The sequence below is a fragment of the Flavobacterium xanthum genome (assembly GCF_900142695.1).
Lineage (GTDB): Bacteria > Bacteroidota > Bacteroidia > Flavobacteriales > Flavobacteriaceae > Flavobacterium > Flavobacterium xanthum.
In genome coordinates, this window is record NZ_FRBU01000018.1 from 1 (window position 1) to 57,671 (window position 57,671).

Genomic DNA, 57,671 nt, shown 5'->3' on the forward strand with positions numbered 1-57,671 from the left:
GATCACCTTCCGCTATATCGTCAAAAGCAACGGTTCTCTAGAGAAGATATCGATATTGCTTCTTCTACAATAGAGGGTTGGGCTGCTCAGAGCATGGATGCTTTAAAACCCTTGTATGAGAAGCTGGTAATGGATATCAAAAATGAAGGGTATCTTCAAGTGGATGAAACCACCATCAAGGTTTTAGACGACAAGAAAAAAGACAAAACACATCTGGGTTATTATTGGGTGTATCATGCCCCAATATCCAAGCTTGTGATGTTCAATTACAGCCCTACTCGTGCAAGTAGCGCTGCACTACCTATTTTGCAAAACTTTAAAGGTTACTTGCAAACAGACGGATATGCAGGATACAAAGCTTATGGAAAAAAATCAGATATCACTCCTCTTGGCTGTTGGGCACATGCTCGGCGAGAATTTGAAAGAGCGTTAGATAATGACAAGCAAAAAGCACAACATGTTTTAGTTGAAATACAAAAGCTATATGCGGTGGAGCGCAAAGCAAAAGAACAAAGCCTTAGACCTGAGCAAATCAAAGAGCTGAGGCTTCAACAAAGCTTACCTATTATAAACGAACTAGGTAAATGGATGTTTTTGCAAATCAAACTAACCCTACCAAAAAGTCAGATTGGCAAAGCCCTTGCATACTCTCAAACAAGATGGGATAATTTATCGGCATACCTATTAGATGGTAACTTGCAAATAGATAATAATCTGGTGGAAAATGCAATCAGACCAGTGGCCCTAGGTAGAAAGAATTATCTTTTTGCCGGATCGCACGATGCGGCTCAAAGAGCGGCTATGGCCTATACCTTTTTTTCTAACTGCAAAAAGCATAACGTAAATCCTTTTGAGTGGCTCAAATATACCCTTGAGAATATCCAATCTATAAACCACAAGAATATTACAGACCTGTATCCTCACAATTACAAGCAGCTAGCGGAATCTAAACCATTGTAAAATTACGCTCCTATCATTAATCTTAATGAACTAAACAATATGTAGTTGCTCGGGTGGATACGCTGCTAAACTCGGTTTCAAATAGTGGTGCTATAACCTGCGATACGGCTTGCTGCAACACTCGGTCGGTAGTGGTAGGAACTCCCAAAAGACGGACTTTGCCGTTCCCTTTAGGAATCTCTACTCCCAAAATGGGTTGAGACAAGTAGTTTTCCTTTGCAATATCGTCAAGCAATTGGGGTTTTCGATTAGGAAAACGCTCTTTGAGTTGACTGACTTTTACGCCATCAACGCCCGCACTGCCTCGATTGGCAATAACGTGTTCCAAGGCTTTTTGAAGATTGTAGGGATGTACTACTCGTGCAATCATTTTGTTGTTTTAATCGGTTAACCTGTTCTTGTTTCTCAGGGCTATCCGCCGCGGCGGATTCCGTTGAAAATTAAGAACCTCAATGCGTTCTGTCCTTCCTTGATTGTGAGACCTATGCAGTTTCTATTTGCAACTCGTTGCCCCAAGTACTATGACTTCTGCTGACTTCTTGACCTAACCAACTCGTAGTTGTCAAGACCTCCCCCGGTAAGAGCTCTTTCCTTCCGTCTATTCCCGCTGCATCTACATCTAATAGGTTTTTGTAAACTTCGGACTTTACGTTGCTGTGGACGCTTATCCCCTACTAAATGCCTCTTATGCAATTTCTGTTCGTCGGTACAGACTTTTGCCGTTTCGCTGCCTTCACTGCATACCTCACGGTAAACCAGCTTGCGACGTGCTAATGATTCGGGTTTTCAATCCGCTCATAAGGGACTTACACCCTCTGGAAAAATATCAGACTGTAGGATTTGTTTTCTAATCCAAAATGTGTAATTTCGAATTGAGAACAAACGATTTACAATCTGCTTCCTGCTCATGCAGGGCACACACGCCTGTTTGGCAAGATTGTGAGTTTATTGGTTTAATCATATTTTCGTTTCGCATTGTAATTTATTTTTAAGTTGAAATTTTGTAGTCACGAAGTTCACAACCTCGCAAAGCACCACCGTTATACCACATTATTGAATAACGTTATGGTTAAAAAGAGACAAAAAATCTTTCCGAATTTTCGCAAGTTATTCAATTTTAATTACTTGCACATCATATTAAATAATTTTGTAAATTTGAATTTCAAACTTAAATATCATTAAAACAATGAGAAAAATAATTAAAACACTCGTATTTGTTATTTCTATAACTACATTTTTAACATCTTGCACTAACGATGATAGAGAAATAACAGTTGAAACTCTTGATGCAAATAAAGATGCAAAAAGAATTGCAGATATTGTTAACTCAGGAACTGAAGGTATTCCATATCTAGAAGGTAGTAAACTATTTAAAAAATCAGAAGATAATTTTGAAATACATTTACCAAAAGATGTTTTCTTTTTAGCATCTGAATTAGATTCAAATGGCAATGTAAATCATAGAAGAATTTTGGAGATTTCAGATGCAAGCGTAACTTGTTCGTGTACAAAAGGTTCAGGATGTTCACCAGTTAAAGCGCAAGGTGAATACTATTGCGTAATGAATAGTGGTTGCACTACATGTTCAATGTCAACTGCAAGAGTTGGAACTAAAAAGAATATTAAAATTCTTGGTATTATCGATTATAATATGGGAGTAAGTTTTGTTTCTGAAACTAAAAGTCTTTTAACTTCATCGAAAAGTAAAATTATTTCTAAAAGTATTTCTGAACATTTTTTAAACAAACCAGAAGTCAAACAAGCACTTTTAGAATTTTATTCTGTTATTTATGATAAAAAAATTCCTAGTTTCATAACTGAAAACAAAAATGCTCCATCTGGATATTCATTTTCAAAAGTTAATTTATTTGGTAATGAAATAATGGTTCCAGTACAATCAAATTCTTTTTCAAGAGAATTAGGTATTTCTGACATTGATGATGCAGCTGTTACATGCAGTTGTAGTAGTGGTTCTGGATGTGTAAAAAAATCATTTATGGGTGCAAAATATTGTGATGCTGGTTCTTGTACAAAATGTACATTAAATGATTAAATAAAAGTTTGAATAAATAGTAAAGAGTGGATTTCATATATTATGGATTTCACTCTTTCTTATATAACGTGGTATAATAGCAGTTTGGCAAAATGGCGGGTTTAGTGCTAAAATCAAGTTCAGTTTTTCAAATGAAATTTAGTGCAAAATTGAAGTTAAGTGCTTCTAAATCGGCCACTTCGCCAAGCTGCAAACCGTTATGGGCTATGTTAGCCGAAACCTAAAAGTCAACAAACAAGAAACAAAAAAATGACTACAGATTTTAAAGACGTAATGTTAAAACGAACTGACAATGAACTTATCAAAATTGTCACTGTTGACAGGAACAAATACCAGCCTTCAGCTATTGAAGTTGCTGAAGAAGAAATCAAAAAACGTAATATAGACATAAAAATAATTGAGCAAGTTAAAGTTGACTTAATTGTTAAGAGTGAAGAACAAGAACAATTTGAAGCCAAAAAAGTAAGTTCTTGGGCAAGATTTTTAAATTTCATAATAGACATAATTGTGTGGTTTATAATTGTAGCTATTTTAACCTCTCAATTAAATCCGAAAGATCCTGTCCAAATGTTATTCGGATATCTTATCTTTTTTGCAAGTTATATTGGGTACTATGCGTTTATGGAAACGAAATATCAAAAAACTATTGGAAAGTTTATAACCAAAACAAAAGTTGTGAATAAAAATGGTGCTAAACCAAAAGGTGGAGATATTTTACGAAGAACATTTTGCCGACTAATTCCATTTGACAGGATTTCGTTTTTGTTTACACCAAACGGTTTTCACGACAGACTTTCAGACACTACAATAATCAAAGATGAAAACTAACTAACGAAAAATACAGCCCATAACAGCTAGGGTTTCGTTGCGTTCGCCGCGGCGAACGAACAATGAACCCGCGGTTGAACGGAACCGATTACATGCCGTCAACACTATGGGGTTATCGTAAAATTATTTGGAGGATTTCAAGAGGATTTGGAGTCCTCTTTTTTTTTGCCGTATTGTAAGAGCAATTTTTATAGTGATGTCATTCACATTTATCCATAAAATCCCTTACCCACAAAATTAGCTTTCATAGGAACTAGAACTGTGGCTACCGCCAAGATACCAAGCAGGCGGACCCGATCGCTCCGATACACCTCACTCTTTAACACATTATTTGAAAACATGAATGATAAAATGATAATTCACCTACCTATTCGAGAATAAATAGAAATAGAGTATATTAGCTAAACAAAACCACAAACAATGAAAAAAATAGTAATTACTCTGATTTTAGCTTTGACATTCACAATTTCTAAAGCGAATGAAAAAGAAATAATAGCCGAAATAGTTTTTGAAAATTTAACAGGCCAAGAACTGCACGCGGGCGAATTTTTCATAACTGAAACTAAGGAGCGAATTATAATAAATGACACTAAAAGTTTCAAAATAACTTTGCCTGGTAAAGGCAAATATCAGTTCCGTTTCGCAACAAATGATTTTACAGCCTACACGTATTATCCTTCGGTTATTACCCATAAAAATAATACCATAACCATTCGATTGGTATCAAAAACCGAATCGACTTTTAACACCAACACGTTTTCTTTTTCCATGAATTTAGAATCAGATTTGACAGATCAACAAATAGCACAGCGCATTGCTATGGGAAAAGTAAACTTCATCACACACGGACTAGACAACAAAATACCTAAAGAATTCATCGATTTCAAAGGAAAGTACGGCATTGGTCTTCGCAAGGAGAATTGCACCATGGATCCCATATCGTTTAAAAAAGCAACTGAAAACAATCAAATAATTTCAGATTATTTAACGAGAATATATGGAAATGAATGGCAAAAGGAATTGCCAAACAAACCATTTGGCCTAAAATAAAAAGGTATTATTACTCATTGACCAGTTGCAGTTGGTTTGGACTACTTCATAAAACCTGCACAAAGGAATGCGCTAATACAATCACCTACTTAACAATAGTCATTTATGGAGGGCAGTCCCTTTAATTATTTATAGCTCCTTTTTTTTTACAGATACCCCTTTTTATAGCGTACCTTAGAGCTTATATTCAAAAAAATGAAAACACTTTACATCATTCTCGGAATCCTCTTACTACTCTTTATTGGCATACAGCTTTTTGCCATGAACAGTCAAAAAAATATAGAAACGTATCCATACACGGTCACTAAAAAATTCAATACTTTTGAAATACGTACCTACGAAGCAACTTTGTTTACATCGGTACAACTCACGGGAAACAAATACAAGGAATCATCCAGTAAAGGTTTTTCAATTTTGGCAGGTTATATTTTTGGTGGCAACCAAAAGAACGAAAAAATAGCGATGACCTCGCCAGTTAGCATGTCTCTTGATGATTCCATGACAATGATGTTCATGGTTCCTAAGAAATTTAAAAAAGAAACGCTTCCTCAACCCAATCAAAGTGAGATTAAATTCCGGGAGGAACCTGCAAAAACCGTTGCCGCTATATCCTTCAGCGGTTGGGCTGACGATGAAAAAATTGCCAAGTTCAAGCAAGAATTAATTGCTGACTTGAAAACCGAAAATATAAAGCACACCAACCGCTTTTATTTTTTAGGATACAATGCGCCTTATGAAGTTTTTAATCGAAAAAATGAAATAATAGTGGAGTTAGAAACAAGTACCCCACAAATCACACGATAGTTTCATTAAACACAGCAGCTTCCTGTTTTAATGCTGTTTAAAATACAGTTCGGAATTGCACATTATTGTTGAGTGTAGCGACTTGCATAAAGCGTAATATTTCTAATTTACAAATCATTATAAAGGATAAGTCCATATTTTCAACCAAGCAAGTGTTAACTGACTGGCTTAAAATTTCTAAGGTATTTTATTGCTTCCTTTTCTGCGCTTATAATTACCAAATTACTTGAGTAGTGATTCGTCTCATAATGGTCTAATATTCCTTTTAGCTCCAATACTTTGATTTGCCGCAGCGCTTTTTGTCTAAAATTAGCTAATTCCAGCTCAATTGAAATTAGTTTCTCTTTTGATATTTTAAGATTTCCATTTTTATAATTGGACAAATTATAAATTTCAAGCAAATCCATTTCCTCTACTTGCTGGATTAAAATCTTCAAATTAAACGGATTGTTTACCAATGGCAGTATGATTCTTATGGATCGAATGATTCGCTTTACCACAGTTGGATCTTGTTTTCCCCACTGAAAAATTTGATCATAACAAAAGTCGATAAACTCCTCAAAATTAAATTCGTTGATTTGAATTTTTTTTGATCCTAACGTTCTCGAATCTGCTGAAGGAAATTCTTTTACGGCTAATTCTTTAGCAATTTCGCCAATTTGATCAATACAATTCAAGCAAGTAGTAGGGTCATTCACTGCGGGCGAAATGGCTTTTATTGCAATGTCAACTAGTTTTCTAACGCCAAAATTAATATCCTGCGTATGACTCCTAAATTGGGCCACCTTAAAAGTATCTTTTACTATAATGCTCACTTCCTGTTTCAAAATATTGATTTGACTAGGTTTGATTTCCTCACTAAAAACTAAGGCCAAAAGTGTAGTAGTGTCTTTCATGATAAACTCTCCTACAACGGGTTTCTGATAGGCATTCTCAAAAAGTGACCCAACATCAGACTTCAAGATAAATTCCGATAATTTTTCCAATTTTTTATAATTCACGCTGTCCAAATAGCCCGTTTCAAATGGGCTGAGGATTTGAATTTTAAATTTATCAGGATGTATGATCGCACGCTTATACAGTAAATTTTTTCCAACAGTCCAGTTTTCGGGATACAAATTAGTAACCTCCTCAATCATGTCTATTTTAATTCGATTGGTGATGCTAGAAACATTCATATTGACACTTAAATAGGTAATCATCTTAGGATAAGACCAAGCCAAACCATAAAAAGCAAAAAGAGAACCCACAAAAAGAGTTAACAAAAAAGGTCTTTGATAAAAAAACACGGAGGCCAATTGCGGCAAAACGCACAATGATATGGTTCCCACAAACAACCCAATGAATTTTTGCATTTTAAAATCCGTAATTAAAAAATGCCTCAAAATTCGAGGTGAAAATTGTGAAGATGCTAATTGCATGACGACAAAAATCACTGAAAAAGTAGTGAGCGAAATTCCAATTAGAATCGAAATCAAAACGTTAGAGACAGTGATCAACCGAGAGTAGGTGTCGAATATATTAATTTTAAAATAGATTCCAAAATCTATATTGTACTCTAAAATCATCAAGGCAGAACCAATAACCAACGCATAAACAGCACCTAAAAACGTCCCTAAATCTTTTAATTGATGGATAAATATTTTTTTTATCTTGTATTTAAGTTTTTGTAGCATCGTTGTTTCTTTATCATGGTAAAACTACTAAAAATCAGTTTATAAATGCGAAAGTAAGCACAGATCGCTGTCTTTTTATTACAACCAGCACAACCAATCATATAATAAAAATGACAATCCTTATGGATCTCCAGCTGCTCTTTTAAAATTGTATCCAAAAACACCTCCTAATTGCTATATTGTTATTTACTTTTGTTTGCATTGAAATAAACCAATTTATTTCCTTCAAAAATGATGCAACTACCATCGGAGTTAGTATCCATTCCCTAATTTAAACTTAACTATAAATGACTTTACAAATAGAAACCCCCGCATTACTTTTTGGCGCTACTTCGCTAATTTTGTTAGCCTACACCAATCGGTTTTTGACCATTGCTACCATAGTACGAGGGCTAAAAAAAACCTATACTGAAAAGCAAAATGCTGTAATCTTATTAGAAATAAAAAATCTGAACTTACGATTGACGCTAATTCGCAACATGCAATTGGCGGGTGTTTTAAGTTTATTTCTTTCCGTTTTTGCCATGCTCCTGCTGTTTTTAGAGCAACAAATAGCTGGAATTTATCTTTTTGGACTGAGTTTATTAGGACTATTAATTTCGTTGGGCTTATCATTTTGGGAAATTAGTATTTCGGTCAATGCCTTGCGTTTGCATTTGAGTGATTTGATAAAGAAATAATGTTTTATAATACTTAACTTTTCTTTACATAAAAAATGCCCCAATGAGTGTCTAACCTTTTGGGGCATGTTCAATGATTTTTACAGCTCTTTTTATAGTTAAAGAAAAAAACCTATTGATTCAAAATCCCATCGTCTTCCTTCTTTTCTTTATTCAATAAATTCGGATTCTCTTTAGCCAACTTGTTTTTCGTTGGAATCTTATAATTCAGGCTAAAGCCAAATTTCCTCGTATCTTGTTTACTACTGATTAGCAAAGGTGTTTCAAATGAATTGAATGCATTTCTATTGGTATTCAAAACATCATCCGCATAAATAGAAAGTGTCAATTGGTCTTTCAAAAACTTTTTAGAAAATGTCAAGTCCAAAGAGTTTCTGATAGGTTCAACGGCAATGAAATAAAAGTAATTTCCTTTGGGAATAATATAATTATAATTGGCAACAAATTTTATTTTTTCTGGTAATACTAGCTGCGACATGAAGTTTAGCATCCAAAAGCCGTTAGTATCAACATTTGGAATTTGGTGGTATTGATAGCCTGCATACACATATAAAAAATTCATTGTATCTGGATTCACATTCATTTTCAAAGTTTCGGCCAGCCCTTTGGTAAACAACATATACGGAATAGGCATTCCAACGCTAAAATTATGAATCTTAACCTCGGGAATATTTTCATTAGTATTTACTACCAAATCACTATCAAGCGTGACTCTATTTATCACTTGATTCTTAGCAGAACTGATGTTATAACTGATAAAAGCATAATCAAAAGCACTCAATTTTACCTCATAATTATCGAAAATGGTGGGTTGTAAGTTGGGATTACCAGAATAATCTACGTTTGGATTTTGATAATTGGTGTTGTTTGGGTTCAATGCTGAGGTACTTGGAAGCGTAATTTTTTTGTTGTAATTCATGTTGAAATTAACCGAATTACTAAAATTATACTGCGCACTAGCATTTGGAAAAAATCGAAATTGCTTGAAAGCACTTAAAACAGCCACATCTGTTTTGCCTGTAATATTGTACTCTTCGGCGCGACCGCCCACAATAAAATTCATTTTGTCAAACTTAGTCTGCACTTCTACATACGAGGCGGCGGTCCTTCTTTTGTATTCTAAATTGGTAACGCCTCTGCTAGCTGCATCAAAAAGCAACTCTTCGTACAAAGCCCCCAAACTCAATTTTCCTTCATCAGAGAACTTGATTGGCTGCGAGAAATCAACCTTAGCATTGTATAAATTTTGATGCGAGGAATTGGCTAAAGTGACAAGTGAATTCCCTACTGGACTTAATTCAAAGTCATTTGTATTGTTGTTGTAATTGAATTTAAACTCTAGCTTTTTGGCGGTATTTTCGAATTTTTTCTGGTAGGTAACAACCGCATCTTGGCGCAAGCCTGAACTCATAGAGGCATCATTAGTACTAAAACCGGGTCCGTTTCCAAGTGTATAACTGTTATTATTATTGTGAGTGATATCATAATTCAAGAGCAAACGATCTTTGCCAATATCAAATGTCAAAGCTGATTTGATAAAATTATTTCGCCCTACACGATCCGCATCTGTTTTAGACAACAAAGAATTTATGCCATTTTCCTGTTTTTCTAAAGAAGCCCACACCGCACTTTCTCTATAATTTTGACCCAAATTCAACTGCCATCCAAAATATTTATTCTTAGCACTCAACAAAAGACTGTTGTTCATTCTCCATCGTACATCATCATAACTCGTAAAACTCGTGCTGTTGGTATAAGTGGCGCTCAGGTAATTTTTTGCGTTTTTATTGGTAATAATATTCAAAATCGCACCACCAGAAGTAGCAGGAAATTCGGCTCCAGGTTGAGTAATAATTTCGATTTTTTCAATAGCATTTGCAGGCATTCCCTCTAAAAATGCGTTCAACTCATTCGTCGAAATATTTAGTGGTCTACCGTCCATAAACACGTCCAATTGTTTTCCTTGATACATCATTCCTGCAATATCGGAGGCTATTAAACCCGGAAGTTTTTTTATCCCTTCCAGCACCGATCCCGTGTTTAAACTGGGTTGATCTGAGAAATTAAAAATAGTTCGATCAGCTTTTTGCTCGATCGCTTTTTTTGTTTTTATAATAGTGACCTCATTTAATTCCGTTGTTTTTTCAGGAGCTTTTTCAGGAGTAGTTTGGGCAGAAGTAGCAAACACTCCCGCAAAAGTCATCATGGCGATTAGACCTAATTTTCGCATATTATTTTATTTGATTTTTGCTATAAGACTTTGTAAGATATTATTTGTTACAGTTTTTCGAATAATTTTAGTCCCTAAAAAAATCTGTCGTAAATAAATTCATCTATCTTTGCCCGCTTTTTAAAATTGAAAAAAATGATAAAAAATAGTGTATTAAAAGGAGTTTTACTAGTTGGTCTAGGTGCTACGAGCTACGGAATGCTGGCCACTTTTGTAAAAATAGCCTACGGTGAAGGTTTTACCACGCCCGAAGTTACCATCGCTCAATTTGTTTATGGAATTACGGGAATGCTGTTGATTAATCTTTTTCAAAAAGTTAAAAAAGGAAGTGATGTAGTTAAGGCATCCAAGAAAAATATTTCTCAATTAATGCTGGCAGGAACTTCCTTAGGGCTGACTAGTATTTTTTATTATTTGGCTGTAAAATACATTCCTGTTTCGATTGCCATTGTTTTATTGATGCAAACCGTTTGGATGGGTGTTTTATTCGAAATGATTCTAGAAAAGAAAAGACCGTCAAACCAAAAAATAATAGCTGTCATTATCGTACTTTTTGGCACAGCGCTTGCCACAAATCTCATACAAAGCAAAGTAGATTTAGACTGGCGTGGCATCGTTTTAGGATTTTTAGCAGCGACCTCCTTTACGACAACAATGTTTACGGCTAATCGGGTTGCTACTCATGTTTCCTCAGCACAACGCAGCCTTTATATGCTGCTTGGAGGCGCAGTAATTGTAGCTGGATTTGCCATAGCCACACAAACAGGGGCATTCAATTTTGAGATTTTCCTAAAATGGGGACTTATACTAGCGCTGTTTGGAACTATAATTCCGCCTTTGTTGTTAAATGCCGGTTTCCCGCTAACAGGAATTGGTTTAGGAAGCATCGTTTCGGCCCTAGAACTGCCTGTATCAGTACTAATGGCGTATTTTCTATTGAGCGAAAAAGTAACTCTGATCCAATGGATTGGCATCATTTTGATTATTTTAGCGATTGTGATTATGAATGTTAATTTTAAAAAATTCAAGTAACTTCAATTTGACTGTATTTGCTTTTATTTCATTTAAATTTTTATAAATTCGTACTAAATAACTTTATTATGAATTTACCTTGGCATTTGTACGTGATGGCTTTTATTTACTTTATTGCTGGATTAAACCATTTCAGAAACCCGAGACTGTACCTGAAAATCATTCCTCCGTATTTTCCGAATCCAAAATTATTAAACCAAATTAGCGGTTTAGCCGAAATAATTCTAGCAATTGCATTGTGTATCCCAGCGGTTTCAAATTATGGCGCTTGGGGAATAATTGCCTTATTGGTTGCTATTTTCCCAACGCATCTCTACATGTATTTTGATGAAAAAGCGAGAATGGGCTTGCCTAAATGGGTTTTGCTTTTGCGAATGCCTTTACAATTACTATTAATTTTTTGGGCCTACCAATATACCTAATCCCGTGAAATCACTATTTGAATCTTCATCAGAACCAGTATATCTTGACTTGCCAGATGCTGAGATTATTTATTATCCTCACTTTTTTGACAAAGAACAAGCTGATCTTATTTTTGCCAAATTAGAGACAGAAATACCGTGGCAGCAAGACGATATTAGGGTCTATGGTAAAATTCATCCGCAACCTCGTTTGACCGCTTTATTTGGCAATGAAGGAAAGCCGTATTCTTATTCTAATATAACCATGCAACCGCACCCATGGAATTTACTATTGCAAGAGATAAAGGCAAAAATCGAAACCGTCGCGGCTACTACTTTTACAACGGTATTACTCAATCAATATCGCGATGGAGAAGACAGCAACGGCTGGCACGCCGATAACGAAAAAGAATTAGGCGTAAATCCGGTAATTGCATCGGTGAGCTTTGGTGCAGAACGAGCGTTTCAACTGAAGCATAATTTTGACAAAGAGCTAAAAAAAACTATTATTCTCGAACACGGAAGCTTATTATTGATGAAAGGTACCACCCAGCATTTCTGGAAGCATCAAATTCCGAAAACAGCAAAGACTATTGGCTCCAGAATAAATGGTACTTTTCGGGTAATCAAGTAGATATTGTCTTCAAAATGTAGTAGATTTGAAATAAATATTCTAATCATGAATGATATAATTGCCTATTTTTCTACTATTCCTTCATCACATAGAAGTTTAATTCTTGTGGGTGGCATCACTTTTTTCTGGCTGATAGAAAATGCATATCCCCTTTTTAACTTCAACTACAAAAAATGGCATCATGCGGGTATCAATATTTTTATGACATTTACCACTATTGTAGTCAATTTTTGCTTGGCTTTCATCTTGTTGAAAACAGCTGATTGGACTATTGCAAACCATTTTGGCATTTTGCAATGGCTACCTAAAATGTCGGTATGGCTTTATGCGCTTGCGGGTCTGCTGCTGCTGGATCTAATTGGAGCCTACTTGGTGCATTTAGTAGAACATAAAACTAAAATCCTATGGCGATTCCATTTAATTCATCATACGGATACATGGATAGACACCACCACAGCAAACAGGCATCATCCTGGTGAAAGTATGATACGGTTTACCTTTACTGCGCTAGGTGTTTTAATCATTGGAACCCCCATGTGGCTGGTTTTCCTGTACCAAACCCTATCTGTTGTAGCAACGCAGTTCAACCATGCTAACATCTCGCTACCAAAAAAAGTAGATACAATCTTGAGTTATTTTATTGTTTCTCCAGACATGCACAAAGTACACCACCATCATGTTCTTCCTTACACGGATAGTAATTATGGAAATATCTTCTCCATTTGGGATAGACTTTTTGGTACTTTTATGATGCTCCCTAAAGAGGAAATCGTTTACGGCATCGATACGCATCCCCATCCTGAAGAGCACAATGAACTAAAAAATTTATTAAAAATACCCTTTCAAAAACAACCTTTAAAAAAAAATCAGTAAAAAATATAAAAAAAGCAATCTTTTGATAAAAGCTAAATATTTTTTTCTTAATATTGGTATTAAATTAGAATTGTAATTTATTAATCATTAACACTTATTTGAATTAATTTTCACGTGATGAAAAAGAGTAACCGAAAAGAATTGAACTGGGAGCAAACAGAAAAACTTGTTACAATGGCTTTAGAAGAAAAAAACCCTTTTGAAATCATCAAAAAAGAATTTGGTCTGGCCGAGAAAGAAATTCTTGAGATCATGAAAAAGAAGATGCCGGCTGAAAAATTCGAAATGTGGAAAAAGAAAGCGACTGCAAACAAACCAAAACCAAAACCCGTTAAAATTGACGATTTTGATGAAGATCTGGATGGTAAATATTATATAAAAAACAAACTTGATTAAAGACAAAACTCCTGAAATTCAGGAGTTTTTTTGTTTATTTTCTTTAAAATCTAATTAATGTGGTATCAGTACTAGTAAAAAACGATAATTTTATTTTCGAAATTATAGGACTTCATAAAATTTGGGCAATGGAAAGCAAAATTATTGTACCAAAAACAAGCATCATCAGAGCCCACCAAGAATCAGAAGATTTTACCTTTTGGAAAGGCTTTAGAATGCCAGGAACTGAAATCCCAGGATTAATTGCTGCCGGAACATTTTATAAAAAAGGCAGAAATTTTTGGGACGTCATGAACAAAAAAAATGCGGTGGTGGTCGAATTAAAAGACCATTATTTTAAAAAATTAATAATAGAAGTTCAAAACCCAGAGGAAATACTGCATCTATTAAACACGAAATAATCCACTTCATCACTGCAATTCGAAGACCAAAAACACTAAAGATCTAATTCGGTCTGCTCCAAATTTAACGCCTAAAAATTATAGTACAATTCTAGAAATCTCCAAACCTTACTTCGTAGTAAAGGTGCTTGCAACGGTACAAAATAATTTTAAAACTAAAGCTGAATACTACAAAGCGCTTCTTTCGCATTTAATTACAACAAAACAATATAAACGTAGCTAAAGAAAACTGGCCAAAGTAATACAACTTGTTCCAACAAAAATAGCAACGTATTTATTTTTGAGAACGCTGAAAATCCTGTCTAATTTTTTGTTCTTTCAGAATAGTATTTAAAAAAGGCTTTGCTACCGTTTCAACTTCACTTTCAGAAATATCCAATACTTTAGGATCCGTAACTAATTGCAACCATGGTTTAGAAGCGGCAAAATCATAGGCGCCAAAAACGATTACCGGAGTTCCTTTTACCTTTACAGTTTCTGGATCGGCTAATTCCCATTGCTCTGCCCAATCATACAATTTGCGCGCATCCTTTTCTTGCAGTCTTAGACAAGAATGAGAAGCGGGATATCCTGGTAAAGCATATTGATGCCATCCCACACCCAATTTATTTTCTATGTTGAAATTCCAATGTAGTTCCCACTCATCATCAAAAGTACTGGTGGTTTGCTCTGCTTTCCAGTTTGTAAAAAAAAGACCCTTAGGAGTTTTATCTTTTTCACGTCCCATATTAGTAGGACCAGTGTAAACTAACTGCCCTTTTTCATAGGCCGCAAAAGTTTGTGTAGGATACGAAAAAAAAACAATCTTATTAACTTCTTTCAAGGAAGAAACCTCTAATGGAAATGGGAAGTAAAATTCTATATCTCCGCTACTATCATCTGGAATAACAACAGAATCCATTTCTTTAAAATTAGCTTCATCTGTTCTATTAAGGGCGTATGCAATATTTAATTGCGCAGCATCATTACTGTTTTTTGACAAAAATTCTTTAGCACTTTCGATATGATAGGCCATTTTTTTTGGCTCGTGTCTCTCTTTGACAGTAACAGTTTCAGTTGTTGTATCCTGTTTATCTTGTTGTTTACAAGAAAAAAACAAGATTGCAATACTAATATTTAAAATAAGGGCTATTTTTTTCATAAGAGGATTTTATTATTTTTTGGAATAATTATTTGCAAAAATGATCTTTTTTACAAAGTTGATTGTTACATAATTATGATATTTTCTTGTCTTATTTAAATATTGGCAAAACTTAAAGCCGACACCGCTTTACACCAAATGGCTCCATTTAATGGTTGAAGAAGTTATTTGCTACCAAGTAAGCACAACATATAACAAGATCTTAAGCTTCTTTTTTAGAACTACAAAAACGTTAATACTATGCCATTTTACCTTTTAGTACCGCTTAAAAAAAGCTAAACACTTAACTTTGCTAATCACGTCACACAAAAAGAAAATAAGATGAACGACTTAAAAAATAAAAATGCACTGATAACCGGTGCCGGAAAAGGAATTGGTAAAGCAGTTGCTATCGCTTTAGCTAAAGAAGGGGTTAATGTAATCCTAGTTGCCCGAACACAATCGGATTTAGATCAAGTAGCGCTAGAAGTGAATGCTTTAGGAGTTAAATCATTAACCCTTATTGCTGATGTTGCCAACATTGATTCAGTAAACGCCGCAGTAGATAAAGCCTTATCTGAATTTAAAACAATTGACATTCTAATCAATAATGCGGGAATTGCTGCTTTTGGTAAATTCCTCGAACTAGAACCTGAAGCTTGGGAACGTATTATCCAAGTCAACTTGATGGGAACGTATTATGCGACACGTGCCGTTTTACCAAATATGATTGAAAGACAAACTGGAGATATCATCAATATTTCCTCGACGGCAGGATTAAGTGGAAATGCGTTAACCAGTGCGTATAGCGCTTCAAAATTTGCGGTTTTAGGATTGACAGAATCATTGATGCAAGAAGTTCGTAAATACAATATCCGAGTTACAGCTTTAACACCAAGCACTGTTGCCACTGATATGGCCAAAGAATTGAAACTAACCGATGGAAATCCTGATAAAGTCATGCAAGCCGAAGATATGGCCGAATTAATCATCGCTCAGCTTAAATTAAACCGTCGCGTTTTTATCAAAAACAGCAGTATTTGGTCTACCAATCCATAATTCGTTTTTATTTTTACATACAGGAGCGGATGCATAAAACACAAAACCATTAAGAAATTAAGTTTCATTAAGTTTTTCGCTTAATTTCTTAATGTCTTAATGGTTTAAAAATTTAAATGACTTGTTTTAGTACACCTTACTATTTTTAAAAGCTCCTGCACTTCATGTTAGTCCCAAAAACTTAAATGACTTATATGTTTAAAAAATGATTTAAGCTTTACACCAAAACCGAAACAAAATCCATCCGAACACTTCCATCTTCATCGATTTTAGTCAAATTGATTTCATGCAACGTATTTACTAATTCGGGATTCCAAGGTGTTTTTACTTTTACGTAATTCTCTGTAAACCCGTGAATATATCCTTCTTTATTTTCACTTTCGAATAAAACAGTTCTATTGCTACCTAACTGACTTTCATAAAAAGCACGGCGTTTTTTTACCGACAATCCACGCATCATTTTACTTCTTTTCACTCGTACATTTTCAGGAACTACGCCATTCATTTCGGCCGCTTCTGTATTATCACGTTCCGAATATTTGAAAACGTGCAAATAAGAAATATCCATTTCATTTAAAAAATTATACGTCTCCAAGAAATGCTCGTCCGTTTCTCCGGGAAAACCAACAATTACGTCCACGCCAATACAAGCATGAGGCATGACTTCTCTAATTTTATTTACTCGTTCTGTATATATTTCACGTTGGTAACGTCGTTTCATTAATTTCAAAATGTCATTGCTACCGGATTGCAACGGAATGTGAAAATGAGGAACAAAAGTCCTGCTTTTTGACACAAATTCAATCGTTTCGTTTTTCAATAAATTAGGCTCAATAGATGATATTCGCAATCTTTCGATTCCTTCAACCGCATCCAAGGCTTGAACTAATTCCAGAAAAGTATGTTCATGTTTTTTATTTCCAAATTCTCCTTTTCCGTAATCGCCAATGTTTACACCGGTCAAAACAATTTCCTTAATGTCTTGCGCTGAAATAGCTGCCGCATTTTGCAATACGTTTTCTAAAGCATCACTTCTGGAAATTCCTCGTGCTAGTGGAATCGTACAATACGTACATTTATAATCACAACCATCTTGGACTTTCAAAAAAGCGCGCGTTCTATCCCCTATCGAGTAACTTCCCACATAAAAATCAGCTTCACCAATCTCACAAGAATGCACTTCACCAAAATCATTTTTGGACAAATCATTAATATAATCTGCCAGTTTAAATTTTTCGGTGGCTCCAAGAACTAAATCAACCCCATCAACTGCCGCCAACTCCTCTGGTTTCAATTGCGCATAACAGCCCACCGCCGCAACAAATGCTTTATCATTCAATTTCATTGCTTTTTTTACAATCTGCTTGAATTGCTTATCCGCATTTTCAGTCACAGAACACGTGTTTATCACGTACATATCAGCCACTTCTTCAAAATCCACACGATCAAAGCCTTCGTCTTCAATAGAACGAGCAATCGTCGATGTTTCGGAAAAATTTAGTTTGCAACCAAGCGTATAAAAAGCAACTTTTTTTCTTTCTGTCATATTCTTTTTGTTTGTGCGAGTCCCTTACTTCGTCGGGTCAGGCTATCCGCTGTATCTTTTGTTGCGCTATCGCTACACAAAAGGATGCCGCTGCTATCCTTCTCGCGACGTGCTGCAAATTTACACACAATATTCTTTAAAACGAAATCTATAATTTTCTGGATATTAGCATTATCTTGCATTAAAAATCACTTCATGAAAAAATTAGTTTTAATAGCATTAGGTTTCGTAATGGCACAAGTACATGCACAAAATAACGTGGAGTGGGATGGAAAATACCAGTTGCAACTTTCCGATTTTCAATCTAATGCTACACAAATTGGTGCTGTAGATATAAATAGCATTCATACGGCTTCCAGCCTTGATTTTGCATTTCAAATGAGCAATGTCGAATTTATGTTTACCAAAAACTTTAATGCTAAAGTAATTTCCTCATTCAAGCGGGATGCCGCCTCCATTATCGCAACCGATAGTATTACAGCGAAATATTTACTGAATTTTGCGCGATATGAATTCGACTTATCTGAATTGTACGCCAGAAAATTACGAAAAGAAATATACGATAAAAAAGGTACTTTTTCTGACGTGAGTTTTTTACAAGTCCTATTCAACAGCATTCAGCAAGAATATACTGAAGATCATGCTATGGCTTCAAAGAATACTAATCTTGGTCAAGAGGAGGAGAAACTCGCTGCAATCCATTCTGCCGTACTGCAAAAAATCAATGAATTACCTGATTTTTGTAAAAGCTGTAAACCACCAAAAAAAGCCAAATAAACCGTTTAATTGAAATTGCAAACCTAAAATCCCTAATTCAAGATAAACCGTCGCACTACCTCAGCTACACCATGATTATTATTGGAGGCAACAATAACATCTCCTTTATCTCTCAATTCTGGATCTACATTATCGACCCAAACGCCCAATCCTGCATATTCAATCATGGATAAATCATTGCCTGCATTTCCTACGGCAATAATTTCGCTTTGAAGGATGTTTAGTTTCTCAGCCAAGAATTTCACACTTGCTGCTTTATCTATTCCGTTTTGTGCCACTTCCAAGAAAAAAGGTTTTGACATCGAAACACTCAAATGTGGCATGGCCTCTTTTAAATCTTTTTCAACTTTTTTAAGATAGCTGGGTTCTTGTAATAAAATACATTTTACCGCAGCAGTAGTCACAGCTTCCTTGAAATTTAAAACTTTATCATGCTGCAGCCCTGTGATATTTTTCTCGATATCAATATATTCTGAATCGGTTTCACTAACTATTTTACCATCGATATACGTAATAATATCTGTTTTACTCTTGATACTATAATCATACAATTCATGAATTTGCTGTTGCGTCAAGGTTTGTTCAAACAACACTTTATCTTCTTTTAAATCCGTAATTACGGCGCCGTTAAAAGACAGCATATATGAATTATTGATATCCAATTGTAATTCTTTGGCAAAAGCAGTCATGGCTAATGTTGGTCTGCCCGAAGCCAAAACAACATACACACCCAATTCTTGGGCCTTAAACAACATGGCTGCATTCTCTTTTGAAATTTTATGGTCATCAGTCAACAAGGTGTCATCCAAGTCTAAGACCAACATTTTATATTTCATCTCCTTCTTTTTGCACTTATAATTTGAGCTTAAATACTCATTCTAAATTCTTCAATAACTGGATTTACTTTGGCAAATTCCGTTTCCTGAACGAACAATTCAACTGCCAAATCCGAATTTCCAAAACCTCCCAATCGAGCCGATTGTATGTTGTTTTTCACCACTACATCTACACCAATTTCTTCAATTTTTTGCTGTAAAGCCATTGCTAGAATTTCACTTCCCGAAAACACTTTCATTAATCCCATTTTTTCTATTTTTTATTATTTGATACCGTCTTCATCCTTTTCTCCCTCTGATTCCTCTGTTTCAGTAGCCGTTTCTTGCTCTTCCGCACCTTCGTCTTCTTCATCCTCTTCTTACTCTTCTTCTATTTCGAATAAAAAAGGTTCTACTAACATTTTGTCAGCCAAAATGGCTATTCGTTCTGTTAACAGATCTGAGAAAATAATACGTTGCGTTTTTGTAATACTATTCGAAATACGCATGATTTTAGTTTCATGACGCAGTTTCAAAATTGGATCTGCATCATCGAGAATAAGCATTTTTAGTCTGTTTACATTAAATCCAGCGGTGGTAAACATATCGCTCAATTTATTGGGCGTTCCAATCAAAACATCAATTCCGGTCGAAATATAATTTTTATCGTATTCCATATCGCCTTTGTCGTGCACTCCATAGACACGCAAGTCCGTGTATTTTCCGAATTTTTCAAAAAGGTCTTCCATCTCCAAAACCTTAGCTTTGTCCTCTACAATGACTAAAGCACGAGGCGATTCCTCACCCTCACGAACTAATTGTTGAATTACATTTAGCACAATTGTTGTCGATTTTCCACTCCCTTTATCTGCAATAATAATACAATCCGCACCACTTTTCAGCGTCGAAAATGTTTCTTTTTGCATCGTATTAGCCTCGATCAAACCATTTTCTATTAAGGCTTCTTGTAATTTTTCGTTTATTTTTTTTAGTTTCATTTTTTTTATTTCACAAAGATTTTCAAAGGGATCAAAGACCACCAAGAACTTATAGTTACTGAATCAAATATTATTCGATTGAATTATTACATTCATTTTTTTTATAATCCCAATTTCCTCCACTATCCAAGCAACTATCAATTTGAAAGAAACGATACGTTTTAAATGCTAAAAACAAAATGAAAAGAAGTAAAAGCAAGATCTGATACTTTTTAAATTTTTTCATTTACTACTTAGATTAAAAAACGACTTTTATTTGCTTGCAAACAGTTTGACATCATTCTCGGAAATTTCGCTTCCGCCAAGGATAATTAAACGCTCCACGACATTTCGTAGTTCCCGGATATTCCCGGTCCAATCGTATTCCTGGAGTAAATTGATCGCTTCTTTAGAAAACTTTTTTACCACATTTCCTTGCTCCAAAGCGATTTTATCGGCAAAATGCGCAATTAACATTGGAATGTCGTTGCGTCTTTCATTTAAAGCAGGAACTTTTATCAAGATAACTGCTAAACGGTGGTACAAATCTTCTCGGAAACGCCCTTCAGCAATCTCCACTTTCAAATCTTTATTGGTAGCCGCAACCACACGCACATCTACTTTAATGTCTTTGTCTGCTCCTACTCTAGTAATCATACTTTCTTGCAACGCTCGCAATACTTTGGCTTGCGCCGAAAGACTCATATCTCCAATTTCATCTAAGAAAATAGTTCCTTTATCAGCTGCCTCAAATTTTCCTGCTCGGTCTTTTACTGCCGATGTAAAGGCGCCTTTTACGTGACCAAACAACTCACTTTCTATCAATTCAGATGGAATCGCAGCACAATTCACCTCAATTAAAGGAAAATTAGCTCGCACACTTTTTTCATGTAATTGATGGGCAACGAGTTCCTTTCCTGTTCCATTGGGTCCAGTAATCAAAACACGGGCTTCCGTTTGTGCTACTTTTTCAATCATTATTTTAATATGATTGATCGCTTCACTTTCGCCAATCATTTCGTAGTTTTTACTGACTTTTTTCTTTAGGATTTTGTTTTCCACTACCAGTTGCTTTTTGTCCAAAGCATTACGAACTGTATTCAATAATCGGTTTAAGTCCGGTGGTTTTGAGATGTAGTCAAATGCCCCCAAACGCATTGTATTAATAGCCGTTTCCATGTCGCCATGACCAGAAATCATAACCATGGGGATCTCGGGCTTAATTTTTTTTACCGCTTCCAGCACCTCAACGCCGTCCATTTTTGGCATTTTAATATCACACAAAACCAAATCGTAATCGTTATTTTTTATTTTCTCAAAACCTACAACACCGTCTTCAGCCTCTTCTACTTGATAGGTATCATTTTCTTCAGAAAGTATTTTTGTCAATACTCTTCGGATTGCAGCTTCGTCTTCTATGATTAATATTTTCGGCATATTCTTTATTTTTTTTTAGCCCTGATGGAAGCGGCATCCTTTTATGGACTTTTTCAGTCCAGAAAAGATATAGCGTACAGCAGGAATCAGCTCCTAAAATTAATTAGGATTCTTTTTATTTATCTTTAATATTTTAACCATTTGTACAATTCGCCCCAAGTTGGTTTTTTGCCGTACATCAGTATTCCTATTCGGTATATTTTTGCAGCAAACCATACCACTGAAAAGAAGGTCCCAAATAACAAGGTTACTGAAATTGCTATTTGCCACAAAGGTACGCCAAACGGAATTCGCATCAGCATGACAATTGGCGATGTAAGCGGAATCATTGAAAAAACTACTGCGACTGTACCATGCGGATCATTGATAACCGTGAAAAAACCTACATAGACACTCAACATTAACGGCATAATAATAGGCAAAAGGAATTGCTGTGAGTCGGTTTGATTGTCTACAGCTGCACCAATGGCGGCATAAAAAGAGCTGTATAAAAAATAACCGCCTATAAAATAGATTACAAATCCAATTAAAATACTTGCAATGGGTAAATTCCAAAGCTCCTTGATATACATTTGGGCTGTTCCAGTCATTTCTTGCTGAGCGGCTTGTAATAATTCTGGTGACAATTTAGCGGTTGGCCCCACATCTACGCCAAAAAATAGCGAAGCAGCAAACATCAGTGAAAGTCCTATAAGTGCCCAAATGAAGAATTGCAGCAGTCCTGCTAATGCAGTTCCTATTATTTTTCCCATCATCAGCTGAAATGGTTTCACCGAGGAAATAATAATTTCTACAATTCTGCTGGTTTTTTCTTCTATCACACTGCGCATCACCATGTTGCCATAAATAATAATGAACATCATTATTAAATAGCCAAAAGCGCCACCAATACCTATTTTAATTTCGTTAAGTCCTTTGACACTTTCTTCACCAGATGCTTTTGATAGACTAATGTTTACATTGGCCTTAGCCTTCGCAATGGCTAGTGTGTCTAATTTTGCTTGGATAAAATTCGTTTTGGTCAATTTATCTGCAATGACCTCTTGAACCTTTTCTATAAAGGAAATACTCGGACTATTATTAGAAATAAATTGAATTTTATTTTCAAAATCCTTTGTGCTTTCTACTTTAGGTATGTACAGCAACCCTTCATAATTTTCGTTAGTGATGCTGTCCTTTAAAAATTTTAAATCAATAACCGATAAGTCGAGGTATTTATACTCCCCATTCTTTTGATTTATAGCTGTAAACTCCTGCGCAAACAAACCGGATTCATCGTGAATTGCGATTCGTTTGGTATCGGCTTTCATCGTACTTAAATAGCCTACAAATGCGGCAAGTCCAACAAATAATAACGGACTTAAAAAAGTCATGACGATAAAAGATTTATTGCGCACCTTGGCAATAAACTCTCTTTTTATGATTAGTGAAATAATACTCATTTAAATTTTTGATTGGTGATTTCAGGTTGATGATTTTAGAAACTTAAAATCAAAGCGCTAAAATTGTGGGTTTATTTACTAACCGTTTGAATAAAAATATCATTAACACTCGGTATTTTTTCTACAAAATGGGTGACTTGACCGCGTTGCGTCAAGACCTGTAATAACTCGTTTGGCAAAGCCGATCCAAGTTGAATTTCCAATTTTAACTCGTTATTAAGCGATTTAAAATTTGCTGGTGTCACAGTGAATTTCTGGGTAATATCGTACATCAAACCCTCCACATTATCCGATAAAATTCCCACTTCATAGCTATTGGTTTTAAATTGTCTTTTGACATCGCTTAATTTCCCTTCTATCAACTTATTAGATTTATGGATCAAAGCAATGTGATCGCACAATTCCTCGACACTTTCCATCCGGTGGGTAGAAAAAATGATAGTGGCCCCTTCCTCTCTAAGCGCAAGGATTTCATCTTTTATAATAGTGGCATTTACAGGATCGAAACCTGAAAAAGGCTCATCAAAAATCAGTAGTTTTGGCTTGTGTAAAACACAAACTACAAACTGAATTTTCTGCGCCATCCCCTTAGAGAGTTCTTGAATTTTCTTGTTCCACCAGCCTTGAATTTCTAATCTTTCAAACCAGTATTCCAGTTGTTTTTTGGCTTCAGCCTTAGAAAGTCCCTTCATTTGAGCTAAATACAAGCATTGTTCACCCACTTTCATGGTAGTGTACAATCCTCTTTCTTCAGGTAAATACCCGATATATTGAACGTGTTTGGGTTGTAGTTTTTCACCATCTAAAATTATCTCACCACGATCTGGCAACGTAATCTGGTTTATGATTCGGATTAGTGATGTTTTCCCAGCTCCATTTGGACCTAAGAGTCCGTAGATACTCCCTTTTGGAACTGTCAATGAGACACCGTTTAGCGCTACGTAATCACCATATTGCTTTACGACTTTATTAACTTCAAGTATAGTACTCATGCTGAATTTTTAATTGGTGTAAAAGTAAATAATTAGTACCAAAATACTTAGAATAGTTACATAAAAAACCCATTCTTGTTAAACAGGAATGGGTTTTATTTTTTTATGTAGTTGGATTAAATAGCAGCTACTATTTTATTTAAAGAAGCGATACATCGGGTCTCTTATGAAAACATATCTTTTACTTTCTCAAAAAATGATTTATCGGATTTCTCAGGATTTGGAATAAAATTATCATCGGTCAACGCATTTTCAAAAAACTGTTTTTGTTCTTTGTTCAATGTTTTTGGAGTCCACACATTCACATGAACCAACAAATCTCCATTCCCGTATCCATTGATACTAGGAATTCCTTTTCCTTTTAATCTTAAAATTTTACCAGATTGAATTCCCTCTTCTAGTTTGATTCTCACTTTGCCGTTTACAGCCTCAATATCTTTTGAAATTCCAAGCACCGCTTCAGCAAAGCTAATGTACAAATCAAAGTGCAAATTCTCTCCTTCACGTTTCAACGATTCATGTTCTAATTCTTCAATGGCAACAATTAAATCTCCTGGAATACTATTTCCTGGGGCATCATTACCTTTGTTAGACACTTTCAACTGCATGCCATCAACCACACCCGCAGGTATTTTTATTGAAACAGTTTCATCTTCAAGAATCATTCCTTGAGAATCAGCTTCCGTTGGTTTTTTATCTAAAATTTGACCAGAACCTCCACAAGTAGGGCAGGTTGAAGCCGATTGCATTCTACCAAGAATTGTATTGGTCACACGCATTACTTGCCCTTGACCGTTACAGGTAGAACACGTTTTATAAGTCACGCCTGGCGCTTGAACCTTACGTTTTACTTTTACTTTTTTCTCGACACCATTGGCAATTTCTTCCAATGTCAATTTTACTTTAATACGCAGGTTGCTTCCTTTAGCACGACGAACTCCTCCGCCTCCGCCTCCAAAACCACCAAAACCACCTCCAAAAATATCACCAAACTGACTGAAAATGTCATCCATATTCATTCCACCTTGACCGCCGCCACCAAAACCTCCAGAACCATCAAAAGCTTGATGTCCATGTTGATCGTACTTTGCTTTCTTCTGTGGATCACTTAATATTTCGTAAGCTTCAGCAGCTAATTTAAATTTTTCTTCTGCCGATTTGTCTCCAGGATTTTTGTCAGGGTGATGCGCTATAGCTTGCTTTCTATATGCTTTTTTAATTTCGGCAGCATCGGCACTCTTTGTAATGCCTAATATTTCGTAAAAATCTTTTTTCATTTTTATTTTTTCTTGTAAAAAACACAGACGCGATTCATTGCGTCTCTATACTTACGCATTACTGACCTATTACCACTTTTGGGAAACGAATGATTTTATCTCCTAGTTTGTATCCTTTTTCAAGAACATCAACAATTTTACCTTTCATCTTATCTGACGCAGCAGGAATCTGAGTTATGGCTTCTGCAAAGTCAGCATCAAATGCATCTCCCGCGTTTACCTCAACTTGCTCCAATCCTTTAGCTACCAAGGTGTTTTTTAATTTTTCATGAATAAGCTCCACTCCTTTTAACAAAAGTTCATCTTCGGATTTGCTTATTTCTATAATTGCTCTGTCAAAATCATCCAATACAGGCAACATGGCTAATAAAACTTCCTGATTTGCCGTTTTGAATAATTCAATACGCTCCTTAGTAGTTCTTCTTTTGTAATTTTCGAATTCAGCGAATAATCGTAAATATTTATCTTTCTCTTTGGCTAAATCTTGCGTCAATTGCTCTTCTACACTTAATTCCTCAACAATGATTTGCTCTTCACTGGCATTATTCTCTAATGTCGCCTCCTCTAATTCTTGATCGATTTCTGTATTTTCAGTAGTCATATTACTCGTATTTTTAAAAATATTCTTAAAGTTCATTTTTATTCTTTTCTTTGGATTGCAAAAGTACTGCCAATTCTTTTTAAATGTCAAATTGTCATCTTTTTAATAATTTCACTTTTTGTAGCTACATAAAACAGAACAAGTTAAAATTTTAAGATTATTTTAAGATTATCTTATTATTGTTTTTTCTAGCTTTGTTAAAATTTTTATTTGATACTGCTTCTATAGTAAAAATTCTAGAGTTTATTCTCAACAATTATTAATTCACCATTACTTTATATTTAAAAAGCTTCGTTTACTTAAACGAAGCTTTTTTTATGTCTTTACTTTACGAACCCAGTAAAGCTTCCTTTAAACTTTCAAAATTCAGTGAAAGCTGCTCTCCCGAAATTAGATTTTTAAGTAAAAATGTGTTGGATGTCATCTCATCTGGACCAACGATAACGGCAAAAGGAATTCTTCTTTTATCCGCATGCTGAAATTGTTTCGCCACCTTGACAGCATCGGGATACAATTCTACTTTTATTCCTGCCGCTCTTAATTTTTGAATGGCTTGTAACCCATAAAAAGCTTCCGTTTCTCCATAATTTATAAATAGTGCTTGAGAGGTTGCCGATACCGTTTCTGGAAACAAATTCAATTCTTCAACCACTAAATAGATTCGGTCTAATCCAAAAGAAATCCCTACACCGCTCATGTTTTTCAAACCAAAAATTCCAGTCAAATCATCGTATCTGCCGCCGCCGCCAATGGATCCCATGGAAACGGATTTTGGAGGAGCGACTTCAAAAATAGCTCCCGTATAATAATTTAATCCTCGGGCTAAAGTTACATCTAAGTCTAACACAGCGTTATTCAATCCAAGCTTCATGACATTGTCACATATAAAACGCAATTCTTCTACTCCTTTCAAGCCTTCCTCTGATTCAGAAAGCAAAACAGAAAGTTTTTCTATTTTCTCTACAATGGTTCCCGTGAAATTAAATAATGGTTGCACTTTTGCAATTGCTTCGGCAGCAATTCCTTTCTCCATCATTTCTTTTTTGACTCCGCCCTCTCCTATTTTGTCAAGCTTATCTAAAGCAACTGTAAAGTCAATTAATTTATCAGAAGCGCCAATAACCTCAGCTATTCCTGATAATATCTTTCGGTTATTGATTTTTATGGTTACGCCACTCAAACCCAAATCAGTAAAAACAGCATCGTAAAGCTGCACCAATTCAACTTCTTGCCAAAGGGATTTAGACCCTACAACATCCGCATCACATTGAAAAAACTCTCTAAAACGTCCTTTTTGGGGTCGATCTGCACGCCAAACCGGTTGGATTTGATAGCGTTTGAATGGAAATTCAATTTCGTTTTGGTGCTGCACCACGTAACGTGCAAAAGGCACCGTTAAGTCATAACGCAACGCTTTTTCCGAAATACTCGACGTCAGCTTGGTGCTCTCCTTACTTTCCAAATGTGCGGCATTGGCTTTCGCCAAATAATCGCCGGAATTCAATATTTTAAAAATCAAACGATCGCCTTCTTCGCCGTATTTCCCCATTAAGGTTTCGGAATTTTCAAATGAAGGGGTTTCTATGGGCTGGAAGCCAAATTTCTCGAAATTACTTTTTATAATCTGTATAATATACTGCCGTTTTGCCACCTCAGCAGGTGAAAAATCTCTGGTTCCTTTTGGAATGCTCGGTTTTGATGCCATTGTATGAGTATTGGATTTTAGATTTTCAGATTTTGGAAGTATTGAAAAGCTCCAAATTCTAATTCTTTGCAAATATCCTATTTTTAAAATTATTCTGTTTACAAATTGCATCATTTTATTGCAGGACCACTAGCCCGGATTGAAGTGAAAATGCGACAGTAAAAAAATAATATTGTTTTCTTGCCGGAAAGAGCGACCGTAGGAAGCTCCTTTCAGGCAATTGAAAACAAATTATTTTTTGCTGTCGCATGGTAACGGAAAGCGGGAAATAGCTTCAAAAAAAAGAGATTACAATAAATTAGTTTTTAGCTAGATAAAATTTGTAACAAAAATTGTATTTTCGTGTCAAACCATTATGATGTTAAAATTATTCAAAGAAAATATTCGGATTGCATTAGGTTCAATTAGAACGCAATTGTTACGAACGGTTCTTACTGTGATGATTATCGCTATAGGAATCACCGCTTTAGTTAGTATTCTTACGGTTGTTTCGGCACTTGAGAACACCATCTCCTCTGATTTTGCATCGATGGGAGCGAATACTTTCAATATTAAACAGTATGAAAATACGACGCGTAATCGTGGTGGTGACGAGCGCGTAATCATAAATCCGATTATTTCCTATCCTGAAGCAGTGGCTTTCAAGAACAAATACACATATCCTTTTACGGAAACGTCCCTTTCTTTTACAGCAACATCCGCTGCTGAAGTAAAATATGAAGCGACTAAAACAGATCCCGAAAATTCGATCCTTGGAGTGGACGAGTATTTTATGACCAATTCTGGTTTAGAAACCAGCGCAGGACGAAATTTTACCAGTTTTGATATCGACAACAATGCCTATGTATGTGTTGTAGGATCTGATTTTGAGAAAGGATTGCTGAAAGACGTGAATCCAATTGATAAAACAATCGCAATCCGAGGTGCTAAATTTAAAGTTATTGGAGTGTTGAAAGAAAAGGGATCTACCTTTGGAAACAATCAAGATTTACGCGTTTTAATTCCTATTCAATTGGCTCGTTCTATATTTACGGCGCCCAACATAAATTATACGGTAAGTGTTATGGTAGGTAAAAAAGAATTGCTAGAACAAGCTTTAGACAATGCTACAAGCACCATGCGCAGGGTGCGCAAATTAAGCCCTGTCAAAGACAATAATTTTGGTGTTGTTCGCAGTGACGATCTTATTAACCGAATTTTAGGAATCACAAAATACTTAGGACTGGCCTCGTGGTTGATTGGTATCATCACCGTTTTAGGATCTTCTATTGCTTTGATGAACATCATGATCGTTTCCGTAACGGAGCGTACGCGAGAAATAGGAGTTAGAAAAGCTTTGGGAGCCAAGAAAACGACCATCGCTATTCAGTTTTTTATAGAGACATTATTGATTGGTCAAATGGGTGGATTGGTAGGTATTATTTTTGGAATCCTAATTGGATTTGGAATTGCCACCGCGATGGATTTTGCATTCGTAATTCCGTGGGGCGCTATTATGGCAGCTTTTATCACCAGTTTCATCGTAGCTATTGCTTCGGGCTTATATCCTGCTATTAAAGCTGCAGTTCTCGATCCGATTGAAGCGTTGCGTTACGAGTAAAGTACCGTGCCTTGCCGTTATGATATGAAAAAAAACATGTGGATTAGTTAGCCAATTTAAATTGCTTATTGAAAAGCCTTTCCTGTAATAACTGTGGGGATTATCCTTTTATGACTGAATCAGCTTAAAAATCAGAAGAAAAAACGTTATATTCTAAACGCTATCTAGTACATTTTATCATCCTATCATTACCATAAATATCTTTTCGTAATTCGATATTTTTGAAATGCATTTGCTGCAGCAAATTAATCATTGCTGCCCCTAAATATTGATTGATCTCAAAGTACAACAGTCCGCTTTCAGTGAGATTTTCTAGAGCTAATTCGGCTATTTTTTTGTAAAAAATCAACGCGTCATCATCCTCTACGAAAAGAGCCAAATGCGGTTCATTATCTAAAACATTTTTTTTGATTTCTTCTTTTTCCAAATTTCGAACATAAGGAGGATTTGAAACTATAATATCAAACTGTTCGTTGATTCCTTCAACTGCACTTAATGTAACCGCTTCTAGAATATTTTGATGGATAAAATTAACGTTTACTGTATTATTGGCAGCATTTTTTTTGGCTGTAGCCAAAGCCTTTTCAGAAACATCAATAGCAAAAACGGTAGCATTTGGAAGATTTTTTGCCAAGGAAATAGCAATACAGCCGCTTCCTGTACCTATATCCAATATTTTTAGATTGTTGGATTGTTGTGTTTTTCGGTGATCCGATAGCATCCAATCAACCAACTCTTCTGTTTCTGGTCTTGGAATCAAAACGTGTTCATTGACACTAAAATCCAATCCATAAAAGCTCGTTTTACCTAACAAATATTGTATTGGGATTTCTTGTTTTAACGGTGCTAAAATCGAGTTCCATACCGCAACTTCTGAAGCAGAAAAAACCAAATCAGGATGCAGCGCCAAATCAATTCGTTTCAGTTGTTGTTTTTCCTCTAAGATTAAGTAGAAAAAACTCTCTGCTTCACCAGCATCATAAAGAGGGGTGAGTTCTTGAATAAAATGAGCTCTGTACTCTTTAATTTTCATGGTTTATAAGTATCAATTTAATTGTATAGCAGACAAAAAATAAGTTTAAAATGAATTGCTATTTAAAAATGTAAGGAATAATGATTACTTGCTGTTTCTACTCTTTTATCTCTAGTGTTAAAAGAATTAAGTCATAATCATTATTCTAAATTTTTCAACATCCAAATGGGACAACTGACATGTCCTGTACTACCCATTGGAGCCGAAATATATTCAAAACCAACTTTTTTATATAATTTTTGTGCGTCAAGCATAAAGGGCATTGTTTCTAAATAGCAGCTCTCAAAACTAAAATTCCTTGCGCTTTGTAAACACACCGCCATCATTTCGGCACCAATTCCCAAACCGCGTGTTTCCGGCAGAAAATACATTTTTTGCAACTCACAAATAGTTTCCGCTTCGTTTTCTAGTGGCGCAATTCCAGCAGAACCAATAATTCTTCCGTTATTTTCAACCACATAGTACACAGATCTTGGTTTGCTATACTCTTCAAACATAAAATCCAAATAAGGATCTTCATAAGCCGTCCCTACTTTTGGAATATTCAATTCATCAAAAACCGCTCGTATCAATGCTGCAACTTCTTGATTATCTTCTCTATTTATTTTTCTGATACTGTAATTTTCCATTTTTTAAAAATCTAATTATACCTGCAAAAATAGAAATTGTTTATTATTATTCTCCAAAGTTTTGAAACAAAATCATAAACTCAAAAATTACTACTTTTGTATGGTGAAAATACATGAAAAATATATAAGAAGGTGCATCGAATTAGCTGAAAATGGTTTAGGAACAACGTATCCAAACCCCATGGTAGGTTGTGTGATTGTTTACGATGGAAGGATAATCGGCGAAGGTTGGCACAAAAAAGCGGGTGAACCACATGCAGAAGTAAATGCTGTAAATTCCGTAAAAGATAAGACTTTATTGAAAAAAGCAACCATTTACGTAAGTTTAGAACCGTGCAGTCATTTTGGAAAAACACCACCATGCTGCAATTTGATTATCGCTAATAAAATCCCAAAAGTGGTCATAGGAACTATAGATCCTAACGAAAAAGTGGCGGGAAAGGGAATCAAAAAGCTAATTGAAGCCGGAATTCAAGTAACTGTTGGCGTACTAGAAGAGCCTTGTTTTGAATTGAACAAGCGCTTTTTTACTTTTCACAACAAGAAAAGACCGTACCTTATTTTAAAATGGGCAGAATCCAAAGACGGTTTTATCGCTCCAATGGAAAAATTAGAAAAAAAACCCGTTTGGATAACCAATGGATATTCCAGACAACTAGTCCACAAATGGCGCACTGAGGAGCAGGCAATTCTGGTGGGAACACAAACTGTGATTGACGACAATCCTAAACTCGACGCACGAGACTGGCGGGGAAATAATCCTGTCCGAGTAGTTTTAGACCAAAATAATCGCATTCCAGAACATAGCCAAATTCTTGACAGTCACGTTAAAACTATCCTTTTTTCTAAATTTAAAACCGCTGCTGAAAAAGAAAATGTTATCTTTAAGATAATTGATTTTGAGGAAAACGTAGTACAGCAAGTAGTTCAATCGCTGTACGAACATCAAATTCAGTCCGTTATTATTGAAGGCGGAAGGCAAACTTTGCAATCTTTTATAGATGCCAATCTATGGGATGAAGCACGAATATTCGTTGGAAACATGCCATTCAATTCCGGAATCAAAGCGCCTATTCTCGGTAAAAAACAGTTCGAAAAATCTTTGATTGGTACTGACGAACTTCTAATTTCTAGAAACTATGATTAATACTATAATTTTTGATTTTGGTGATATTTTTATCAATTTAGACAAGCAAGCTTCTGTTACTGCTTTTAAAAACTTAGGCTTAACAGAATGGAATGATGATCTAGAACAGTTGAACCTGCAGTTTGAAACTGGAAAAATATCTCGTGAAGATTTTCTGTTTGGCATTCAAAAATACATCCCAACGGCTAGTATCAAGCAAATTACTACGGCTTGGAACGCCATCCTTCTTGACTTTCCTTTGTATCGATTAGAATTTTTACAAATGCTTTCCCAAAAATACCGCTTGTTTCTGTTGTCGAACACAGATGCGATCCATATTGAAAATTTTGAGCAAACAAACGGAATTTCTTTTTACAGGGATTTTTATCAATGTTTTGAAAAAGTATATTTCTCGTTTGAACTTGGCACAAGAAAACCCAATCCTGAAACTTTTAATCACCTGATAAACAATCATGAATTGGCTCCCAAAAGAACCCTGTTTGTAGATGACAAAAAAGAAAACACTGATGCTGCGCTGGCTTTAGGATTTGAAGTTTGGAATTTACAAGTTGGAAAAGAAGACGTCATCCATTTATTAGACAAAAAATTAATTTGAAAAAAGGCTTCAAAAGCAAATCGAGTTTAAAAATTCATTCCCTTTTTAATTCCTATTGAAAGATACATACAACACCATTGAATTACCCGTAGAAGGAATTCTTCACAAAGATAAAAATAGTAAGTTTTTTGGTTACGCATTCCCAATGCAAGAAGAGGATCAGCTAAAACCGATCCTAGACCATTTACGAAAACAACATCCGCATGCTGGTCATTTTTGTTATGCCTATCAAATGGGTACTGATGCGCTTACTTATAGAGCAAACGATGATGGAGAACCTAGTAACAGCGCTGGCATGCCCATCTATGGACAAATTCAATCCTTTGCCATTACAAATGTATTGCTGGTAGTCGTTCGCGTTTTTGGAGGAGTAAAATTAGGCGTTGGAGGATTGATTGCAGCCTACAAAACAACTGCACAACTCGTACTTGCCACCTGCGAGATTGTCGAAAAAACCATTGACGTCCATTTTATGATCTCCTTTGATTACAAAAACATGAATAAAGTGATGCGGGTAATCAAAGAAAAAAAACTAGAAATTGTTTCTCAAGAAATGGAAATAAATGAAATATCAACCCTTCCAATGGGGGTAATTGAGGTAAAAACACGAAAAAAAAATGCCGAAATGGTCTTCGACATTTTTCAAACGTTATTCGAAATAGACATAAAACGAGTCTAATTCTGATTTAAAACAGTACTTTTTTCAGTTTATTCCAAAGTTTTTAACAATTCCAAAATATAATCTGGAGGAGCAGTTGGGCGACCCGTTTTTATTGACACAAAAACCAAAATAAACTGGGCAGTTGTTAATAACTCATTCGCTTCATTATAGATCGCGCAATCGAATTCTATCTTTACGGACGTCTGACTTTTGAAAACCGTGTGAACCGTAAGCAACTCATCATAACGTGCTGATTTTTTATAATTTATATTCATGGAAACAATAGGAAGAGCAATTCCCCTTTCTTCCATTATTTTATACGATATCCCTTTGTTTCTAAGCCATTCCACTCTTCCTATTTCAAAATAAGGTATGTAATTACCGTGATATACAACGCCCATTTGGTCAGTTTCCGAGTAGCGTACTCTAACTTCTATTTGATGATCTTTCATTAATTTTATATTAAATATTTTAATTTTAAACAGTGCCTTACAACAATAATTCGTGAAATTATTACCCTATATATTTTTTTTTACAGAAATTTGTTCACATATTTGTTACCCCGATAAATAATTACAAAACTCCTTTTTTTTAGTAAGATAACAATTACCAATTAAAAACAATTTAATAGAATATATGAACAAAACTGCTCAATCAGTATGGGAAAACTGTCTGTCTTTTATAAAAGACAACATCCAAGACCAAGCTTACAAAACTTGGTTCGAACCAATCAAATCAGTTGAACTTACCGATAACGCATTATATATTCAAGTTCCAAGTAAATTTTTCTATGAATGGTTAGAGGAGCACTATGTAAAATTATTAAAAGTAGCCCTTACAAAAGAACTTGGAAAAAACGCTAAGTTACTTTATAAAATCAGAATGGAAAACACTTATGGCAATAAACAACCGTTTACAGAACAGTTGCCAAGTGCGAATAGAGTTCCTATGAAACCACAAGAAGTAGATGCTCCATTTAAAAACTTAAACCCCGAATTAAAAAATCCTTTTGTAATTCCAGGTATAAGAAATTTAAAAATCGAATCTCAACTAAATGCTAATTACAGTTTTGATAATTTTTTAGAGGGAGATTCTAATAGATTGGCACGATCCGCAGGTATGGCTGTAGCCAATAAACCAGGTGGAACTTCATTCAATCCGCTATTAATTTTTGGGGGAGTTGGTCTAGGAAAAACACATTTAGCACACGCTATTGGTGTGGAAATAAAAGATAAATATCCTGAAAAAACCGTTTTGTATATCTCTGCAGAGATTTTTACACAGCAATACATAGATTCCGTTAAGAAAAACAATAGAAATGATTTCATCCATTTCTATCAGCTAATTGATGTTTTGATTATAGATGACGTACAATTTCTTTCTGGCAAATCAGGAACGCAAGATGTGTTTTTTCACATCTTCAATTACTTGCATCAGAATGGAAAACAAGTGATCTTAACCTCAGATAAAGCACCGGTTGACATGCAAGATATCGAACAACGTTTGTTGTCTCGTTTCAAATGGGGATTGTCTGCTGAAATACACCAGCCCGATTATGAAACAAGAATTTCTATCTTGAAAAATATATTATATCGCGATGGTGTAGAAATTCCTGAAGAAATTGTAGAATACGTTGCCCGCAATATCAAATCAAACGTCAGAGAATTGGAAGGAGCAATTATTTCATTGATTGCACAATCCTCCTTTAACAAAAAGGAAGTTACTTTAGAACTTGCTAAAAGTGTCGTTGAAAAATTCGTAAAAAATGTAAAACGAGAAATTTCTATCGATTACATTCAAAAAATTGTTTCTGATTATTTCCAATTGGATTTAGAAACCTTACAATCAAAAACGAGAAAAAGACATGTAGTGCAAGCCAGACAATTGGCTATGTTTTTTGCAAAGAAATTCACAAAAGCATCTTTGGCAAATATCGGCTCTCAAATTGGAGATCGTGATCACGCTACCGTGTTACATGCTTGCAAAACGGTTGACAATTTAGTGGCCACCGACAAACAATTCAAAAAGTTTGTAGAAGATATCAACAAAAAATTAACGTTGTAAAAGCATTATGCCTGTAAAAATTTTAATGGTTTGCTTAGGAAACATCTGCCGTTCTCCGTTAGCTGAAGGAATATTGGCTTCAAAACTTCCAAAGGATAAATTCACTGTTGATTCCGCAGGAACTGGTTCTTGGAACATTGGTCATGCACCTGACGAACGCTCTATTGCTGTTGCAAAAAAAAACAAAATTAACATTTCACATCAAAAAGGAAGGCAATTCAGCACTACTGATTTTGATGCGTACGATTACATTTATGTGATGGACAATACTAATTACAGCGATGTACTAACTTTAGCCAAAACTGAACAACACAAAGAAAAAGTCGAGCTAATTTTAAATGAATTATTTCCAAAAGAAAATGTAGATGTTCCTGATCCTTATTTTGGTTTACCCAATGGATTCGAAATTGTTTACAACATGTTGGATGAAGTTTGTGATGTAATTGCCAAAAAACTATTAGCCAAACACCAATAATTTTTCTGTTCAAAAATTGTGGTTAGCACTTAGAATCTTATAATTTGCAATCAATCGCCAACACTAATAATCCTATCAACACCATAATAGGTCCATAAATAACACTCATGAAATCAAACACTGTTTTAGGAAAATTGTATTTAATACCTACAACCATGGGCGATTGTGATCCTATGGATGTTTTACCACAAACTATAAAAAGAAGTATTGATCTTATCGATTATTATATTGTTGAAAACGACAAAACAGCGCGTAAGTCCATTAAGGAAGTAAGTCCAGAAAAAAAACAAGCTGAGCTAAAGCTTTTTGTACTAAATAAACATACCGAAATTAAAGAACATTTAGACTTTATAAAACCACTTTTGGAAGGTCAAAACATGGGTTTAATGAGCGAAGCGGGATGTCCTGGAGTAGCTGATCCTGGTGCTGTAATTGTGAAATTAGCGCATGAAAAAGGAATTCAGGTTATTCCGTTGGTAGGTCCTTCTTCTATTCTTTTGGCAATGATGGCATCAGGAATGAACGGTCAAAGTTTCACCTTTCACGGTTATTTACCTATTGAAAAAGACGAAAAGAAAGCCAGTTTTAAAACGTTAGAAAGAGTCTCTTTTGAAAAAAATCAATCTCAGATTTTTATTGAAACACCATACCGTAATAATAAATTACTGGAAGATTTAGTCCAAACTTTACATCCTGAAACGCATTTATGTATCGCCACGGATATCACCTTGCCTACAGAATACATCAAAACAAAAAAAATTGCGGCTTGGAAAAAAGAAACTATCGATTTGCATAAACGTCCTACCATTTTTATCATACACAAAATGTAAATTCAAACTTTCCTTTAAAAATCCTAAAGGATGAAATTAACAGAAATCACAGAACATATACTTCATCCAAACGATATTAAGCTTCTAAATTATTCAACTCAAAAGAATTGAATAAATATAAAAACAATACTTCTAATGATTAATTCTAAATATAAAAACCTATTTTTATATTTAGAATTAATCATTTTTTTATGAGTAAACTACCAAATATCAGCACGAGTATTTTTACGATTATGTCTAAAATGGCAGCGGAATATAATGCCATTAATCTTTCACAAGGATTCCCAAACTTTCCTGTTGACGAAAGATTAACAGATATTGTTGCCAAACTAGCCAAAGAAAATGTGCATCAATACACACCAATGTCCGGCTATCCCCCGTTATTATCAAAAATAGCGGTATTAATTCAGAACTCTTATCAGAGAACTGTTCAGCCTGAAACGGAACTGCTAGTTACCGCCGGAGCGACACAAGGAATTTTTACCACTATACTAGCTTTGGTGAAAACCAATGACGAAGTTATAATTCTGGATCCCAGTTACGACTGTTACGAAGCACCTGTTTTATTATCACAGGCCACTCCCATTCGCGTGGCACTTAACGATGACTACACCCCCAACTGGAAAATTATAGAAAGTGCTTGCTCCTCTAAAACAAAAATGATTATCATTAACAATCCGCACAATCCAACGGGGAAAATTTTAACGGAATCTGATTTTGAAGCCTTGGAAATGCTTTTGGAAAAATATCCTGATATCATTCTCCTTTCGGATGAAGTCTATGAATACATCACTTTCGAGGAAAAACATATTTCAGCTCATACTCGGGAGAAACTGTTGAATCGTTGTGTGATGGTTTCTTCTTTTGGAAAATCATTCCATGTTACGGGATGGAAAATTGGCTATTTAGTAGCACCCGATTATTTAATGAAAGAAATCAAAAAAGTCCATCAGTTTTTAGTTTTTAGCGTCAATAGTATTTGTCAAATAGCCATTAGTGCGTATTTGGACTTGGTTTCTACAGCTGCAATTGGGAAATTATATCAGGAAAAACGAGATTATTTTAGACAATTATTAAAAGACAGCCGCTTTGAACTGATGCCGTGTGAAGGAACTTATTTTCAAGTGGTTTCATATGCAGCTATATCAAATGAGAATGATGTTGCTTTTTGTAAACGACTTATCATAGAACATGGCGTTGCTGCAATTCCTATTTCTACTTTTTACGCTGATGGAAAAGACCTAAAATTAATTCGGTTTTGCTTTGCCAAAGACAATGCTACGCTGGAAGAAGCCGCTAGAAGATTATGCGTCATTTAAAAGTATTTGTTTTTATTATGCATGCATACTATTTTAATTTAATATATTTACCTTATAAAAACATCAAAACATGAGTTATACAGATAAAATGTTACGCGACGATGCACTAATAGGCAAAGTGATTGTCGTAACCGGAGGCGGAAGCGGTTTAGGAAAAGCAATGACTAAATATTTCTTGGAATTGGGTGCGCAAGTGGCCATTACTTCCAGAGATTTAGAAAAACTAAAAAATACTGCTGCAGAACTGGAAACGGAAACCGGCGGAACTTGTCTTCCTATTCAATGCGATGTACGTCATTATGCAGAAGTCGAAAATATGCTGAAAGAAGTGTTGAAAGCTTTTGGTAAAGTAGATGTTTTACTAAATAATGCTGCCGGAAATTTCATTTCACCAACGGAAAGATTATCTGCTAATGCTTTTGATACTGTAATTGATATCGTTTTAAAAGGAACCAAAAACTGTACACTTGCTTTTGGAAAACATTGGATTGACACCAAACAAAAATCATCGACCATTTTAAATATTGTTACGACTTACGCTTGGACAGGTTCAGCTTACGTTGTGCCAAGTGCTACTGCAAAAGCAGGTGTTTTGGCTATGACACGAAGTCTTGCGGTAGAATGGGCTAAATACGGAATTCGTTCGAATGCAATTGCTCCGGGACCGTTCCCTACTAAAGGCGCTTGGGACCGATTGTTACCTGGAGATTTAGCGGAAAAATTTGATATGGCTAAAAAAGTGCCGTTAAAACGGGTGGGAGATCATCAAGAATTAGCCAATTTAGCAGCTTATTTAGTTTCCGATTTTTCAGCGTATGTAAATGGTGAAGTAGTTGTAATTGATGGTGGTGAATGGCTGAAAGGCGCTGGACAATTTAATATTCTAGAAGCTATTCCAGAGGAACTTTGGGATCAATTAGAAATGATGATTAAAGCAAAGAAGAATAAATAATAGTTTTAAAAAAAACAAAAAGAGAGTCACATGGCTCTTTTTTTTAGTTTGCACTACTTAATATTTCAGTACACATTCTATTGATAAGTTAAACCATTAAGAAATTAAGGAAAATTAAGAAGTGGTGCTTAATTTTTCTTAATTTCTTAATGGTGAAAAAAGAGTTTTTTAAATTTTATTGTTACATAAGCCCAGTAAAATTTCACTTTTCAGCAAACCACTTCCACCACCGTAATGCTGAACAATGCTAACATCTGGATTTATATTTTTGAAAAAAGTACACAATTCAGCTTCGCTTTCTTCCTTAATTCCTGAACCCAACAATACAAGTGAAAAATCTTTTCTTAGAAAAATTTCCTCCGCTTCCTCATCATTCATAACGCCTACTCCATTCCAATTCTCATTTGCATTTATTAATCGGATGACGGTTTCTAGAATTTCAAGATGTCTTCCTATGTATAAAATATGTATGGTTTCCATCATTCTATTTTTTAAAACAGAAATATCAAAGAAAATAATCCTTTGAAATTTCTGTTTATTTACTTTACAATTATTGTTGCAAAAATTGCAATTCGATGTTCAAACGAACTTCTTCACTTACTAAAACACCGCCTGTTTCAAGAGCCGAATTCCAGTTTAATCCCCAATCTTTTCTATTGATTTTTCCTTCTAATGCAAGTGCCATTTTGGTATTTCCCCATGGATCTTTCATTAATCCTCCATAATCCGCAGCTAATTTCACTGATTTAGTAACACCGTGTAATGTTAAATCACCAATCAATTCATATTCGCCTTCATTAATTTTGGTAAAAGAAGTTGCGCTAAATTTAATTTCTGTAAACTGAGCAGCAGCAAAAAAGTCAGCACTCAATAAATGCGTATCTCTATCAGCGTTTCCTGTTGTTACAGAATCAATGCTCCGGTGAATTCAATTTTCGCGTTTTCTAAATTGTTGTCTTCGGCTTCGATGTTCGCATCAAATTTTGAAAATTTACCTGAAACATTCGTGAACATCATGTGTTTCACTTTAAAACCAATTTCTGAGTGTGTTGGGTCAATTACCCATTTTGTTGTTGACATAGTATTATTTTATTTAAATTATTATTAATTAGTTATTTATTAAATTACAATTCCATCGGAACTTCCATCAATAAGATTTCGGCATTGGCTGAATTGGCGGTAATTTTAATTGTATTCGTATCCCAAATCCCTAATCCGTCCCGTTCATTTAAAGTGATGTTTCCAATCGTGAAATCTCCTTTTAAAATGAAAGCATAAATTCCATTTCCCGGTTTTTTTAATTCATACGAAGTAGAAAAATCGTTATCAAACTTCCCAATATGAAACCAAGCATCTTGATGAATCCAGACGCCGTCATCTTCTGGATTTGGCGATAAAATTTGCTGTAGTTTATTGTGACGATCGTTTAAATCTAAAGTGATTTGGTCATAACGCGGCGTTACATTTTTTTTATTTGGATAAATCCAAATCTGTAAAAATTTAACCAATTGGTCTTTGTTTTTATTGTACTCGCTATGAAAAATTCCGGTACCAGCGCTCATCGCTTGAATATCACCTTCCTTGATTACGGTAGTATTTCCCATACTGTCTTGGTGTTCTAGATCACCTTCGAGCGGAATAGAAATAATTTCCATGTTATCATGCGGATGTTTTCCAAAACCCATTCCTTGGCTGACTCTGTCGTCATTAAGAACGCGCAACACACCAAAATTCATTCGTTCTCGATTTTGATAATTCGCAAAACTAAACGTATGGTAGGATTCTAACCAGCCGTGATCAGCATGACCTCGAGTATTCGCTTTGTGCAAAACGGAATGCGTAATTGTTCCTTCTATTATTTTATCTGTATTTTCCATTGTCTTGATCTTTAATAGTATGATGCAAAGTTGCGTCGAAAAAAGAGCGCATGCATTGAACTAGGACAAGAAATAAAAAAAAGAGAATTTAAAGTTTAGCGATTTTAGTTCTTATTTTACTTAGAAACTCAGCTGAAATACCCAAATAAGAAGCAATATAATGCTGGGCAACGCGCTGTGAAAGTGTGGGATAATGTTCAAGAAACTCTAAATATTTCTCGATTGCCGTTTTAGAAATCGTATTAAATAAACGGTCTTGAGTAACCGCAAGACTCCTTTGCATTAGGATTCGGAACGCACGTTCAAATTGAGGTGCGTTTCTAAACAATTCTTCTTTTGATTCAGGACTGAACATAAAAAATTCACAATCTTCCAATGTTTCAATAAAAACACGGCTTGGTTTGTCTTCGTAGATACTGAACGAGATATCGCTTACCCAAGCATTTTCGATAGCAAATTGGAGAATCACTTCAAAGCCATTGTCATCTATATAATATTTTCGAACACAGCCTTTGACAACAAAAGCTTCAAAGTTGCACATCTCTCCTTCTTGCAAGAGCATCGTTTTCTTTGGAACGGTTTTAAACTCCAATAAAGAATTGAAGATTTCTAATTCTTGCTGGTCAAAAGAGACGTAGCGGCTTATGTTTTTGTTGATTTGAGAATACAAAGTTTTAATTTTAGAAACTAAAGGTAAAAAATGTTTAATGAAAACCCCTAGCACATATATTAAATTAGCAATATTTCCTAAAAAAACAAAAACTGCTCCCGATTAAATTCCTATTTTTGTATCCATAAAAACACAACAAAACATTTATGCTCATTATAGGAATTGCAGGTGGTACAGGAAGCGGAAAAACAACCGTTGTACATCAGATTATGAACGAATTACCACAAACAGAAGTTGGTATTATTTCTCAGGACTCATATTACAAAGAGAATCACGGACTTTCATTTGATGAAAGAGCTTTAATTAATTTTGATCATCCGCGTGCTATCGATTTTGAGTTACTCGTTGCACATCTTAAAGAATTAAAAGAGGGAAACAACATTCACCAACCCGTTTATTCTTTTGCAACACACAATAGAACTGATGATTCTGTTTTTACACATCCCAGAAAAGTGATGATAGTAGAAGGAATTTTAATTCTTGCAAATCCGGAGTTAAGAGAATTATTTGATGTAAAAATATACGTTCATGCCGATTCTGACGAACGATTAATCCGACGGATGAAACGCGATATTGTAGAGCGAGGCCGCGATATGCACGAAGTTATTAATAGGTATCAAACCACATTAAAACCAATGCACGAGCAGTTCATTGAACCTACAAAAGCGTTTGCTGACATCATTATTCCGAATGATAAGTACAACACCGTTGCCATAGATGTAGTTCGAGCTGTAATCAATCAAAAAATTCTGTAATTTAGTTGTAATTTTGAAACTATAAAGGAATAGTCGCTATTTTCTGTTTTCCACTGCACATAAATTCATGGAAATCCGTTAATATAGTAGTAAAATGAAGATCTCTTTATTCCCTAGCAAAAGCTAGTCAAAAAATAATTTTCATTGTAATCGGGGCTAAAAAGAACAAAATGAGGAATCCGCATAAAGATAAATCTTGGTTTAAATTTTTAAGTAACAAATACGTCTGGGTATTGTTGTTCTTTTGTACATGGATGATTTTCTTGGACAATTATTCCTACTTCGATCATCGTATTTTAGACAAACAAATCGAAGATTTAGAGGACAACGCGACTTATTACCAAGAAGAAATTAAAAAAGATCAAGAGAATATTAAGCAATTAAAAAATTCAGAACAGATAGAAAAATACGCCCGCGAAAAATACTATATGAAAAAAGATAGTGAAGATATTTATATCATCGAATTTGAAGGCGACACGATTGAAAAAAATTAAAATAATTAAAATATTAATTATTCAAAACCATACTTAATCAACCAAAAAATGGCTGCAAACCTTTTCGATGCTTTCGATCCAATTTCCTCCAAGCAATGGAAACAAAAAATCCAGTTTGAACTCAAAGGAGCGGATTATAATGAAACCTTAGTTTGGAATTCTCCCGAAGACATTCAGGTAAAACCCTTTTACCACAAAGATGAGTTTACCAAAGCTTTTCCTGTTTCCACTAAAGCGTCTGAATTTAAAATTTGTCAAAATATATTTGTCTACGATGTTCAAAAATCAATAGAAAGAGCGCTTGACTCATTAAGTCGTGGTGCGGATAGCCTTCGCTTCACAATAGAAAACGAATCAATTGATATCACCCATCTTTTGGAGCAATTACCATTAGAAAAAATTACCGTTTATTTTAATCTGGGATTTATTTCAATCGATTTCGTCAAAAAAATTGACGCTTTCGCAAAGAAAAATAATACTATTATTTTTTGCAATCTGGATTCAATTGGGCAATTAGCCAAAGATGGTAATTGGTTTGTAACTAATGAAAAAAACAATTTTGATACCCTGAATTTACTTACAACGACGACAACATCAATATCGTTAATAAGTATCAATGCTGCTTTGTATCAAAATGCAGGTGCCAACATGGTGCAGCAAATTGCGTATAGTTTAGGACAAGTAAATGAATATTTTAATCGAATTGAAACCATAAATCAACCCATAGTTTTTGAAGTGGCCGTTGGAACAAATTACTTTTTTGAAATTGCAAAACTACGTGCGTTGCGCTTACTTTTTAATCTGATTGCAAAAGAATACAACCATAACTTAGATTGTAACATCATCGTTTCGCCAACCAAACGAAACAAAACATTGTATGATTATAATGTAAACATGTTGCGTACCACAACCGAATGTATGAGTGCCATCATTGGTGGAGCAGATGCTATTGCTAATTTACCTTATGATGCGTTGTACCACAAAGACAATGAATTTGGCGATCGAATCGCCCGAAATCAATTATTGATTCTCAAAAACGAAAGTTATTTTGACAAAGTCAATAATCCGGCTGACGGGAGTTATTATATCGAAAATCTTACCAATCAATTAGCCGAAAAAGGATTGGCTTTGTTCAAAGATATAGAGGCAAATGGTGGTTTCCTTAAACAACTTAATGACGGAATCATCAAAAGGAAAATTCAGGAAAGTGCAGATGCAGCTCAGGAATTATTTGATTTAGGGAAAGAAATTCTATTAGGCACAAATAAACATCCTAATAAACAGGATAAAATGAAACATGATTTAGAGTTGTTTCCTTTTGTAAAAGTCAAACCAAGAAAAACTTTGATTACGCCCATAATCGAAAAACGTTTGGCAGAAAAAATAGAACAGGAAAGATTAGATCTTGAATAGTCAGCCCGACTCTGTTATTTAATTTAACACCATTGGAAAAGAGTATATTTACTTTATTAAAACATAATATAATGGAAGCCATAAGACAAATCGTTAAGGTGAAAAATCACAAAATAAGTATCACATTGCCGGATGATTTTAATGCTGATGAAGTTGAAGTAATTATTCTTCCAAAGTCGAATAATGTGGACATCCCTCAATGGCAAATGGACCAAGTTAGAGAAAGAACGGAGAAATATCTTAAAAATCCTTCTTCAGCTCAAGATATTGATGATTTTATAAAAGATATTGATGGTGAGTTATAAAATTGTAATTGTAGAGGAAGCTAAACTTGATTTCAAAACAGCTTTAGATTGGTACAAAAGCATTCAACCTAAATTGGGCGATAAGTTCTCCAATACATTTAAGGAAAGTTTAAAAATAATTAAGTCAAATCCGTTACTGTTTCAAATAAGATATGACAAGACCAGAGTGGCTTTAATTGAAAATTTCCCATACTTAATTCATTTCAACAACTACGATAACATAATTGTCATTACTGCTGTTTTTCATACTTCAAGAAATACTGAAATATGGATTGAAAGGAATTAAAAATTTCAAAAACTATAATCTTTGTACTAAACAAATGAAAAGAAAAGATTTACAACATATAAAATTAGAAAACACACCGTTGAAAGTGGAGCATGAAAATTCTCTTGCTGATGCATTTCTAACTGCAGAAGGAATCGAACTAAAACCAACGTATTCAGAACAAGATATTGAGCATCTTACTCATCTTGATTTTGGAGCTGGTTTTGCACCGAATTTACGCGGACCTTACGCAACAATGTATGTCCGAAGACCATGGACCGTGCGCCAATATGCAGGATTTTCGACAGCTGAAGAAAGTAATGCTTTTTACAGAAGAAATTTAGCTGCAGGGCAAAAAGGACTTTCAATCGCTTTTGATTTACCTACACACCGTGGCTATGATTCCGATCACGAACGTGTGGTTGGCGATGTCGGAAAAGCAGGAGTCGCGATTGACACGGTAGAAGATATGAAAGTATTATTCGACCAAATTCCACTGGATGAAATGTCCGTTTCTATGACGATGAATGGCGCCGTTTTACCTATTATGGCTTTCTATATTGTCGCCGCCGAAGAACAAGGCGTAAAACCCGAATTACTTTCCGGTACGATACAAAATGATATTTTGAAAGAGTTCATGGTGCGAAACACGTACATTTATCCGCCAACTCCTTCGATGAAAATCATTGCTGATATTTTTGAATTCACCAGCAAAAAAATGCCGAAATTCAACTCTATTTCTATTTCGGGATACCACATGCAAGAAGCAGGAGCCACTGCCGATATTGAATTAGCGTACACACTGGCCGATGGATTAGAGTACATTCGAACAGGATTAGCGACAGGAATGAAAATTGATGAATTTGCTCCACGTCTGTCTTTTTTCTGGGCCATTGGAATGAATCACTTCATGGAAATTGCCAAAATGCGTGCGGGAAGAATGATATGGGCCAAACTAGTCAAACAATTCGAACCAAAAGACGATAAATCATTAGCCTTGCGAACGCATTGTCAAACTTCAGGTTGGAGTTTAACAGAGCAAGATCCTTTTAATAATGTGGCTCGAACGTGTATTGAAGCAGCTGCAGCCGCTTTTGGAGGAACACAATCTTTACATACCAATGCTTTGGATGAAGCTATCGCTTTACCAACGGATTTCTCAGCAAGAATCGCGAGAAATACACAACTCTATTTACAAGAAGAAACTAAAATTACCAAAACCGTCGATCCTTGGGCCGGAAGTTATTATGTTGAAAGCTTAACAAATGAAATCGCCGAAAATGCTTGGAAACTTATTGAAGAAGTTGAAGAACTGGGCGGAATGACCAAAGCTATTGAATCTGGAATTCCGAAACTTAGGATTGAGGAAGCAGCAGCAAGGAAACAAGCTCGCATTGACAGCGGTCAAGATATTATTGTCGGCGTCAATCAATATCGATTAGAAAAAGAAGATCCTTTACAGATTTTGGATGTGGATAACCAAATGGTCCGCAAACAACAATTGGAACAACTAGACCGAATTAAAGCCAGCAGAGATTCTGAAAAAGTTCAAGAGTCGCTGAAAAAATTAATCCTTTGTGCACAAACTGGCCAAGGTAATTTACTGGAAATTGCTGTTGAAGCTGCACGAAACCGAACTACTCTAGGAGAAATCAGCGATGCACTTGAAACAGTTTTTGGAAGATACAAAGCACAAATTAAATCTTTTAGTGGCGTGTACAGTAAAGAAATAAAAGACGATAAAAGTTTTGAAAAAGCAAAACAAATGGCGAATGCATTTGCCAAACAAGAAGGACGCCGCCCTCGAATCATGATTGCAAAAATGGGGCAGGATGGACACGATCGCGGAGCAAAAGTAGTAGCTACCGGTTATGCTGATGTAGGTTTTGATGTGGATATTGGCCCACTTTTTCAAACACCGGAAGAGGCCGCCAAGCAAGCCATAGAAAATGATGTTCATATTCTGGGTGTTTCCTCACTTGCAGCAGGCCACAAAACTTTGGTTCCACAAGTTATTGAGGAGCTAAAAAAATACGGTCGACAAGACATTATGGTAGTTGTAGGAGGAGTAATTCCTGCGCAAGATTACCAGTTTTTGTTTGATGCAGGCGCAGTAGCCGTTTTTGGACCAGGAACAAAAATCAGCGAAGCGGCTATTAAAATATTAGAAATTTTAATGGAAAGTTTCGACTAAGCAAACGCCATTTTATACTCTATTTTACCTTAAAAACACCATTCGAAAGCTTGGTGTTTTTTGGTTTTTAATTAAAATAAAAAGCAAAAAAACCCTAATAAAAAGAATCTAATTTGGCTCATTTTGTTAACATAAATTATAGTAAAATTAACGCTAAATCCTGAAATAAAAAACTAAATTTACATGTGCCTATTTATTTTTAGCGAAGAAATTAAATTATAAATTACTGATGTTAAGATAATTAACAAAATATAAAAAGGGGAAGTAAAAAGTAAGCCTTAGAATGTTATAGTTGAATATAATTCCAAAAATCATTAACTAATTTAAAACTTAAATATTATGAAAGCACTTATTATTATACTTTTTTTAAGCGTTACACTAGCAGTAAATGCTCAAGTAACTGAAAAAGGAAAAATCAAAATAGAAGAATTACCTGGAGTGATCATTAAGAGAGTAGGAACTGATTTTTCAATTTACATTCCTGATAATAATCCTGACCAAAAGGTCAAAATGGTAGAAGAGAAATTCATCGCTTATGATTTAGGAAAAGATGCTGAAGGGTACGAAGAGTATCTTGTGGTTATGGAGGTAAAAAACGGATCGTTAACCGCTACCTACAACGAACAAGGAAAGCTAGTACGAGTTGTAGAACAATTCAAGAATGTGGTTCTTCCTGGCGAAGTAATCTACTCCATCTACCGAACATATCCTGGCTGGACTATTGTAAATGATAGTTTTGTTTACACACAAGAGGACGGAGACATCATTAAAAAACAATACAATGTGAAAATAAAAAAAGATAAGGAAACCATTAAATTATTGGTTCGCCCTAATGGTGAAATTCTTAAAGCAAAGTAATCTAGTAATAAAAAAAATAGGCTGTCAATCCTTGATTGACAGCCTATTTTTTTTATCCAATAATGTATTATCTGATTTTGGCTTTCGCATTGCTGTCTGCAACAATAAACGAAGTATCATAACCTCCAAACATTTTCATGTAACTACGCACGGAACTTCCATAAGCATCTCTAAAATTTCGTTTGCCTTTGTATCTAAAATATTTTTTTACTGATCCTGCACCTCCAAGGTGAGCAGCTGCTAATATCCCAGATTCTGTAACACGAATGCCATTTAAGATTGTACCCTCGTATTTTTCAATTTCTTTTTTTAATTCCCACTTGTTCTGCGCCAAAAGGGCTAAAAATGCCTTTTCTTGCAGTTCAGGACTATTTAAAAAAGCGGAGCGATTGTATATGCCCACTGATTTTAAGGTTTCAATACCAAATTGGTATTTACCCATATATCCTAAAGAATTGATTTTTTTGTATTTGCTTTCTGATTCTCGATAGCCCAAAGCTTCTCTGAAACCAATAAAGAAATTTCCGGTAAAAGGGATGTTTAAATTCGTGTATTCTTCTTGTTCTTGAGATGGATATAAGTAGTGTGTACCATCTTCTTCGTTGATAAGAAACCATGGGTTGGTTTCCAAATTAAAAGGTCTAAAACCTGAGCTCAAAAAAACTGTAATTACAGTCAAACTTGTATAAAAATACCATTTCTTTATCATAAATTGTTTTTCTTCAAACGCTGTCCCGTTATGAAATTTCTACGCGCAAAGATACAATAAAAATAATTATACTGATAATCAGTTAGTTAAACTTTTCTAAAAATAGATTAAGTGGTATTTTACCTCGTTGAAACGCACCAATTCGATGGTTGGTGCGGGAATTTTAATGGTATTAAAAACAGAAAAAACGGTCTTTAAAAAATGAGAATTGGTCTTAATTTTTGTTAAATCGACATCCAAACTAAGATAAAATTGTCTAAAACGTTGTGGATTTGAAGCTGAAAAAGTGGTTCTATTTTCATTTCTCCCAGTGATCATTCCTTCTGCTCCATATCCCAATGCAACATTCAGCCATTTTGGTATTTTAGAACCTTTAGCAAAAGAATGTAAATTGACCGAAAGCCAATACGTTTGACCGTTGTAATCTTTTAAAATTTGCTCAGAGAAGAAACTGCCTAATACTTCCGGTCTTTCACTTGCATATTTCGTAGTATGAAAAGAGAATTTCGGGGTAATGCGTTGTTCCTTCCAGATTAATTCTTGCGAGACATACAAAGCGGTTCCAGCTGCGTTAGCAATTATATCGCCAGAGGAAGCGCCCCATTCAGAGGAATAGCCGTCTAATACCTCAACGGCGGTTAGAAACGCAAAGCCTAAACCCGCTCCATATAATAATTGATTTCTTTTAGTAGCTCCACTCCAATGTAACATTTCGGCACCAAATCGTCCCAAATGATACGATGAAAATACATGACCGGCTTTATCCATTTGAAGCCACTCGGAATTATCATTTATAAAATGAAAATTAGATTTGGGATACTCGGCGTACCAAAGTTGGTTTAAGCCTATTAAAGTTCCCGTAGCCAAAACAGCTTCCGAAATAATAACGGAATTTTGTCTTTTCGCATTTAAAGAATCGGAGGGTTTAAAAAAACTTTCCTCCTGATTTTGTGAGAAAGCAATTTGGAACCCAATAAACAAGAAAAATATAACGAAAACTTTAAATTTCAAAATTATCTTTTCACTCCTTGACTGTTGATCCAATCCGAATATTTTTTGGCGTTTTTATTGTGTACTTCTAAAGTAGCGGCAAACTCATGGTATCCGAAACGCTCTACACTCGCACAGAAATAAATAAAGTTATTTTTTTCAGGGTCCAAAACAGCTTCTAACGCTGTGATGTCAGGCATAGCAATAGGTCCAGGAGGCAGACCAACATTCATATATGTATTATAAGGATGCGCCATCGTCAAATCATTGTAAAAAACTCTTTTGATAACTTGATTAAAATCATTCGATTTTTTTTTCATTGCAAATATTACGGTTGGATCAGCTTGCAATGGCATTCCAGCTCTTAAACGGTTCAAATACACACCTGCAATTCTAGGTCTTTCATCTTTTTTAACAGATTCCTTATGCACTATTGAAGCCAAAATCGTTGCTTCAATTGGAGTCAACCCTTGTTTTTGCGCCTTGGCAACTCTTTCTTTATTCCAAAAATTACGGTATTCTTTGATCATTTTATCGCGGAACTTTTCAGCAGTAGTGTTCCAATAAATCTCGTATGTATTTGGAATAAATAGTACCAAAACATTTTCTTCGTTGAATCCGTTTTGTTTTAGAAAAATAGAATCTTTAAACGAATTCAATAACGCTGCACTATCGGCTTCAATTTGAGAACCTACACGTCCCGCTAAATTTTCTACACGTTCCTGATTATTGAAAGCTAACTTTACAGCCGAATTTAGTCGCAAGGTTTTCACCAATTCATAACTGTTCATTCCTTTGGTTAGTAAAAAACGCCCCGGAATTACATTAGCAGAATAGCCTCTTTTACTGGCGACCATGTCAAAACGATCCATGTTTTCAATATACGGTGCCACTATTTTTTTAACCGCTTCATAATTCGAATCCGTTGGAATATAAACATAGACTTCATTTTCTGAAAATTTTGTGTTGGAAGAAAAAATCTGACGCAAAATAATTAATCCGTAAATCATTAATATTGATATTAAGACAACGGATACTATTGTGATAATTTTCTTTAAGTTCATGTGTGGTATTTTTTTGTTGGAGTGTTAGTATCTATAATCTTTCTTTCTGTTTAAAAGATTGGGAATTATAACTGTACTTTTTAAAATTTAGTATTAACCAATTGAAAAATAGCTTCATCTTTGTATTTTCCGTTTACAAAAGTCCAGTCTTTCTTTACGCCTATCATTTCGAATCCAAATTTAGTAAAAAGAGCTTTACTTGCTTCATTTTCGGTTCCTATATTTGCATATAATTGATGTAAATTAAGATTACAAAAAGCATATTCGATTAATAATCCCAAAGCTTCTGAACCAATATTCTGTCTTCTGTTTTCGTTGCCTTGAATAACGATGCCCACTCCTGCCCTATTATTCTTTGGATCAAAATCAAATAAATCGATTAAACCCAAAGCGGGAAAATCCTGATCCTGACAAATAGCCAATCGCAATTGCTTGGCTTCATAAATATCCTGATGAGCATTTTCTAAATATTGTTTGACTAAAAACCGGCTGTAAGGCGTGTGTGTATTACTGACTTCCCAAATGCTCTGGTCGTTTTCTATGGCATAAACAAACTCCAAATCATTGGGTTCTAATGCTCGAATATAGATGTTATCGCCTTTTAATGTTTTCATTTAATTGTTTCACAAAGTTACACAGAGGCATCACAGAGATACACCAAGTTTATTTTAACGCTTCATGCTACAAATAACAGCATTTTATTCAACAATGTTAAAACATATAAGTCATATAAGTTTTTAATTTGAATAAAATCAAGTAAAACCAATAGTTCATTTTAGCACGAACTTATAGACTTGCAAAGGACGTTTTATCTTATATTGCCTTTTAACCACTATTTGACAGACTAACTTACTTGACTTATATGTTTAAAATTATATGCTGTTTATTTTAGAGTATAGAGGATTTAAATTTTTATAAATTGTTTCGGAATTAAATCTCAATACTCCCTTTGAATACAAATTCCGCTGGTCCTTTCAGGAAGACTTTGGAAAATTGCCCTTCTTTTTTTTCAAACGAAACTACTAATTTTCCGCCTTCAACATTCAAATTTATTGAAGATGCCTCTGTTTTTCCTAGTACATTCATCGCAATTGCAACGGCTGTAGCGCCCGTTCCACAAGAAAGTGTTTCATCTTCTACGCCTCTTTCATACGTTCTTAGCGAAAAAGTGGAGTCATTAATTTGTTTTACAAAATTGATGTTACTTCCCGCTTTTCCATACAAATTCCCGTATCGAATAGCAGCTCCGTTTTCTTTTATATTGTACTTTTCTAAATCATCAACCAATTGCACATGGTGTGGCGAACCCGTATTTAGAAACACATGATCTGAACTGACTTTTACCTCAGCAACATCAATCATTTGTAACGAAACCAATCCATCATCGCCAATTGTTGCGTGATGCAAACCATCTGTGGCTATGAAAGTAGCATTATTCTCGATTACCTGCAGCTTTTTGGCGAAAGCCACTAAACAGCGTCCACCGTTCCCGCACATGGAACTTTGGTTTCCATCTGAATTGTAATAGACCATTTTAAAATCAGTTTCAGGATCATTTTCTAACAAAATCAACCCATCGCCACCTATCCCGAAACGTCGGTCACATAAATGTGCTATTAGTTTTGTGTTCTCTTTTGGAAAAAACTCAGAACGATTATCAATCATTACAAAATCATTTCCTGTTCCTTGGTATTTATAAAATTCTAATTGCATTTAAATTTGAATTGTGTCTCACAAAAGTACGAACTATTAATGAAATGTTAATCATTGTTAAAGAGCGTTAAACTGTATTTTAGGAATCAATTTTAATTCTATTTTTACATGGAAATATCTTAATAAACGAATTTAATTATGAAAAAAATTTCAACACTTTTTTTAGTTTCCTTGTTGAGCGGAGTAGTAACACTAGGTTCCTACAAGTTATTATTTGACACCAATGGTTATTTTTCTAATGACAAAGATACTTTGGTAACAACAGCATCCAATTCTTACGGAAAGAAAGTAGGCTTATCATCGGATGTACTCGATTTTACTGAGGCTGCAGAAAAGACTATTCATACGGTTGTCCACGTTAAAAACGTTTCTCGAAGAACGATTACAAATCCCATTTTAGAATATTTTTATGGGTATAAAGGCGGGCAATCTCAGGAACAAGTAGGAACTGGTTCTGGTGTAATCATTTCTGAGGATGGTTATATCGTAACCAACAATCACGTGATCAAAGGTGCCTCTGAAATTGAAATTACCTTAAACAATAAGAAATCATATCAGGCAAAACTTATTGGAACCGATTCTAAAATGGATATTGCTTTATTAAAAATTGATACCAATGAAAAATTACCCTATACTGTTTTTGCCAATTCTGATTCAGTGAAAGTTGGTGAATGGGTTTTGGCTGTCGGAAATCCATATAATTTAACGTCCACGGTAACTGCCGGAATTGTTTCGGCGAAAGCTAGAGATTTAGACACTAGCGGAATCCAGTCTTTCATACAAACAGATGCCGCGGTAAATCCGGGAAACAGTGGTGGCGCCTTAGTGAATACGCGTGGCGAACTGATAGGAATCAACACGATGATTTCCTCCATGACGGGATCTTACGTAGGCTATTCGTTTGCAGTTCCTTCGAATATTGCCCGAAAAATTATTGAAGATTTAATGGAATTTGGTAATGTACAACGTGGAATTTTGGGTGTTGAAGGAGGCGAACTAAATGGAATTGCTTCTAAGGAGTTAGGAATTTCGCAAACACAAGGATTCTACATTAATAAAGTAACGCAAAATTCTGGCGCTCAAAAATCAGGACTTACTAAAGGGGATATCATTATTAAATTAGACGATCAAAACATTGCTACTTTTGCTGATCTCTCGGGATATATCAATACTAAAAGACCAAATGACAAAGTTCAAGTGACGTATATCAGAGATGGAAAAACAAAAATAATTCCAGTAGTGCTTAGTAAAAATGAATTTTTCAGCACCGAATTTAAAGGAATTGAATTAGAAAATATAGAAGCAGCAGATAAAAAGAAATTCAAAATTGATTATGGCGTAAAAATCAAATCGATCACCAGCGAAAATTTAAAACAATACAGAGAGGAGTTGGTGGGAAATATTATCTTGAGTATTGACAATGTCAAAGCTACAGATGTAGAAACGGTGTCTAAACTTTTAAGTAAAAAAGAAGAAAGCCAAACCGTACGTATTGAAATGATTACTAAAAGTGGGGAAGTAATGCGAGTGATTCTCTAATACTACCATTTTAATAAAACGAAAGCCATCTTGAAAAAACAAGATGGCTTTTTTATTTGCAAATAAATAACAAAACACGTTACGAAATCGATTGAAATCGGTACTTTTGCGCAAATTTTAAAAAATACAATCACTTATTTTCATTAAATTTTCAACATGGCAACTACAACTTTATACGAAAAAGAAGTTTCTTTTCAAGCTGACAGGCGACGCGCAGGAGTAAAACTGATTAAAATTATCAGCGATTTATGGTACGACAAATCAATCGAAATGGTTTTATTTCGAAATCAACTCCTAGACAGAAATGTCAGTGACATCATTAATCTGCATGAATATGCAGCTGAATTTGTAGGCAAACCCATTTCGATATTCGATTCTGTTAAAATTGCAAAAGCGGTTTTAGAATTGAACTTGCTACCTTCAAAATTAGATATTGGCAAGCTAACCTATGAATATGGTTTAGAAGAGGACAAATATCCAGATGCTAAGTATTTTGTGATTGACAAATTAAAAAACGCAAAAGACTCAGAAGAGGTACAACCTAAAGATGTTGTTTTATATGGTTTTGGACGTATTGGTCGTCTATTAGCCAGAGAGCTGATGTCTAAAACTGGAAAAGGAAGTCAGTTGCGCTTGCGAGCGATTGTTACACGTGATAAAAATGACGCTACATCGCTTGAAAAAAGAGCTTCCTTGTTGCGATATGATTCTATACATGGAGACTTTCAAGGTTCTGTAATTGCCGACCCCGAAAATAACGCATTGATAATCAACGGAACTACTGTCCATGTTATTACTGCAAACGCTCCAGAAGAAATTGATTATACGCATTTTGGAATCGATAATGCTTTAGTAATTGACAATACGGGTGCATTTACGACACACGAGGCATTGAGCCGCCATTTGGTTTCAAAAGGAGCCGATAAAGTATTGCTTACCGCTCCTGGAAAGGGAGTTCCAAACATTGTTCATGGTGTGAACCAGAACGAATATAATCCGGATGAAATTAATATTTTTTCTGCTGCATCCTGCACTACCAATGCGATTACACCTATTTTAAAGGCGGTTGAAGATACTTTAGGTGTTGTCAAAGGACATCTAGAAACGATTCATGCATACACGAACGACCAGAATCTTGTGGACAACATGCACAAAAAATACCGTCGTGGAAGAGCAGCCGCATTAAACATGGTAATTACCGAAACTGGTGCTGGAAGTGCTGTTGCAAAAGCGTTGCCATCACTGGAAGGGAAACTGACCTCTAATGCGATTCGGGTTCCAGTTCCAAATGGATCTTTGGTTGTCTTAAACCTTGAGGTTTCAAAAACTACTTCGGTGCAGGAAATCAATGCTATCATGAAAAAATATGCTTTGGAAGGCGAGCTGGTAGAGCAAATAAAATATTCCATGAATAATGAGTTAGTTTCTTCAGATATAATAGGTACGCCACAACCTGCTATTTATGACAGTAACGCGACGATCGTTTCAAAAGACGGAAAGAATATCGTCTTATACATTTGGTACGATAATGAATACGGTTACAGCCACCAAGTAATCCGATTGGCAAAATACATTGCTAAAGTAAGACGTTTTACGTATTACTAGCCGTCCTTTACAGGTTGCATATTGCGGTTGTAATTTTTTAGTTATTAGTTTTTAGTCATTAATTTGTAGATTTAAAACAACCGCAATACAACCTGAATTCAATAGAAAATCCGTCCAGTTTTTACAACGAGACGGATTTTTTTTTACTTTTTTAATGGCATTGTTGCTCTAAATTTAGCCACAGATGACACGGATTAAACGGATTTTTTTTAAGTGTTACTTTTCCAATTTTGTATCGAATGGAACGCAGATAAAACGGATTCAAAGGATTTTCACTGATTTGTAAAAAATCCCTATTTAAAAATACGATTTACATCCGCAAATTCATAACTCCTAATTCATAACTCCTAATTTTAAAAAACTACTCCTTAGCTTTAGTCAAATAGTAAATTGGTATTCCAACTAGCATAATCAAAACACCCCAACCACTCGTGCTCGTTTTAGTATACAGCAAAGCGATGCATATTGCACTAGCAACAACAATATAAAGTGCCGGCAAAAATGGATAGCCAAACGCTTTATACGGTCTTTCAGCATCTGGCAATTTCTTGCGAAGAATAAAGATTCCCAATATGGTCAAGATGTAAAATATCAACACAATAATCACCACAAAATCTAGTAAATCTCCGTATTTCCCAGTCAGACAAAGTGCCGAAGCCCAGATACATTGCGCCCAAATAGACCAAGCTGGAACACTCGCTTTATTTAATTCGGCAGCTTTCTTGAAGAAAACACCGTCTTGCGCCATTGTATAATACACTCTGGCACCCGCCATAATCAAACCGTTATTGCAAGCAAAAGTCGAAATCATGATCATTACCGCAATAATTAAAGTCCCAATAGAACCAAAAATACTTTGTGAAGCCACCACAGCCACACGATCGGATTCGGCCGTCGCAATATCATACAAAGGCACTACTGCCAAGTACATAATATTAGCCAAAATATAAATCACACTCACAATCAACGTTCCTAAAAACAAACTCAATCCTACATTGCGTTTTGGATTCTTAATTTCCCCTGCAATAAAAGTTACCCCTTCCCAAGCCACACTCGAAAACAGTGAGCCTACCAAGGCTGCAGAAATGGCTGATATCAATGTCACTCCACTAATAGGCATCCAAGTTCCTGAAGTCGTATCCAGCGCTTGTGACGTCCAAGCATTCGTCCAGTTGGCATCCCAAACTTCTGCTTTAGCTGCCATAAAACCAAAAATAATCAAACCAGCCAGCGACAAAATTTTGATTACAGTAAGAACCGTTTGTAAAATCTTAGAGTTTTTAACACCACGACTATTAATATAACTTAGTAGAATAATGGTAATAATAGAAACAATCTGAGCAGCATTGAGTTTAAAACTACCTAACTCATACAGAATATTCTTATCGCTCAGAGGCGCATACAAGTAAGCAGCAAATTTAGCAAAAGCCACACCCACTGCGGCAATCGTTCCCGTTTGTATCACGGCAAAAAAGCTCCAACCGTATAAAAACCCAACTAATTTTCCGTACGCTTCCTTAATGTACACATATTGTCCACCCGCTTTAGGAAACATTGCGCTCAACTCGCCATAACTCACAGCCGCAATCACTGTAATTGTACCCGTAAGCACCCACATCGCAATAAGCCAACCGGCCGAACCCAATTGCCGAACCATATCCGAGCTCACAATAAATATTCCGGAACCTATCATTGAACCCACCACGAGCATGGTTCCGTCAAGTAATCCTAATTCTCTTTTAAAATCGTCTGGTTTTTGGTCTTCCATAAAGTGGGTTTTTGGTTTTTTAGTTCGCTAAAGATATACTTTTTTTGGAAATCTAAAATCGAATTCCTGTTTTTAGGGCATGACCTTGCTTTCACTGTCGTTGCAGCATGGTCGGGCTGTACGCTGTATCTTTATTTTCTTAAAGAAAGAAAATAAAGGATGCCGCTTCCATCCCTCATGCAAACTACGGTAAATTGTCGTTTATCTATTTCATAACAAAACTAAAGAACCATCTTCAGTACTAAAGTAATATCCTCTTTTTAAACATATAAGTCATTTACTTTTTTGTGCTATCCCAATAAAACGTACTTTAGTAAGCGCGTATTTAAGATGCATGATACTTCATTTTACACCCTTTAAACACCAATAAAAATATAAAAC

58 protein-coding genes and 1 pseudogene are annotated in these 57,671 nt (G+C 35.1%); 32 read left to right on the plus strand and 27 right to left on the minus strand.

Features of this window, described 5'->3' with window-relative positions; translation table 11 throughout:
• The coding region (gene tnpC / locus BUC11_RS08960) for an IS66 family transposase (protein ID WP_139259445.1) at positions 1–960 on the plus strand (960 nt) is incomplete at its 5' end.
• A gap of 22 nt (positions 961–982) precedes the next feature.
• On the opposite strand, the gene BUC11_RS08965 is transcribed toward tnpC, so the two are convergent.
• Positions 983–1,330 (minus strand): reverse transcriptase family protein, encoded by a 348-nt coding sequence (locus BUC11_RS08965; RefSeq protein ID WP_245793832.1) that lies wholly within the window; start codon positions 1,328–1,330, stop codon positions 983–985.
• A gap of 816 nt (positions 1,331–2,146) precedes the next feature.
• Between BUC11_RS08965 and BUC11_RS08975 the strand changes: the two genes are divergently transcribed.
• The 4 genes from BUC11_RS08975 to BUC11_RS08990 all read left to right on the plus strand — a co-directional run bounded on the left by BUC11_RS08975 (position 2,147) and on the right by BUC11_RS08990 (position 5,695).
• Positions 2,147–3,013, plus strand: a complete 867-nt coding sequence (locus tag BUC11_RS08975) for a hypothetical protein (protein WP_073353456.1) — start codon at positions 2,147–2,149, stop codon at positions 3,011–3,013.
• Between the two features lie 249 nt (positions 3,014–3,262).
• Complete coding sequence (locus tag BUC11_RS08980) at positions 3,263–3,841, plus strand: RDD family protein (RefSeq protein ID WP_073353458.1); 579 nt, start codon at positions 3,263–3,265, stop codon at positions 3,839–3,841.
• A gap of 420 nt (positions 3,842–4,261) precedes the next feature.
• The gene (locus BUC11_RS08985; protein ID WP_073353460.1) at positions 4,262–4,891 is read left to right on the plus strand and encodes an FEKKY domain-containing protein; all 630 of its coding nucleotides are present in this window, start codon (positions 4,262–4,264) and stop codon (positions 4,889–4,891) included.
• Positions 4,892–5,086: 195 nt separating this feature from the next.
• Positions 5,087–5,695: an SOUL family heme-binding protein gene (locus BUC11_RS08990; RefSeq protein WP_073353461.1), complete on the plus strand. Its 609-nt coding sequence runs from the start codon at positions 5,087–5,089 to the stop codon at positions 5,693–5,695.
• A 155-nt stretch (positions 5,696–5,850) separates the two neighbouring features.
• Here BUC11_RS08990 and BUC11_RS08995 read toward each other — a convergent pair whose 3' ends face one another.
• Positions 5,851–7,371, minus strand: coding sequence for a DUF2254 family protein (locus BUC11_RS08995; protein WP_073353463.1), 1,521 nt, complete (start codon positions 7,369–7,371; stop codon positions 5,851–5,853).
• A 287-nt stretch (positions 7,372–7,658) separates the two neighbouring features.
• Between BUC11_RS08995 and BUC11_RS09000 the strand changes: the two genes are divergently transcribed.
• Positions 7,659–8,051, plus strand: a complete 393-nt coding sequence (locus BUC11_RS09000; protein ID WP_073353464.1) for a DUF2721 domain-containing protein — start codon at positions 7,659–7,661, stop codon at positions 8,049–8,051.
• 112 nt (positions 8,052–8,163) lie between these two features.
• Here BUC11_RS09000 and BUC11_RS09005 read toward each other — a convergent pair whose 3' ends face one another.
• Positions 8,164–10,281, minus strand: coding sequence for a TonB-dependent receptor domain-containing protein (locus BUC11_RS09005; protein WP_073353466.1), 2,118 nt, complete (start codon positions 10,279–10,281; stop codon positions 8,164–8,166).
• 135 nt (positions 10,282–10,416) lie between these two features.
• On the opposite strand from BUC11_RS09005, the gene BUC11_RS09010 reads away from it, so the two are divergent.
• From BUC11_RS09010 to BUC11_RS09035, 6 genes are all read left to right on the plus strand, one after another.
• The gene (locus BUC11_RS09010) at positions 10,417–11,313 is read left to right on the plus strand and encodes a DMT family transporter (RefSeq protein ID WP_073353468.1); all 897 of its coding nucleotides are present in this window, start codon (positions 10,417–10,419) and stop codon (positions 11,311–11,313) included.
• Between the two features lie 68 nt (positions 11,314–11,381).
• A complete protein-coding gene (locus BUC11_RS09015) occupies positions 11,382–11,735 on the plus strand; it encodes a DoxX family protein (protein WP_073353469.1) in 354 nt (117 codons plus the stop codon).
• Between the two features lie 4 nt (positions 11,736–11,739).
• A complete protein-coding gene (locus BUC11_RS09020) occupies positions 11,740–12,348 on the plus strand; it encodes an alpha-ketoglutarate-dependent dioxygenase AlkB family protein (RefSeq protein ID WP_073353470.1) in 609 nt (202 codons plus the stop codon).
• Between the two features lie 45 nt (positions 12,349–12,393).
• The gene (locus tag BUC11_RS09025; RefSeq protein ID WP_073353471.1) at positions 12,394–13,221 is read left to right on the plus strand and encodes a sterol desaturase family protein; all 828 of its coding nucleotides are present in this window, start codon (positions 12,394–12,396) and stop codon (positions 13,219–13,221) included.
• Between the two features lie 117 nt (positions 13,222–13,338).
• Positions 13,339–13,617, plus strand: a complete 279-nt coding sequence (locus tag BUC11_RS09030) for a DUF2805 domain-containing protein (protein WP_066081282.1) — start codon at positions 13,339–13,341, stop codon at positions 13,615–13,617.
• A 59-nt stretch (positions 13,618–13,676) separates the two neighbouring features.
• Positions 13,677–14,018, plus strand: a complete 342-nt coding sequence (locus BUC11_RS09035; protein ID WP_073353472.1) for a hypothetical protein — start codon at positions 13,677–13,679, stop codon at positions 14,016–14,018.
• A 274-nt stretch (positions 14,019–14,292) separates the two neighbouring features.
• Here the strand turns inward: BUC11_RS09035 and BUC11_RS09040 are convergent, their stop codons facing one another.
• Complete coding sequence (locus BUC11_RS09040) at positions 14,293–15,159, minus strand: L,D-transpeptidase (protein WP_073353474.1); 867 nt, start codon at positions 15,157–15,159, stop codon at positions 14,293–14,295.
• A 321-nt stretch (positions 15,160–15,480) separates the two neighbouring features.
• On the opposite strand from BUC11_RS09040, the gene BUC11_RS09045 reads away from it, so the two are divergent.
• Complete coding sequence (locus BUC11_RS09045; RefSeq protein ID WP_073353476.1) at positions 15,481–16,197, plus strand: 3-ketoacyl-ACP reductase; 717 nt, start codon at positions 15,481–15,483, stop codon at positions 16,195–16,197.
• 217 nt (positions 16,198–16,414) lie between these two features.
• Here BUC11_RS09045 and mtaB read toward each other — a convergent pair whose 3' ends face one another.
• Positions 16,415–17,743: a tRNA (N(6)-L-threonylcarbamoyladenosine(37)-C(2))-methylthiotransferase MtaB gene (gene mtaB / locus BUC11_RS09050; RefSeq protein ID WP_073353477.1), complete on the minus strand. Its 1,329-nt coding sequence runs from the start codon at positions 17,741–17,743 to the stop codon at positions 16,415–16,417.
• A 195-nt stretch (positions 17,744–17,938) separates the two neighbouring features.
• On the opposite strand from mtaB, the gene BUC11_RS09060 reads away from it, so the two are divergent.
• Positions 17,939–18,520, plus strand: coding sequence for a hypothetical protein (locus tag BUC11_RS09060; protein WP_073353480.1), 582 nt, complete (start codon positions 17,939–17,941; stop codon positions 18,518–18,520).
• 32 nt (positions 18,521–18,552) lie between these two features.
• Here BUC11_RS09060 and BUC11_RS09065 read toward each other — a convergent pair whose 3' ends face one another.
• The 9 genes from BUC11_RS09065 to hisS form a co-directional block, all read right to left on the minus strand.
• Entirely contained in the window at positions 18,553–19,356 is an 804-nt protein-coding gene (locus BUC11_RS09065) for a Cof-type HAD-IIB family hydrolase (protein WP_073353482.1), read from the minus strand.
• A 29-nt stretch (positions 19,357–19,385) separates the two neighbouring features.
• Positions 19,386–19,604, minus strand: coding sequence for a putative signal transducing protein (locus tag BUC11_RS09070; RefSeq protein ID WP_073353483.1), 219 nt, complete (start codon positions 19,602–19,604; stop codon positions 19,386–19,388).
• Between the two features lie 111 nt (positions 19,605–19,715).
• On the minus strand, positions 19,716–20,333 hold the full coding sequence (locus tag BUC11_RS09075; protein WP_073353484.1) for a DEAD/DEAH box helicase: 618 nt from the start codon (positions 20,331–20,333) through the stop codon (positions 19,716–19,718).
• A gap of 252 nt (positions 20,334–20,585) precedes the next feature.
• The gene (locus BUC11_RS09080; RefSeq protein WP_073353487.1) at positions 20,586–21,749 is read right to left on the minus strand and encodes a sigma-54-dependent transcriptional regulator; all 1,164 of its coding nucleotides are present in this window, start codon (positions 21,747–21,749) and stop codon (positions 20,586–20,588) included.
• 125 nt (positions 21,750–21,874) lie between these two features.
• Positions 21,875–23,191: an ABC transporter permease gene (locus BUC11_RS09085; RefSeq protein WP_073353488.1), complete on the minus strand. Its 1,317-nt coding sequence runs from the start codon at positions 23,189–23,191 to the stop codon at positions 21,875–21,877.
• A 71-nt stretch (positions 23,192–23,262) separates the two neighbouring features.
• The gene (locus BUC11_RS09090; RefSeq protein ID WP_073353490.1) at positions 23,263–24,183 is read right to left on the minus strand and encodes an ABC transporter ATP-binding protein; all 921 of its coding nucleotides are present in this window, start codon (positions 24,181–24,183) and stop codon (positions 23,263–23,265) included.
• Positions 24,184–24,347: 164 nt separating this feature from the next.
• Positions 24,348–25,460: a molecular chaperone DnaJ gene (gene dnaJ, locus BUC11_RS09095; RefSeq protein WP_073353492.1), complete on the minus strand. Its 1,113-nt coding sequence runs from the start codon at positions 25,458–25,460 to the stop codon at positions 24,348–24,350.
• Positions 25,461–25,518: 58 nt separating this feature from the next.
• Positions 25,519–26,097 carry a nucleotide exchange factor GrpE gene (gene grpE / locus BUC11_RS09100; protein WP_073353493.1) on the minus strand — a complete coding sequence of 193 codons (579 nt, stop codon included), beginning with the start codon at positions 26,095–26,097 and terminating at the stop codon, positions 25,519–25,521.
• Between the two features lie 292 nt (positions 26,098–26,389).
• The gene (gene hisS, locus BUC11_RS09105; protein WP_073353554.1) at positions 26,390–27,766 is read right to left on the minus strand and encodes a histidine--tRNA ligase; all 1,377 of its coding nucleotides are present in this window, start codon (positions 27,764–27,766) and stop codon (positions 26,390–26,392) included.
• A gap of 355 nt (positions 27,767–28,121) precedes the next feature.
• Between hisS and BUC11_RS09110 the strand changes: the two genes are divergently transcribed.
• On the plus strand, positions 28,122–29,366 hold the full coding sequence (locus tag BUC11_RS09110) for an ABC transporter permease (protein ID WP_073353495.1): 1,245 nt from the start codon (positions 28,122–28,124) through the stop codon (positions 29,364–29,366).
• Between the two features lie 160 nt (positions 29,367–29,526).
• Here the strand turns inward: BUC11_RS09110 and prmC are convergent, their stop codons facing one another.
• Both prmC and BUC11_RS09120 read right to left on the minus strand, forming a co-directional pair.
• Complete coding sequence (prmC, locus tag BUC11_RS09115; RefSeq protein WP_073353498.1) at positions 29,527–30,399, minus strand: peptide chain release factor N(5)-glutamine methyltransferase; 873 nt, start codon at positions 30,397–30,399, stop codon at positions 29,527–29,529.
• A 140-nt stretch (positions 30,400–30,539) separates the two neighbouring features.
• A complete protein-coding gene (locus BUC11_RS09120) occupies positions 30,540–31,028 on the minus strand; it encodes a GNAT family N-acetyltransferase (RefSeq protein ID WP_073353499.1) in 489 nt (162 codons plus the stop codon).
• Positions 31,029–31,131: 103 nt separating this feature from the next.
• Between BUC11_RS09120 and ribD the strand changes: the two genes are divergently transcribed.
• The 3 genes from ribD to BUC11_RS09135 are packed head-to-tail and all read left to right on the plus strand — an operon-like array spanning position 31,132 to position 33,449.
• A complete protein-coding gene (gene ribD, locus BUC11_RS09125; RefSeq protein WP_073353556.1) occupies positions 31,132–32,175 on the plus strand; it encodes a bifunctional diaminohydroxyphosphoribosylaminopyrimidine deaminase/5-amino-6-(5-phosphoribosylamino)uracil reductase RibD in 1,044 nt (347 codons plus the stop codon).
• A complete protein-coding gene (locus BUC11_RS09130; protein ID WP_073353501.1) occupies positions 32,168–32,770 on the plus strand; it encodes an HAD family hydrolase in 603 nt (200 codons plus the stop codon). Before ribD ends, BUC11_RS09130 begins: the two co-directional genes overlap by 8 nt.
• Positions 32,771–32,825: 55 nt before the next feature.
• On the plus strand, positions 32,826–33,449 hold the full coding sequence (locus tag BUC11_RS09135; protein ID WP_073353502.1) for an IMPACT family protein: 624 nt from the start codon (positions 32,826–32,828) through the stop codon (positions 33,447–33,449).
• 29 nt (positions 33,450–33,478) lie between these two features.
• Here BUC11_RS09135 and BUC11_RS09140 read toward each other — a convergent pair whose 3' ends face one another.
• Entirely contained in the window at positions 33,479–33,883 is a 405-nt protein-coding gene (locus BUC11_RS09140; protein WP_073353504.1) for an acyl-CoA thioesterase, read from the minus strand.
• Positions 33,884–34,067: 184 nt separating this feature from the next.
• Here BUC11_RS09140 and dnaA point away from each other — a divergent pair, with 184 nt between their 5' ends.
• The 5 genes from dnaA (at position 34,068) to BUC11_RS09165 (ending at position 39,071) form a co-directional block, all read left to right on the plus strand.
• The gene (gene dnaA / locus BUC11_RS09145; protein ID WP_073353506.1) at positions 34,068–35,495 is read left to right on the plus strand and encodes a chromosomal replication initiator protein DnaA; all 1,428 of its coding nucleotides are present in this window, start codon (positions 34,068–34,070) and stop codon (positions 35,493–35,495) included.
• 7 nt (positions 35,496–35,502) lie between these two features.
• The gene (locus BUC11_RS09150; RefSeq protein ID WP_073353509.1) at positions 35,503–35,970 is read left to right on the plus strand and encodes a low molecular weight protein-tyrosine-phosphatase; all 468 of its coding nucleotides are present in this window, start codon (positions 35,503–35,505) and stop codon (positions 35,968–35,970) included.
• A gap of 107 nt (positions 35,971–36,077) precedes the next feature.
• The gene (locus BUC11_RS09155; protein ID WP_073353511.1) at positions 36,078–36,800 is read left to right on the plus strand and encodes an SAM-dependent methyltransferase; all 723 of its coding nucleotides are present in this window, start codon (positions 36,078–36,080) and stop codon (positions 36,798–36,800) included.
• A gap of 191 nt (positions 36,801–36,991) precedes the next feature.
• Positions 36,992–38,119: a methionine aminotransferase gene (locus tag BUC11_RS09160; RefSeq protein WP_073353512.1), complete on the plus strand. Its 1,128-nt coding sequence runs from the start codon at positions 36,992–36,994 to the stop codon at positions 38,117–38,119.
• A 70-nt stretch (positions 38,120–38,189) separates the two neighbouring features.
• Complete coding sequence (locus BUC11_RS09165; RefSeq protein WP_073353514.1) at positions 38,190–39,071, plus strand: SDR family oxidoreductase; 882 nt, start codon at positions 38,190–38,192, stop codon at positions 39,069–39,071.
• A gap of 168 nt (positions 39,072–39,239) precedes the next feature.
• Here the strand turns inward: BUC11_RS09165 and BUC11_RS09170 are convergent, their stop codons facing one another.
• The 4 genes and pseudogenes from BUC11_RS09170 to BUC11_RS09185 form a co-directional block, all read right to left on the minus strand.
• The gene (locus tag BUC11_RS09170) at positions 39,240–39,551 is read right to left on the minus strand and encodes a hypothetical protein (protein WP_073353557.1); all 312 of its coding nucleotides are present in this window, start codon (positions 39,549–39,551) and stop codon (positions 39,240–39,242) included.
• Between the two features lie 70 nt (positions 39,552–39,621).
• A pseudogene (locus BUC11_RS09175) lies at positions 39,622–40,151 on the minus strand (YceI family protein).
• A 44-nt stretch (positions 40,152–40,195) separates the two neighbouring features.
• Positions 40,196–40,948 (minus strand): pirin family protein, encoded by a 753-nt coding sequence (locus tag BUC11_RS09180; protein ID WP_084129586.1) that lies wholly within the window; start codon positions 40,946–40,948, stop codon positions 40,196–40,198.
• A gap of 88 nt (positions 40,949–41,036) precedes the next feature.
• Positions 41,037–41,618: a Crp/Fnr family transcriptional regulator gene (locus BUC11_RS09185; RefSeq protein WP_073353561.1), complete on the minus strand. Its 582-nt coding sequence runs from the start codon at positions 41,616–41,618 to the stop codon at positions 41,037–41,039.
• A gap of 146 nt (positions 41,619–41,764) precedes the next feature.
• Here BUC11_RS09185 and udk point away from each other — a divergent pair, with 146 nt between their 5' ends.
• From udk to BUC11_RS09220, 7 genes are all read left to right on the plus strand, one after another.
• Complete coding sequence (gene udk / locus BUC11_RS09190) at positions 41,765–42,373, plus strand: uridine kinase (protein WP_073353515.1); 609 nt, start codon at positions 41,765–41,767, stop codon at positions 42,371–42,373.
• Between the two features lie 170 nt (positions 42,374–42,543).
• Entirely contained in the window at positions 42,544–42,867 is a 324-nt protein-coding gene (locus BUC11_RS09195; RefSeq protein WP_073353517.1) for an FtsB family cell division protein, read from the plus strand.
• Between the two features lie 48 nt (positions 42,868–42,915).
• Entirely contained in the window at positions 42,916–44,280 is a 1,365-nt protein-coding gene (locus tag BUC11_RS09200; RefSeq protein WP_073353519.1) for a methylmalonyl-CoA mutase subunit beta, read from the plus strand.
• A 71-nt stretch (positions 44,281–44,351) separates the two neighbouring features.
• A complete protein-coding gene (locus BUC11_RS09205) occupies positions 44,352–44,585 on the plus strand; it encodes a hypothetical protein (RefSeq protein ID WP_073353521.1) in 234 nt (77 codons plus the stop codon).
• The gene (locus BUC11_RS09210; RefSeq protein ID WP_073353522.1) at positions 44,572–44,871 is read left to right on the plus strand and encodes a type II toxin-antitoxin system RelE/ParE family toxin; all 300 of its coding nucleotides are present in this window, start codon (positions 44,572–44,574) and stop codon (positions 44,869–44,871) included. Before BUC11_RS09205 ends, BUC11_RS09210 begins: the two co-directional genes overlap by 14 nt.
• 34 nt (positions 44,872–44,905) lie before the next feature.
• Positions 44,906–47,044, plus strand: coding sequence for a methylmalonyl-CoA mutase (gene scpA, locus BUC11_RS09215; RefSeq protein WP_073353563.1), 2,139 nt, complete (start codon positions 44,906–44,908; stop codon positions 47,042–47,044).
• A 339-nt stretch (positions 47,045–47,383) separates the two neighbouring features.
• Positions 47,384–47,902, plus strand: coding sequence for a hypothetical protein (locus BUC11_RS09220; RefSeq protein ID WP_073353524.1), 519 nt, complete (start codon positions 47,384–47,386; stop codon positions 47,900–47,902).
• A 67-nt stretch (positions 47,903–47,969) separates the two neighbouring features.
• Here BUC11_RS09220 and BUC11_RS09225 read toward each other — a convergent pair whose 3' ends face one another.
• The 5 genes from BUC11_RS09225 to dapF form a co-directional block, all read right to left on the minus strand.
• Entirely contained in the window at positions 47,970–48,611 is a 642-nt protein-coding gene (locus BUC11_RS09225; RefSeq protein ID WP_066082228.1) for a peptidoglycan-binding protein LysM, read from the minus strand.
• A gap of 96 nt (positions 48,612–48,707) precedes the next feature.
• A complete protein-coding gene (locus tag BUC11_RS09230; RefSeq protein WP_073353565.1) occupies positions 48,708–49,628 on the minus strand; it encodes a DUF2279 domain-containing protein in 921 nt (306 codons plus the stop codon).
• On the minus strand, positions 49,625–50,665 hold the full coding sequence (gene mltG / locus BUC11_RS09235) for an endolytic transglycosylase MltG (RefSeq protein WP_073353526.1): 1,041 nt from the start codon (positions 50,663–50,665) through the stop codon (positions 49,625–49,627). Before mltG ends, BUC11_RS09230 begins: the two co-directional genes overlap by 4 nt.
• A gap of 80 nt (positions 50,666–50,745) precedes the next feature.
• Positions 50,746–51,279 (minus strand): GNAT family N-acetyltransferase, encoded by a 534-nt coding sequence (locus BUC11_RS09240; protein ID WP_073353527.1) that lies wholly within the window; start codon positions 51,277–51,279, stop codon positions 50,746–50,748.
• A gap of 316 nt (positions 51,280–51,595) precedes the next feature.
• Complete coding sequence (gene dapF, locus BUC11_RS09245; protein WP_073353529.1) at positions 51,596–52,378, minus strand: diaminopimelate epimerase; 783 nt, start codon at positions 52,376–52,378, stop codon at positions 51,596–51,598.
• Between the two features lie 138 nt (positions 52,379–52,516).
• Between dapF and BUC11_RS09250 the strand changes: the two genes are divergently transcribed.
• Together BUC11_RS09250 and BUC11_RS09255 are read left to right on the plus strand one after the other, a co-directional pair.
• Positions 52,517–53,917, plus strand: a complete 1,401-nt coding sequence (locus BUC11_RS09250; RefSeq protein ID WP_073353531.1) for a trypsin-like peptidase domain-containing protein — start codon at positions 52,517–52,519, stop codon at positions 53,915–53,917.
• Between the two features lie 156 nt (positions 53,918–54,073).
• Positions 54,074–55,522, plus strand: coding sequence for a glyceraldehyde-3-phosphate dehydrogenase (locus BUC11_RS09255; RefSeq protein WP_073353532.1), 1,449 nt, complete (start codon positions 54,074–54,076; stop codon positions 55,520–55,522).
• A gap of 361 nt (positions 55,523–55,883) precedes the next feature.
• On the opposite strand, the gene BUC11_RS09260 is transcribed toward BUC11_RS09255, so the two are convergent.
• Complete coding sequence (locus tag BUC11_RS09260; protein ID WP_073353534.1) at positions 55,884–57,290, minus strand: APC family permease; 1,407 nt, start codon at positions 57,288–57,290, stop codon at positions 55,884–55,886.
• Positions 57,291–57,671 lie beyond the last annotated feature (381 nt).

Excerpts from the sequence above, each read along its gene's own strand:
- BUC11_RS09075 (WP_073353484.1), bottom strand. The coding sequence starts at position 20,333 with ATGAAACTAAAAAAAATAAACGAAAAATTACAAGAAGCCTTAATAGAA.
- grpE (WP_073353493.1), bottom strand. The coding sequence starts at position 26,097 with ATGAACTTTAAGAATATTTTTAAAAATACGAGTAATATGACTACTGAA.
- BUC11_RS08990 (WP_073353461.1), top strand. The coding sequence starts at position 5,087 with ATGAAAACACTTTACATCATTCTCGGAATCCTCTTACTACTCTTTATT.
- BUC11_RS09070 (WP_073353483.1), bottom strand. The coding sequence starts at position 19,604 with ATGGGATTAATGAAAGTGTTTTCGGGAAGTGAAATTCTAGCAATGGCT.
- dnaJ (WP_073353492.1), bottom strand. The coding sequence starts at position 25,460 with ATGAAAAAAGATTTTTACGAAATATTAGGCATTACAAAGAGTGCCGAT.
- BUC11_RS09205 (WP_073353521.1), top strand. The coding sequence starts at position 44,352 with ATGGAAGCCATAAGACAAATCGTTAAGGTGAAAAATCACAAAATAAGT.
- BUC11_RS08995 (WP_073353463.1), bottom strand. The coding sequence starts at position 7,371 with ATGCTACAAAAACTTAAATACAAGATAAAAAAAATATTTATCCATCAA.
- BUC11_RS09065 (WP_073353482.1), bottom strand. The coding sequence starts at position 19,356 with ATGAAATATAAAATGTTGGTCTTAGACTTGGATGACACCTTGTTGACT.
- BUC11_RS09005 (WP_073353466.1), bottom strand. The coding sequence starts at position 10,281 with ATGCGAAAATTAGGTCTAATCGCCATGATGACTTTTGCGGGAGTGTTT.
- BUC11_RS09060 (WP_073353480.1), top strand. The coding sequence starts at position 17,939 with ATGAAAAAATTAGTTTTAATAGCATTAGGTTTCGTAATGGCACAAGTA.
- dapF (WP_073353529.1), bottom strand. The coding sequence starts at position 52,378 with ATGCAATTAGAATTTTATAAATACCAAGGAACAGGAAATGATTTTGTA.
- BUC11_RS09165 (WP_073353514.1), top strand. The coding sequence starts at position 38,190 with ATGAGTTATACAGATAAAATGTTACGCGACGATGCACTAATAGGCAAA.
- BUC11_RS09110 (WP_073353495.1), top strand. The coding sequence starts at position 28,122 with ATGATGTTAAAATTATTCAAAGAAAATATTCGGATTGCATTAGGTTCA.
- BUC11_RS09170 (WP_073353557.1), bottom strand. The coding sequence starts at position 39,551 with ATGGAAACCATACATATTTTATACATAGGAAGACATCTTGAAATTCTA.
- BUC11_RS09155 (WP_073353511.1), top strand. The coding sequence starts at position 36,078 with ATGAAATCAAACACTGTTTTAGGAAAATTGTATTTAATACCTACAACC.
- BUC11_RS09225 (WP_066082228.1), bottom strand. The coding sequence starts at position 48,611 with ATGATAAAGAAATGGTATTTTTATACAAGTTTGACTGTAATTACAGTT.
- BUC11_RS09085 (WP_073353488.1), bottom strand. The coding sequence starts at position 23,191 with ATGAGTATTATTTCACTAATCATAAAAAGAGAGTTTATTGCCAAGGTG.
- BUC11_RS09240 (WP_073353527.1), bottom strand. The coding sequence starts at position 51,279 with ATGAAAACATTAAAAGGCGATAACATCTATATTCGAGCATTAGAACCC.
- mltG (WP_073353526.1), bottom strand. The coding sequence starts at position 50,665 with ATGAACTTAAAGAAAATTATCACAATAGTATCCGTTGTCTTAATATCA.
- mtaB (WP_073353477.1), bottom strand. The coding sequence starts at position 17,743 with ATGACAGAAAGAAAAAAAGTTGCTTTTTATACGCTTGGTTGCAAACTA.
- dnaA (WP_073353506.1), top strand. The coding sequence starts at position 34,068 with ATGAACAAAACTGCTCAATCAGTATGGGAAAACTGTCTGTCTTTTATA.
- scpA (WP_073353563.1), top strand. The coding sequence starts at position 44,906 with ATGAAAAGAAAAGATTTACAACATATAAAATTAGAAAACACACCGTTG.
- BUC11_RS09025 (WP_073353471.1), top strand. The coding sequence starts at position 12,394 with ATGAATGATATAATTGCCTATTTTTCTACTATTCCTTCATCACATAGA.
- BUC11_RS08965 (WP_245793832.1), bottom strand. The coding sequence starts at position 1,330 with ATGATTGCACGAGTAGTACATCCCTACAATCTTCAAAAAGCCTTGGAA.
- BUC11_RS09200 (WP_073353519.1), top strand. The coding sequence starts at position 42,916 with ATGGCTGCAAACCTTTTCGATGCTTTCGATCCAATTTCCTCCAAGCAA.
- BUC11_RS08975 (WP_073353456.1), top strand. The coding sequence starts at position 2,147 with ATGAGAAAAATAATTAAAACACTCGTATTTGTTATTTCTATAACTACA.
- BUC11_RS09220 (WP_073353524.1), top strand. The coding sequence starts at position 47,384 with ATGAAAGCACTTATTATTATACTTTTTTTAAGCGTTACACTAGCAGTA.
- BUC11_RS09080 (WP_073353487.1), bottom strand. The coding sequence starts at position 21,749 with ATGCCGAAAATATTAATCATAGAAGACGAAGCTGCAATCCGAAGAGTA.
- BUC11_RS09000 (WP_073353464.1), top strand. The coding sequence starts at position 7,659 with ATGACTTTACAAATAGAAACCCCCGCATTACTTTTTGGCGCTACTTCG.
- BUC11_RS09130 (WP_073353501.1), top strand. The coding sequence starts at position 32,168 with ATGATTAATACTATAATTTTTGATTTTGGTGATATTTTTATCAATTTA.
- udk (WP_073353515.1), top strand. The coding sequence starts at position 41,765 with ATGCTCATTATAGGAATTGCAGGTGGTACAGGAAGCGGAAAAACAACC.
- BUC11_RS09030 (WP_066081282.1), top strand. The coding sequence starts at position 13,339 with ATGAAAAAGAGTAACCGAAAAGAATTGAACTGGGAGCAAACAGAAAAA.
- BUC11_RS09120 (WP_073353499.1), bottom strand. The coding sequence starts at position 31,028 with ATGGAAAATTACAGTATCAGAAAAATAAATAGAGAAGATAATCAAGAA.
- BUC11_RS09150 (WP_073353509.1), top strand. The coding sequence starts at position 35,503 with ATGCCTGTAAAAATTTTAATGGTTTGCTTAGGAAACATCTGCCGTTCT.
- BUC11_RS09090 (WP_073353490.1), bottom strand. The coding sequence starts at position 24,183 with ATGAGTACTATACTTGAAGTTAATAAAGTCGTAAAGCAATATGGTGAT.
- BUC11_RS09180 (WP_084129586.1), bottom strand. The coding sequence starts at position 40,948 with ATGGAAAATACAGATAAAATAATAGAAGGAACAATTACGCATTCCGTT.
- hisS (WP_073353554.1), bottom strand. The coding sequence starts at position 27,766 with ATGGCATCAAAACCGAGCATTCCAAAAGGAACCAGAGATTTTTCACCT.
- BUC11_RS09140 (WP_073353504.1), bottom strand. The coding sequence starts at position 33,883 with ATGAAAGATCATCAAATAGAAGTTAGAGTACGCTACTCGGAAACTGAC.
- BUC11_RS09015 (WP_073353469.1), top strand. The coding sequence starts at position 11,382 with ATGAATTTACCTTGGCATTTGTACGTGATGGCTTTTATTTACTTTATT.
- BUC11_RS09010 (WP_073353468.1), top strand. The coding sequence starts at position 10,417 with ATGATAAAAAATAGTGTATTAAAAGGAGTTTTACTAGTTGGTCTAGGT.
- BUC11_RS09255 (WP_073353532.1), top strand. The coding sequence starts at position 54,074 with ATGGCAACTACAACTTTATACGAAAAAGAAGTTTCTTTTCAAGCTGAC.
- BUC11_RS08980 (WP_073353458.1), top strand. The coding sequence starts at position 3,263 with ATGACTACAGATTTTAAAGACGTAATGTTAAAACGAACTGACAATGAA.
- BUC11_RS09195 (WP_073353517.1), top strand. The coding sequence starts at position 42,544 with ATGAGGAATCCGCATAAAGATAAATCTTGGTTTAAATTTTTAAGTAAC.
- BUC11_RS09160 (WP_073353512.1), top strand. The coding sequence starts at position 36,992 with ATGAGTAAACTACCAAATATCAGCACGAGTATTTTTACGATTATGTCT.
- BUC11_RS09210 (WP_073353522.1), top strand. The coding sequence starts at position 44,572 with ATGGTGAGTTATAAAATTGTAATTGTAGAGGAAGCTAAACTTGATTTC.
- BUC11_RS09040 (WP_073353474.1), bottom strand. The coding sequence starts at position 15,159 with ATGAAAAAAATAGCCCTTATTTTAAATATTAGTATTGCAATCTTGTTT.
- BUC11_RS09250 (WP_073353531.1), top strand. The coding sequence starts at position 52,517 with ATGAAAAAAATTTCAACACTTTTTTTAGTTTCCTTGTTGAGCGGAGTA.
- BUC11_RS08985 (WP_073353460.1), top strand. The coding sequence starts at position 4,262 with ATGAAAAAAATAGTAATTACTCTGATTTTAGCTTTGACATTCACAATT.
- prmC (WP_073353498.1), bottom strand. The coding sequence starts at position 30,399 with ATGAAAATTAAAGAGTACAGAGCTCATTTTATTCAAGAACTCACCCCT.
- BUC11_RS09045 (WP_073353476.1), top strand. The coding sequence starts at position 15,481 with ATGAACGACTTAAAAAATAAAAATGCACTGATAACCGGTGCCGGAAAA.
- BUC11_RS09260 (WP_073353534.1), bottom strand. The coding sequence starts at position 57,290 with ATGGAAGACCAAAAACCAGACGATTTTAAAAGAGAATTAGGATTACTT.